Origin of the sequence: Limisalsivibrio acetivorans (assembly GCF_000421105.1) — a bacterium.
Classification (GTDB): Bacteria; Chrysiogenota; Deferribacteres; order Deferribacterales; family Geovibrionaceae; genus Limisalsivibrio; species Limisalsivibrio acetivorans.
In genome coordinates this window covers 1,211,101-1,268,771 of the sequence record NZ_ATWF01000001.1, presented here as the reverse complement: position 1 = coordinate 1,268,771, position 57,671 = coordinate 1,211,101, and the positions used below count along the sequence as shown (strand labels likewise).

General features: G+C 48.3%; 49 protein-coding genes. 24 read left to right on the top strand and 25 right to left on the bottom strand.

Features of this window, described 5'->3' with window-relative positions; all coding sequences use genetic code 11:
- Window positions 1-195 precede the first annotated feature (195 nt).
- The 4 genes from K300_RS0106045 to K300_RS0106030 all read left to right on the top strand — a co-directional run bounded on the left by K300_RS0106045 (window position 196) and on the right by K300_RS0106030 (window position 3,917).
- Window positions 196-633, top strand: a complete 438-nt coding sequence (locus K300_RS0106045; RefSeq protein WP_022850773.1) for a PilZ domain-containing protein — start codon at window positions 196-198, stop codon at window positions 631-633.
- Between the two features lie 84 nt (window positions 634-717).
- Window positions 718-1,269 (top strand): DUF3833 family protein, encoded by a 552-nt coding sequence (locus tag K300_RS0106040; RefSeq protein WP_022850772.1) that lies wholly within the window; start codon window positions 718-720, stop codon window positions 1,267-1,269.
- A gap of 98 nt (window positions 1,270-1,367) precedes the next feature.
- Entirely contained in the window at window positions 1,368-1,964 is a 597-nt protein-coding gene (locus tag K300_RS0106035) for a peroxiredoxin (RefSeq protein WP_022850771.1), read from the top strand.
- A gap of 345 nt (window positions 1,965-2,309) precedes the next feature.
- Window positions 2,310-3,917: a methyl-accepting chemotaxis protein gene (locus K300_RS0106030; protein ID WP_022850770.1), complete on the top strand. Its 1,608-nt coding sequence runs from the start codon at window positions 2,310-2,312 to the stop codon at window positions 3,915-3,917.
- A 612-nt stretch (window positions 3,918-4,529) separates the two neighbouring features.
- On the opposite strand, the gene K300_RS0106025 is transcribed toward K300_RS0106030, so the two are convergent.
- Complete coding sequence (locus K300_RS0106025; protein WP_022850769.1) at window positions 4,530-5,735, bottom strand: type II secretion system F family protein; 1,206 nt, start codon at window positions 5,733-5,735, stop codon at window positions 4,530-4,532.
- A 4-nt stretch (window positions 5,736-5,739) separates the two neighbouring features.
- Window positions 5,740-7,410, bottom strand: coding sequence for a GspE/PulE family protein (locus tag K300_RS0106020; protein ID WP_022850768.1), 1,671 nt, complete (start codon window positions 7,408-7,410; stop codon window positions 5,740-5,742).
- A gap of 154 nt (window positions 7,411-7,564) precedes the next feature.
- On the opposite strand from K300_RS0106020, the gene K300_RS0106015 reads away from it, so the two are divergent.
- The 5 genes from K300_RS0106015 to K300_RS0105995 all read left to right on the top strand — a co-directional run bounded on the left by K300_RS0106015 (window position 7,565) and on the right by K300_RS0105995 (window position 19,065).
- Window positions 7,565-9,370: a mechanosensitive ion channel family protein gene (locus K300_RS0106015; RefSeq protein WP_162139857.1), complete on the top strand. Its 1,806-nt coding sequence runs from the start codon at window positions 7,565-7,567 to the stop codon at window positions 9,368-9,370.
- 94 nt (window positions 9,371-9,464) lie between these two features.
- Window positions 9,465-11,171, top strand: a complete 1,707-nt coding sequence (locus tag K300_RS0106010) for a proline--tRNA ligase (protein ID WP_022850766.1) — start codon at window positions 9,465-9,467, stop codon at window positions 11,169-11,171.
- A gap of 84 nt (window positions 11,172-11,255) precedes the next feature.
- Window positions 11,256-12,182 (top strand): M23 family metallopeptidase, encoded by a 927-nt coding sequence (locus tag K300_RS0106005; RefSeq protein ID WP_022850765.1) that lies wholly within the window; start codon window positions 11,256-11,258, stop codon window positions 12,180-12,182.
- 630 nt (window positions 12,183-12,812) lie between these two features.
- On the top strand, window positions 12,813-14,846 hold the full coding sequence (locus K300_RS0106000; RefSeq protein ID WP_022850764.1) for a hypothetical protein: 2,034 nt from the start codon (window positions 12,813-12,815) through the stop codon (window positions 14,844-14,846).
- A complete protein-coding gene (locus tag K300_RS0105995) occupies window positions 14,827-19,065 on the top strand; it encodes a fibronectin type III domain-containing protein (RefSeq protein ID WP_022850763.1) in 4,239 nt (1,412 codons plus the stop codon). Before K300_RS0106000 ends, K300_RS0105995 begins: the two co-directional genes overlap by 20 nt.
- A 202-nt stretch (window positions 19,066-19,267) precedes the next feature.
- Here the strand turns inward: K300_RS0105995 and K300_RS0105990 are convergent, their stop codons facing one another.
- The 3 genes from K300_RS0105990 to K300_RS16060 form a co-directional block, all read right to left on the bottom strand.
- Window positions 19,268-19,924: a type II secretion system protein gene (locus tag K300_RS0105990; protein ID WP_022850762.1), complete on the bottom strand. Its 657-nt coding sequence runs from the start codon at window positions 19,922-19,924 to the stop codon at window positions 19,268-19,270.
- Window positions 19,925-20,012: 88 nt separating this feature from the next.
- Window positions 20,013-20,426 carry a bacteriohemerythrin gene (locus K300_RS16065; RefSeq protein WP_022850761.1) on the bottom strand — a complete coding sequence of 138 codons (414 nt, stop codon included), beginning with the start codon at window positions 20,424-20,426 and terminating at the stop codon, window positions 20,013-20,015.
- A 95-nt stretch (window positions 20,427-20,521) separates the two neighbouring features.
- A complete protein-coding gene (locus K300_RS16060; protein WP_022850760.1) occupies window positions 20,522-21,487 on the bottom strand; it encodes a M23 family metallopeptidase in 966 nt (321 codons plus the stop codon).
- Window positions 21,488-21,760: 273 nt separating this feature from the next.
- On the opposite strand from K300_RS16060, the gene K300_RS0105975 reads away from it, so the two are divergent.
- Window positions 21,761-22,369, top strand: a complete 609-nt coding sequence (locus K300_RS0105975) for a peptidylprolyl isomerase (RefSeq protein WP_022850759.1) — start codon at window positions 21,761-21,763, stop codon at window positions 22,367-22,369.
- A 41-nt stretch (window positions 22,370-22,410) separates the two neighbouring features.
- Here the strand turns inward: K300_RS0105975 and K300_RS0105970 are convergent, their stop codons facing one another.
- Both K300_RS0105970 and K300_RS0105965 read right to left on the bottom strand, forming a co-directional pair.
- On the bottom strand, window positions 22,411-22,614 hold the full coding sequence (locus K300_RS0105970; protein WP_022850758.1) for a 2-hydroxymuconate tautomerase family protein: 204 nt from the start codon (window positions 22,612-22,614) through the stop codon (window positions 22,411-22,413).
- A complete protein-coding gene (locus tag K300_RS0105965) occupies window positions 22,614-23,768 on the bottom strand; it encodes a YbfB/YjiJ family MFS transporter (RefSeq protein ID WP_022850757.1) in 1,155 nt (384 codons plus the stop codon). Before K300_RS0105965 ends, K300_RS0105970 begins: the two co-directional genes overlap by 1 nt.
- Window positions 23,769-23,879: 111 nt before the next feature.
- Here K300_RS0105965 and K300_RS0105960 point away from each other — a divergent pair, with 111 nt between their 5' ends.
- Window positions 23,880-24,740: a LysR family transcriptional regulator gene (locus tag K300_RS0105960; protein ID WP_022850756.1), complete on the top strand. Its 861-nt coding sequence runs from the start codon at window positions 23,880-23,882 to the stop codon at window positions 24,738-24,740.
- A gap of 196 nt (window positions 24,741-24,936) precedes the next feature.
- Window positions 24,937-25,101, top strand: coding sequence for a hypothetical protein (locus K300_RS16695; protein ID WP_022850755.1), 165 nt, complete (start codon window positions 24,937-24,939; stop codon window positions 25,099-25,101).
- Here K300_RS16695 and K300_RS14760 read toward each other — a convergent pair whose 3' ends face one another.
- Together K300_RS14760 and K300_RS0105945 are read right to left on the bottom strand one after the other, a co-directional pair.
- Window positions 25,102-25,674, bottom strand: a complete 573-nt coding sequence (locus tag K300_RS14760; RefSeq protein WP_081646898.1) for a M48 metallopeptidase family protein — start codon at window positions 25,672-25,674, stop codon at window positions 25,102-25,104.
- 39 nt (window positions 25,675-25,713) lie between these two features.
- Window positions 25,714-26,349, bottom strand: a complete 636-nt coding sequence (locus K300_RS0105945) for a molybdopterin-dependent oxidoreductase (protein WP_022850753.1) — start codon at window positions 26,347-26,349, stop codon at window positions 25,714-25,716.
- 121 nt (window positions 26,350-26,470) lie between these two features.
- On the opposite strand from K300_RS0105945, the gene K300_RS0105940 reads away from it, so the two are divergent.
- Both K300_RS0105940 and K300_RS0105935 read left to right on the top strand, forming a co-directional pair.
- Window positions 26,471-27,307: a formate/nitrite transporter family protein gene (locus K300_RS0105940; protein ID WP_022850752.1), complete on the top strand. Its 837-nt coding sequence runs from the start codon at window positions 26,471-26,473 to the stop codon at window positions 27,305-27,307.
- A 74-nt stretch (window positions 27,308-27,381) separates the two neighbouring features.
- Complete coding sequence (locus K300_RS0105935) at window positions 27,382-27,795, top strand: Fur family transcriptional regulator (protein ID WP_022850751.1); 414 nt, start codon at window positions 27,382-27,384, stop codon at window positions 27,793-27,795.
- Between the two features lie 509 nt (window positions 27,796-28,304).
- On the opposite strand, the gene K300_RS0105930 is transcribed toward K300_RS0105935, so the two are convergent.
- The 5 genes from K300_RS0105930 to K300_RS17060 form a co-directional block, all read right to left on the bottom strand.
- On the bottom strand, window positions 28,305-28,970 hold the full coding sequence (locus K300_RS0105930; protein WP_022850750.1) for a peroxiredoxin: 666 nt from the start codon (window positions 28,968-28,970) through the stop codon (window positions 28,305-28,307).
- Window positions 28,971-29,286: 316 nt separating this feature from the next.
- Complete coding sequence (locus K300_RS14755; protein WP_022850749.1) at window positions 29,287-30,540, bottom strand: cyclic di-GMP phosphodiesterase; 1,254 nt, start codon at window positions 30,538-30,540, stop codon at window positions 29,287-29,289.
- A gap of 576 nt (window positions 30,541-31,116) precedes the next feature.
- Complete coding sequence (locus K300_RS16055) at window positions 31,117-31,698, bottom strand: response regulator transcription factor (protein WP_022850748.1); 582 nt, start codon at window positions 31,696-31,698, stop codon at window positions 31,117-31,119.
- An 88-nt stretch (window positions 31,699-31,786) separates the two neighbouring features.
- Window positions 31,787-32,413, bottom strand: coding sequence for a response regulator transcription factor (locus tag K300_RS0105915; RefSeq protein WP_162139856.1), 627 nt, complete (start codon window positions 32,411-32,413; stop codon window positions 31,787-31,789).
- Window positions 32,379-32,501, bottom strand: coding sequence for a hypothetical protein (locus tag K300_RS17060; RefSeq protein ID WP_283804753.1), 123 nt, complete (start codon window positions 32,499-32,501; stop codon window positions 32,379-32,381). The genes K300_RS0105915 and K300_RS17060 overlap by 35 nt, the downstream gene beginning before the upstream one ends.
- 193 nt (window positions 32,502-32,694) lie before the next feature.
- Between K300_RS17060 and K300_RS0105910 the strand changes: the two genes are divergently transcribed.
- On the top strand, window positions 32,695-33,336 hold the full coding sequence (locus K300_RS0105910) for a MarC family protein (RefSeq protein WP_026836323.1): 642 nt from the start codon (window positions 32,695-32,697) through the stop codon (window positions 33,334-33,336).
- A gap of 4 nt (window positions 33,337-33,340) precedes the next feature.
- On the opposite strand, the gene K300_RS0105905 is transcribed toward K300_RS0105910, so the two are convergent.
- Window positions 33,341-34,666 (bottom strand): 2-dehydropantoate 2-reductase, encoded by a 1,326-nt coding sequence (locus K300_RS0105905; protein WP_022850745.1) that lies wholly within the window; start codon window positions 34,664-34,666, stop codon window positions 33,341-33,343.
- Window positions 34,644-37,049, bottom strand: a complete 2,406-nt coding sequence (locus K300_RS0105900) for an ATP-dependent Clp protease ATP-binding subunit (protein ID WP_022850744.1) — start codon at window positions 37,047-37,049, stop codon at window positions 34,644-34,646. The genes K300_RS0105905 and K300_RS0105900 overlap by 23 nt, the downstream gene beginning before the upstream one ends.
- 326 nt (window positions 37,050-37,375) lie before the next feature.
- Here K300_RS0105900 and K300_RS0105895 point away from each other — a divergent pair, with 326 nt between their 5' ends.
- Genes K300_RS0105895 through K300_RS0105885 form a run of 3 tightly spaced genes read left to right on the top strand, consistent with a single transcriptional unit; the run spans window position 37,376 to window position 39,393 of the window.
- Complete coding sequence (locus K300_RS0105895) at window positions 37,376-37,918, top strand: glycine cleavage system transcriptional repressor (protein ID WP_022850743.1); 543 nt, start codon at window positions 37,376-37,378, stop codon at window positions 37,916-37,918.
- 3 nt (window positions 37,919-37,921) lie between these two features.
- Complete coding sequence (gene def / locus K300_RS0105890) at window positions 37,922-38,425, top strand: peptide deformylase (RefSeq protein WP_022850742.1); 504 nt, start codon at window positions 37,922-37,924, stop codon at window positions 38,423-38,425.
- A gap of 8 nt (window positions 38,426-38,433) precedes the next feature.
- Entirely contained in the window at window positions 38,434-39,393 is a 960-nt protein-coding gene (locus K300_RS0105885; RefSeq protein WP_022850741.1) for a 2-hydroxyacid dehydrogenase, read from the top strand.
- Window positions 39,394-39,400: 7 nt separating this feature from the next.
- Here the strand turns inward: K300_RS0105885 and K300_RS0105880 are convergent, their stop codons facing one another.
- A complete protein-coding gene (locus K300_RS0105880; protein ID WP_022850740.1) occupies window positions 39,401-40,432 on the bottom strand; it encodes a threonine aldolase family protein in 1,032 nt (343 codons plus the stop codon).
- Window positions 40,433-40,727: 295 nt separating this feature from the next.
- Here K300_RS0105880 and K300_RS14745 point away from each other — a divergent pair, with 295 nt between their 5' ends.
- On the top strand, window positions 40,728-42,878 hold the full coding sequence (locus K300_RS14745) for a PAS domain S-box protein (protein ID WP_022850739.1): 2,151 nt from the start codon (window positions 40,728-40,730) through the stop codon (window positions 42,876-42,878).
- Between the two features lie 9 nt (window positions 42,879-42,887).
- On the opposite strand, the gene K300_RS14740 is transcribed toward K300_RS14745, so the two are convergent.
- Both K300_RS14740 and K300_RS0105865 read right to left on the bottom strand, forming a co-directional pair.
- Window positions 42,888-43,358 carry a MarR family winged helix-turn-helix transcriptional regulator gene (locus tag K300_RS14740; protein ID WP_022850738.1) on the bottom strand — a complete coding sequence of 157 codons (471 nt, stop codon included), beginning with the start codon at window positions 43,356-43,358 and terminating at the stop codon, window positions 42,888-42,890.
- A 296-nt stretch (window positions 43,359-43,654) separates the two neighbouring features.
- The gene (locus tag K300_RS0105865; protein ID WP_022850737.1) at window positions 43,655-44,152 is read right to left on the bottom strand and encodes a rhodanese-like domain-containing protein; all 498 of its coding nucleotides are present in this window, start codon (window positions 44,150-44,152) and stop codon (window positions 43,655-43,657) included.
- A 445-nt stretch (window positions 44,153-44,597) separates the two neighbouring features.
- Here K300_RS0105865 and K300_RS0105860 point away from each other — a divergent pair, with 445 nt between their 5' ends.
- From K300_RS0105860 to K300_RS0105845, 4 genes are all read left to right on the top strand, one after another.
- Window positions 44,598-46,277, top strand: coding sequence for a methyl-accepting chemotaxis protein (locus K300_RS0105860; protein ID WP_022850736.1), 1,680 nt, complete (start codon window positions 44,598-44,600; stop codon window positions 46,275-46,277).
- A gap of 133 nt (window positions 46,278-46,410) precedes the next feature.
- Complete coding sequence (locus K300_RS0105855) at window positions 46,411-48,087, top strand: methyl-accepting chemotaxis protein (protein ID WP_022850735.1); 1,677 nt, start codon at window positions 46,411-46,413, stop codon at window positions 48,085-48,087.
- 191 nt (window positions 48,088-48,278) lie between these two features.
- Window positions 48,279-49,886, top strand: coding sequence for a GTPase HflX (gene hflX, locus K300_RS0105850; protein WP_238320639.1), 1,608 nt, complete (start codon window positions 48,279-48,281; stop codon window positions 49,884-49,886).
- Window positions 49,883-50,218 (top strand): hypothetical protein, encoded by a 336-nt coding sequence (locus K300_RS0105845; RefSeq protein ID WP_022850733.1) that lies wholly within the window; start codon window positions 49,883-49,885, stop codon window positions 50,216-50,218. The genes hflX and K300_RS0105845 overlap by 4 nt, the downstream gene beginning before the upstream one ends.
- A gap of 60 nt (window positions 50,219-50,278) precedes the next feature.
- Here K300_RS0105845 and K300_RS0105840 read toward each other — a convergent pair whose 3' ends face one another.
- The 3 genes from K300_RS0105840 to K300_RS0105830 all read right to left on the bottom strand — a co-directional run bounded on the left by K300_RS0105840 (window position 50,279) and on the right by K300_RS0105830 (window position 54,616).
- The gene (locus tag K300_RS0105840; RefSeq protein ID WP_022850732.1) at window positions 50,279-52,174 is read right to left on the bottom strand and encodes a methyl-accepting chemotaxis protein; all 1,896 of its coding nucleotides are present in this window, start codon (window positions 52,172-52,174) and stop codon (window positions 50,279-50,281) included.
- Between the two features lie 205 nt (window positions 52,175-52,379).
- Window positions 52,380-53,345: an IS30 family transposase gene (locus K300_RS0105835; RefSeq protein WP_022849682.1), complete on the bottom strand. Its 966-nt coding sequence runs from the start codon at window positions 53,343-53,345 to the stop codon at window positions 52,380-52,382.
- A 167-nt stretch (window positions 53,346-53,512) separates the two neighbouring features.
- Window positions 53,513-54,616, bottom strand: a complete 1,104-nt coding sequence (locus tag K300_RS0105830; RefSeq protein ID WP_022850731.1) for an RtcB family protein — start codon at window positions 54,614-54,616, stop codon at window positions 53,513-53,515.
- Window positions 54,617-54,724: 108 nt separating this feature from the next.
- On the opposite strand from K300_RS0105830, the gene K300_RS0105825 reads away from it, so the two are divergent.
- Window positions 54,725-55,573 carry an NAD(P)-dependent oxidoreductase gene (locus K300_RS0105825; RefSeq protein WP_022850730.1) on the top strand — a complete coding sequence of 283 codons (849 nt, stop codon included), beginning with the start codon at window positions 54,725-54,727 and terminating at the stop codon, window positions 55,571-55,573.
- A gap of 84 nt (window positions 55,574-55,657) precedes the next feature.
- On the opposite strand, the gene K300_RS0105820 is transcribed toward K300_RS0105825, so the two are convergent.
- The 3 genes from K300_RS0105820 to K300_RS0105810 are packed head-to-tail and all read right to left on the bottom strand — an operon-like array spanning window position 55,658 to window position 57,652.
- Window positions 55,658-56,110, bottom strand: a complete 453-nt coding sequence (locus K300_RS0105820) for a DUF3124 domain-containing protein (protein ID WP_022850729.1) — start codon at window positions 56,108-56,110, stop codon at window positions 55,658-55,660.
- Between the two features lie 12 nt (window positions 56,111-56,122).
- Entirely contained in the window at window positions 56,123-57,034 is a 912-nt protein-coding gene (locus K300_RS0105815; RefSeq protein ID WP_022850728.1) for a hypothetical protein, read from the bottom strand.
- Window positions 57,035-57,652, bottom strand: coding sequence for a class I SAM-dependent methyltransferase (locus K300_RS0105810; protein ID WP_022850727.1), 618 nt, complete (start codon window positions 57,650-57,652; stop codon window positions 57,035-57,037).
- Between the last annotated feature and the right edge of the window lie 19 nt (window positions 57,653-57,671).

Sequence of the window (57,671 nt, the reverse complement as noted above, 5' to 3'; positions counted from 1 at the left end):
GAATATCCCGTCGAATTTGACAAGTATATATTCAAGAGAAAAATTAGCCGTTTTAACATTTATTGTAATAATTTCTATTTACATAAAAACTTGACAGAACGTTCCATACTACATATTAATAGCTATAATCCAAACAGTTCAGTCGATACAAAAACAGATCGAATGAACAACAAGAAGCGGGGCATTTATTAACCAATGACTTACTCTGATAATAGCGTTGCAGTTGCAAACAGAAGGAACGCTGTGCGTTCTTCTCTGGCAATGAAAATCTGTATCTTTCATTTTGAGGACACCGAAAAAGGAAGAGCCTACAGCAAATGCTTCATGAGCAGAACTGTGGATATGAGCGAAACAGGTGCTCAAATCCTCCAGAAGGGGCATCTCAAAGAGGGTGATGTAGTCGAATTGCGTGTTAAGCATGCCCTGACACTGAAGCGTTGCCTTGACTGCGACAAGCTGTATAAGATGAAGAATACCATGGAGATAGCCCCCCTCACTGCCACGGTTATGTGGGCAAAGGAGGATAGATGCGGGCTTCGTTTCGATGACATAACAAAAGCGGACCAGAATACCATATCCAAATACGTATGGCAGAAACACCTCAAGGAGATAAAAAAGTTCCGGGAAGAATAGCAGACTCCCCACATTCTTTTGACTACCCCCCTTGTTTAAGGGTATAATTTCAGGCGTTGCAATACTATATGTCTGGAGGCTCCCTTGAATCCTGTCCGCTCCTTAATACTTATACTATCAGCATTTATAGCAGTTTCATGTACATCCCCCACTATTCAGCAGAACGCAGCGGGAACACCCGATACATCAATTAAAGAGTTCTTCAGCGGAACCCGCACAGGTTATGGAATTATCAAAGACGATACCGGAACCGTTGAGGAACGCTTCAAGCTCACGATAACAGGAGCCTGGCAGGATGGTACGGGCTATCTCGAACACATCTACGAATACACAGGCGGCAAAGAGCGTGTTCTCAGATGGGTTCTCGAGCAAAACCCCGACGCATCCTATACAGCCATTCCCGAGCACAACGGGGACAGAGGTAAGCTTGAATTCCGCGGAAGAACATTTCTTTTCACCCACATTTACAACGGCTCCTCCACCCTCTCCGGGGTCCAGACAGATATTAGAACTAAGGTGCATGAATGGTACTACCTCCAGCCGGATGGCTCTGTCCTGCTAGATGGCGAGATAAGGCCGCTGGGGTTCAAGAGCGGTGAAATTACCGCAGTCTTCAGCCGCTGGAAAGGAATATAGCACACCTCAAACAATTAGGACTTTATTAGTCTTTTTATGTTGACAAAAGCACAGGAGTGGTATATAAAAGATAAAATTTATCATTTGGAGGGTATTCAATGAGCTTAGTAACAAAATCAGCACCCATTTTCAACGAGATTGCTGTAGTCGGAAAGGATTTCAAAAATGTGGATCTTGAATCCTACAGAGGCAAGTGGGTTGTTCTTTTCTTCTACCCCCTTGATTTTACCTTTGTTTGCCCCACAGAGATCACGGCAATGTCCGATGCTATGCCCGAGTTTGAGAAGAGAAACTGCCAGGTTATCGGCGTCTCCACAGACAGCAAATTCTCCCACCTTGCATGGATCAATACACCCAGAACCGAAGGCGGTATCGGCGAGCTTGCTTACCCCCTCGTAGCGGACTTCACCAAGAAGATCTCTACAGACTACGGTGTGCTCCTTGAGGGTGGAATGGCCCTTCGTGCCACATACATCATCGACCCCGACGGGGTTGTACAGTTTGAACTTGTCCACGACCTCGGCATAGGCCGTAACGTGAACGAAATCATCAGAAACCTTGATGCACTCCAGTTTGTTAAGGAAAACGGAGAGGTTTGCCCCGCCGGATGGACTCCCGGAAAGGACACCATGACCCCCGATCCCGACAAGATGAAAGAGTTCTTCAAAAAGAATCCTGACGGACATCAAAAATAACAACAATTAACTGCCAATAAGCTTTAAGGGCGCTTCACAAAAGAGTGTTGCGCCTTTTTTTATTTTTACAACTTTTATGACTGTGTTTTTAATTTTTACAAAACATTGTTCGTATAACTATTTTCTGTTTTCTATCAGATAGATTCTTTAATGTTGTCCATTAATACGCGCAACTGTATATATCATTGTCACAAAAGAGGACTGTAAATATATTAATTTTCTAATATTATGCTACTGCAATACTTTACATTACCTTAACTCTGGACATTATATTATGTTTATGCATAATCGCATTTATGCTTTGGTTAATATTTATTTAAATCTTTGTCCCTCAGAGGTGAGACGATGTCCTTAAGCAGAATCTCCATCAAGTGGAAGCTTATTGTCCCTGTTCTACTGCTCATTATCATCTATAGTACAGTTAATACGCTTTTCTTCAACAGCTCTATGACCGAGGTCTCCAGAACAAACATGAAAAACGAAATGGTTCATATCTCCGAAACTATTTTCGGAACTGTAACCAACTTCATGATAACCGGAAATATGGAGGGAACTGAGCCTCTCCTTGAGCATATGAACCAGATGATGGATATCCGCATGATCAGGGGCAAAAAAATGGACGGAGATTATGAACCGGGTGCGCCAGAGGAGTATCCACAGGATGAGTTCGAGCGTTCTGTTTTTGAAACTGGCAAGCCCCAGTATAAGATAGAAGATATCAACGGCCAGAAATACATGACCGGCCTTTTCCCCTATCTGGCACTTAAGGACTATATGGGCGTCAACTGTTTCGACTGCCATTACACAGGTGTCGAAGAGGGGGACGTGCTTGGAGCCGTTAAGCTGAGGCTCAGCACAGCGGAAACCGAAGATGTTATCGCTGCATCCAACAAACGTGCAGTATTCATTGCCATATTAGGCGTTGCTATAATCACAGCCCTAATTATGGCGATGTTCAATTTCATTTTCTATAAACCTTTCAATAAGATAAGAAGCGCATTTAATCAGGTTGCCCAGAAAGATTTCCGTGTGAATATCGACTCAAGGTGCGATGACGAGATAGGTAGCCTCATATGCTCCCTCAATTCGCTCCTGGAAGAACTTTCAGGCTCTTTCAAGCAAATGGAGAATGTTGCCGACAGTATCCTTGGCGAATCCGCTAAACTCGGTACATCACTTGATGAGTCCATAGACATGGCGCATAAACAGTCCGACCGCTCAAACGAGGTCGCCGCTGGCGCCAATGAGATGGCGCAGACTTCAGGCGAGATAGCAAATAATGTGAGCGTTGCCGCTGATAAAAGCAGCCGAACATCAAGCCTTTCGCAGGAGGGTGACTCACTTGTGAACACTGCTGTGGATAAGATCAAGCTCACCGGAACCTCAGCCAAAGAGCTTGCTGATCTTGTATATAAGTTGAATTCTGAGGTCGAAAGCATCGAAAATATCGTCCATGTTATTAATGACATTGCTGATAATACAAATCTGCTGGCACTGAATGCTGCCATCGAAGCGGCAAGGGCTGGTGAGCACGGTAGAGGTTTCGCCGTTGTTGCCGATGAGGTTCGCAAACTGGCCGAAAAGACCGCCGATGCAACCAAAGAGGTTACGAATAAGATCAACGTAATCCAGCAGGACTCCAACCGTACGGAGGCGACCATGAATCAGGCACTGGAGACTATAAACGAAACAGTCGACTTCATGGGGGACGTGAACATAAAGCTCTCAGATATTTTCAACGCATCTGAGGAAACAAAGGAGCAGGTGAATAGTATCGCCTCCGCCGCTGAGCAGCAGTCTGCGGTATCTAATCAGATTGCGCAGGATATTACAGAGGTGGATAGCCTGTCCAAATCAAGTATCGATTCGGCTATGCACCTTAAGGAGACTTATCGTCAGCTCAATGAGATGGCAGAAGAACTGCGGAAGGTTTTTAAGCAGTATAAGCTCTGATTATATTTGGGAAATTCTCAGGATGATGAATTTCCCAGATATTAATATAGTAACTTTCCTTCTCACTTACGCAAGCGAGCTTTCGTCCATGAAAGCTTATGCTAATCACACATTTGAGGTTGATACGTAAAAGGCTTCCAAGGATGGAAGCCCTGAAGGCGAAACTAAACTGAATTGTATTCAATTTATGTAGCCGGAAGTACGAGAGAGCGGGGCTCACCCGCTCGAACAACAATGGAATTTCCATGGACGGGAAATTCCATAAATTAAATTGGAACCGCCCGGAAGTTTTGGCCGCACATGACAGATGAGGTAATCCTAAATGTCGAATACTTTCACGTATGATATGCGGTTACACTCCTCAGCATCAGCAAAACTTCAGGTGGAAAAAGAGCGAAATGAGGGAACCGCCATCTCTTACGAATTTATGTATATAAATGAGTAACAATGGCGGATGTAAAACCCTGAGGGAATAGTTTTGCATACTTTTGCGCCAAAAGTATGGCGTGCATTAGCACGAAACACATAAATTAGTGACTTATTTCGAATAAAAGTATGAAAGTAAAAGATCGCAGGGAACTTTTTAGGGAACAAAGTTCCCCGCACCCCTCATCAGCTTAAGCCCGTTATCAGGTTGAATATCGGGCCGAGAAGGCCGATGAAAATGATAAGCATAAACCCGCCCACGAAGCCTATTATAAGCGGCTCTATAAGCTTTGATATATTAGCGGCGATGTGGTCTACCTTCTGATAGTAGTATTTTGCGACGTTATCCAGCTGCTCTTCGAGGTGTCCGGTCTGCTCACCAATATTTACCATCCTGATAATCAGGGATGGGTAGAGATCCTGCTTTGACAGGGCATCTGAGAAGCTGGAGCCTATGGACATATCCTCACGGATCCTTTCGCTGGCCGACTTATATACCAGGTTCTTCTGGCTCCCCTCCATGAGTGAAAGTGCCTGATAGAGTGGGAGTCCGGCGGCGATCATCAGCCTTACATACTCTGCGAAGAAGGCGAAGTTGAAGTTTGTGATGATAACACCGAAGACCGGAAGACGAAGCGTTATCTGGTCTGTGATTAGTTTGAAGTCCTTGGATGTTTTACGGAGCACATTGATCAGTATGACTGCCCCTATAAGCAGCACGGTGATGAGGACGATGTATTTTTGAGTGAAGACGGAGAGTGCCATGATTGCCCTTGTGATAAAGGGGAGCTCTATATCGAATGCGCTGAACGCATCCATCATCTTGGGCATAACGAAAACGAGCCAGAATATAAGCGCACCGGATAATGCCACAAAGGCGAAGCTGGGATAGATTAGAGCCTGTTTGGCCTTTGCCTTAAGGTCTTCAAGTTTTTTCAAATGCTCGACAGCGTCGTGGAGTGTTTCATCAAGCTTGCCGGTTTCTTCGCCGATCTTTATAAGGTTTATAACCACTTCACCGAAGGTCTTTTTATATTTCTCCATCGCTTTGGAGAAGTTCATCCCCATCTGCACACGGAAGCTTAGATCGGTCAATATCTCCTTCATCGCCGGGTTTTCTGCATCCTTTGCAAGGTCTTGCAACCCGGTTACGGTGGGGAGTCCGGAGCGGATAACGAGGTGCAGGTTCTCTAGAACCTCAATAACCTCCTGGGTTTTTATCCTCCCCCTGCTTCTAGTGTATTTTGCATAGAAGGGTGCCCGGTGGATGGAGATTACGTTAAGGCCCGCATGTTCAAGATACGGAACAAGCTCCTCTTCGTTCTCCACCTCAATGGTTTTCGTTATCTTCTTACCGCCCTTGTCAACGGCTTTTATCTCAAATGTTCCCATATATTTACATCGCCACCCGCTTAATTTCTTCAGGTGTTGTAACACCTTTCAGAACCTTTATAAGCCCATCTTCACGTATTGTCTTCATCCCCTTTGTTATGGCCATATTATTGATAGCGAGGGGTGTGGCGCCTGTAACGATCATATCGCCGATTTCATCATCGATAATAAGGAGTTCGGATATAACGGAACGTCCTGAATAACCCGATTCCCTGCACTGTTCACAGCCGTTGCCAGCCATGTACGTAACATCTGAATCGTGCTCTATCCCCTGTCTGGTGAGCATTTCTGTTGTTACACCGTAATTAAGCAGTTCAGCACCCTTCATACTCCTTTCTTCTTTGCAGAAGGGGCAGACCTTACGCACGAGTCTCTGTGCGAGTATTCCCGCAACACCGGAGGATATGAGATAGTCCTTAACCTCCATGTCCATAAGTCTGGGTATTGCTGTTACGGCGTCGTTGGTGTGCAGGGTGGAGAGGACTAGGTGGCCTGTGATAGCCGCCCTCATGGCCATCTCCGCCGTCTTTTCATCCCGCATTTCACCGAGAAGGATAACATCGGGGTCCTGACGCAGGAATGCACGCATCGCCGTGGCGAAATGGTACCCCGCTTTATCGTTAACCTGAGTCTGCTTGATGAACGGGAAGCGGTATTCTATGGGATCCTCAGCGGTCAAAACACGCCTTTGGAGTGAATTAAGCTTTCTCAGTGCGGCGTAGAGTGTAGTTGTTTTACCCGAGCCGGTGGGTCCGGTCACAAGGAAGATACCGTGGGGTCTGTTGAATTGCTCCTTTAGTCCGTCTTGAACATCCTTTTCGAAGCCGAGGCTTTCGAGGTTAAACAGAGAAAGGTTCTTGGAAAGGATCCTCATAACCGCATTCTCGCCATGGGGGGTGGGGATGGTGGAGACCCTCACATCGAAGTCCTCGTCGAAGAATGTGTGAACAAGCGAGCCGTCCTGCGGAAGCCTCTGTTCGGCAATATCCAACTGGCTCAGGATCTTAATCCTTGATATCAGGGCAGAGTGGAGCGGTTTAGGTATGGCGAAATAGTGCCGCATTATACCGTCGATGCGGAAGAAAACGTGGGAGGCGTATTCTTCCGGGGAGATATGCACATCCGTAGCACGGTCGATTATGGCGTTGTTGAATATAAGCTCTATGAGTTTGGGGAGATCCTGCCCAACGTTTCCAGAGCCCCCTCTGTCGAGTATCTTCTGTATCTCTTTGTCAATGGGGCTTTCGAGTAGATAGTAGTTAATCTCAATATTCTTTTGTATGCTTTCCCTGTCGGAGATGTAGACCTCGGGGTTCAGCCCTGTGCGTCGTTTGATGATATCTATTGTGTTGATGTTAAAAGGGTCGCTCATGGCGACGGTAAACTTATCGCCGCTGACATTGATAGGGAGCATGTCCAGCTGCTTCGCTGTATTCCTGTCGAATAGCTTCAGTGCCTCCTTGGAAGGGGGGACCTCGTTAACATCCATGAACTCCTTGCCGCTCTGCTGTGAAATGGCGTAGGAGATCTCCCTGGGAGAAACAAAGGATAGTTCGATAAGTATCTCGCCGAGGAGTTTCTGGCGGATCTTTTTTACCTCAAGGGCGACCTGTATCTGCTCCTCGGTGACGTATCCCAGCTCCTTCAGCAGCTGGCCGACAGGTTTCTTGCTCATATCATTACCTCATCAGAGTGTTACATTGTTTATAAACGAAGACTCTCACTTATTCAAAACAACTTTGACTTAAAGTAGCACGGATGGTGGAATTTCTCTCCCCGTAAAATCATTTTAATGTTAGCTCTCAGAACGAAATATGATAAAGTGTCGTATGGATTACTATCAGAATACAGGCCTGCTCCTGCAGAGTTTTATTGAGACGCTTCAGGCTTCACTATACGCCATTATCGATGATTTTACGGTATCTCCGGTGAATTTCTCCCTTTATGTCGTAGGGTTTGCCATTTTCTATATCGTTCTCAACTTCTATAAGTTCCGTGCCATGAAGAAGATTCTAAACGAGCGAATGGAGAACTTCGTCCATCTCCTTTCACCTGTGCTTTTCGTGGTGGTGACTCAGCTCGCACTAGAATACGACAACGACTACACTTTATATATAATGACCAATTACTTCGGCATGTTCTGGCTCGCTGCCGTGCTCCTCAAGATGCCTCTTCGGGGTAAGAAGGGGAGTAAGAACAAGCGCTATGTCGCATTTCGTGCATCCCTCGTCTTTACCCAGTTTTTCGTATTCTTGTCTGTTGTATTGGCTTTTTACAGCGATCTGGCTGTTGTTAACCTTGATGATATAACGAGACAGCAGAACTCAATACTTCAGTTCGCCTCCCTTCTTTCGAGGCTTTCGCTGGCCATAGGGCTTAATATGTATATCCGCCCGGTTCTTCCTATGTATCTCCATCGCTATGCGGATCGTTTTCCTTCGGGAATGCGTATGGTCCCGCTTAACCGTTTCCTGCTGGCCGGCTTTTTCCTCATGTCACTCCTCTGGGTTTTCAACATCGTGGAGCTCAGCTATCGTTTTCTGCTCGGTCTTGGACTGCTCGGACTTTTCATAAGCCTTCTTCTTTATGTTCAGGGTAAACTGGAGCGGTGGACGAACACCTTCTTTGCACCGGAAAACTACGAAGAAGAGGATATGCAGAACATCTACCGCCATGTGATCCGTGCGGTATACCTGGGCTCTTTCTACATCTACTGGATCATGGGTGATGATCTCCTTAATTTCCAGGCACTTGCAGACAATATGAAGGATGCTTTTATCTTTGAGACCTCGGCGTTCTCTCTTACGGTCTACGGCCTTATCTCTTCTATTTTCATGTTCCTTATCCTCCGTTCGCTCCTGTTTCTTTTTACTAAGTATATCCGTAACTTAGTCAGTGAGGATAAACGCAGGGGGGAGGTGGAGTCCCTCGAAACGATCGTGTATAACCTCGGTGTTCTGGCAGTTGTTGCCCTTGTTATGCTTAATATGGGGATTACATGGCAGATCGTTGTGCCCATCGCCGGTGCCCTTGGTATCGGTTTCGGTTTCGGACTGCAAACCATCCTCAACAACTACGCCAGCGGCTTTATACTCCTCTTCTCCAAGAAGGTGCGCATTGGCGATTTGGTAGAGATCTCCGGCAATGCAGGGCGGCTTATCGGGGATGTGCACAGCACGATCTACGGTAATGTGACAAGTATAGACATGTTTGCGACAAACGTTAAAACCTTTGACAATATAGAGATATCCGTGCCAAACTCCGTATTCATCTCCGATACCATCATCAACTACACAAGGAGCGATTCCATCATCCGCATGCGCATCCCCGTGGGGGTTGCATATTCCAGTGATGTAGAGCTTGTTAAGAGCCTTATCATGGAGGTTATGGAGGATACATCGGAGGTTATCTCCTACCGCAAGAACGAGGTATGGTTTGTTGCATACGGCAGTAGCTCCATCGACTTTCTCGCTCTCTGCTGGGTGGATCTTTCCTCTGGATTGAACGCCGCCGTTGTCCGCACGAAGATCCTTGAGGGTATCTTCGAGAAGTTCCGAGAGAACGGCGTTGAGATACCCTTTCCCCAGCGTGATGTCTGGTTCCGCAACTCCATCCCCAGAGAGGGGGAGGAGTAACACCAGCCCTTTCCAAGTCTGATGTTGATTAAAACCCCTTTCTTTCGTATAATTGTCAGTTAAAAAGAATGCTAAAAGATTCATCGGAGGATACATGAGACTCAGCAGATATTTCATCCCCACCCTGCGTGAAATCCCCGCAGAGGCAGAGGTTATAAGCCATAAATACATGCTCCGCGCAGGTATGATCAAGAAGATCGCCTCCGGTATATACGACTATCTCCCTGTCGGCCTTAGAGTTATAAGAAAGGTGGAAAATATTGTACGCCAGTGTATGAACGATGCCGGAGCCATCGAGATGCTTATGCCCGCCGTTCAACCCGCAGAGCTTTGGCAGGAATCGGGCCGCTGGAGTATATACGGTAAAGAGCTCCTGCGTATGAAGGACAGGCACGACCGTGATTTCTGCATGGGGCCCACCCACGAAGAGGTGACCACCGATATAGTGCGTGATTTCCTTACATCCTACAAACAGCTTCCGGTGAATTTCTACCAGATACAGAACAAGTTCCGTGATGAAGTCCGCCCCCGTTTCGGCCTTATGAGAGGGCGTGAATTCATCATGAAGGATGCCTATTCCTTCGATGTTGACGATGCTGGAGCAAGCAAAAGCTACGAAAAGATGCGTGAGGCATACTGCCGTATCTTCGACCTCTGCGGCCTCGAATACACCATGGTTGATGCAGATAGCGGTGCCATAGGCGGTTCCTATTCCCACGAGTTCATGGTTCTTGCAGATACCGGCGAAGACGCTGTTATGAGTACAGATAAAGGGGGCTATGCGGCAAACCTTGAGAAGGCGGTCTGCGCCGATAACTGGCTCCCCAGCGAAGAACCCGAAAGGGAAAGCGAAAGGGTTGAAACACCTAAAGCCCACACCGTTGAAGAGGTAGCAGAGTTTCTCAGCCAGCCCATAGAGAAGATTGTGAAGACAATGATAGTCAACGCAGACGGTAAGTTCTATGCATTCATGGTTCGGGGTGATCACGAGCTGAACCTTGCCAAAGCTAAGAACGCGCTCGGCGCAGATACCGCTGAGCTGGCCGCGCCTGCTGACATCGTGGAAGTAACAGGCGGAGCCGTTGGATTCTCCGGCCCCTGCGGGCTTGATATACCAGTTTTCGCCGATTTCGCAGTCAAAGCGATGCGCAATATGACCGTCGGCGGCAATGAAAAGGATGTTCATGTTATCAACACCAACGCAGATCGTGATTTCAACGTCACCGGCTACGGTGACTACCGCAACGCCGTTGAGGGTGATATCTGTCCGGAGGATGGTGGAAAATACAAACTCACCAGAGGCATAGAGGTTGGGCATATCTTCAAGCTCGGAACAAAATACTCCGAAGCGATGAACTGTGTTTACCTTGACAAGGAAGGTAAGCGTCACCCCATGCTCATGGGATGCTACGGCATCGGAATAACAAGGGTCGTTGCTGCCGCCATCGAACAAAATCATGACGAAAAGGGAATAATATGGCCCGTTCAGCTTGCCCCCTACAAGGTTGTCGTGGTCCCTGTTAACACCAATGATGAGGCCGTAATGAACATGGCCGAAAACATATACAAAGAGCTCGAATCTCTCAATGTAGAGGTTATGCTCGATGACCGTGACGAAAGGGCGGGTGTTAAGTTCACGGATGCTGAACTCGTCGGCTATCCTATTCGGGTTACCATAGGCAAGAAAGCCCTTGCCGAAGGTAATGTGGAAATTAATATTAGAAAGACTGGTGAAACTGTCACAGCTAAAAAGGCAGACTGCATATCCAGGGTTCTCAAACTGATTAAAGAACTCAGTTAATTTGACGATTTAATCCTTGATAAACCGTCAATATATAGATAGAATACTGTATACTCATACAGTAGGAATACGTTCGGAGGAAACATGAAGCGTAAGTACACAATCATGATATTTGACGAATCCCGCATGGGTGCCGTCAAAACCAGGAAGATAAGCCTGGGAAGCATAAAATTGATTCTGATGCTCCTCGGCATTTATGTTCTGATTTCAGGTGCAGGCTTCTATTTTCTCAACGATCTCTACTCCGAACGCAGTGAAATGCTCGCCTTCAAAAAAGAAAACGAACAGCTTAAGGATAAGATAACCGGCTACGCCTCTCAGCTTGACGACATTAAACGCAAGATTGCCTCAGTTGACGAGCTTGAATACAAAGTACGCAACCTTGCCACTTACTCCGGCGGTGCCGAAGGTACTAAACAACTCGCCATCGGCGGTAAAGAGGTCGATATAATCCAGGACCTCTCCGCTGTATCCGAGCGTAAAGAGAAAGAATTCTTCGAAGAGCTCAACGAAACACTCGTTGACCTCGGTGTCGAGATAGAAAAACGTTCCGCAAGCCTCTCAGAGCTTGCAAACTTCCTCGAAGAAAACAGGCTCATCATGAGCTCTACACCTTCCATATGGCCCACAAAAGGCTGGATATCTTCTGGCTTCGGTTACAGGCGTTCACCCTTCACAGGAAGACGTGTGTTTCACGAAGCTATTGATATAGCAACTAAAACTGGCACACCCATCAAGGCGGGAGCCAAAGGCGTTGTTATCTTCTCCGGCCGCAAAGCGGGCTACGGCAAGGTTCTCATCATCGATCACGGTTTCGGCTATGTTACTAAATACGCTCACTGTAATAAGCTCTACCTCAAAGAGGGTGAAAGTGTGGAGAAAGGTCAAGTCGTTGCAGAAGTAGGCAACACAGGACGCTCTACAGGTCCCCATCTCCACTATGAAGTGCTCGTGAACGGTGTCCCCGTTAATCCGATGAAGTTCATCATCAGCGAGTCTGAATTCAACTAAGGTGGGCTAGTCTGGTGGGCTGGTCTGGTTGCATTGACTGGCAAGATAGGCTGGTGGGCTTGTCTGGTGGTCTGGTCTGGTTGCATTGACTGGCAAGATAGGCTGGTGGGCTTGTCTGGCTGCATTGACTGGCAAGATAGTCTGGTGGGCTTGTCTGGCTGCATTGACTGGCAAGATAGTCTGGTGGGCTGGTAAATTTGCTTAGGAACATCAGGTAGGCTGATTAATAAGTGCTTCAGGTGAGCTGGTTAGATTTCATTAGTTATTTTCTTACAACTGTCTGGCTAATTTGGCGTACTGACTAAGTGAGTTTGGACAAGCTAGGCTGACTGGTCGAATTGGGAAATCTCTTATTATTCGTATCTCTTATTTCTCATCCGAAACGAAGTAAATGATTTCAATTATTAACAATCAAAGGAACAAATCTCACATTACTCTGACAACAAAGACAAAACAAGACGGAATAGCCATAAATAATTGCAATACTTAATAATGAACCGCTGATCATTTCCAGCACCATCCAAACAGGAATAATCGGATCACCCAAGTCTTTTATATTGGATTGAAATCAAATCGGGGATCGGGTAATATTACTGCACCTTATAAGATAACAAAACAGGGGTGGTTTCCATGATATTATTCAATTCCTACACAAAATTATCATATCTACTCATCACCGTTCTATTGGCCATGAGCATCTCATGCGCACAGAACGCTGACAAAACAGCCTTCGATCAGGCCGTCGTAATGGCAAGCTCGGGCAAACAGGAACAGGCTCTACCTATTCTCGAAAGCCTATGTGCTAAAAACCCTGATAATCAGGACTTCTGTACCCAGGCAGAGAATGTTAAGCAGGACCTCTACGAACAGCAAATGAGCCAGGTACGAAACCGACTTTCCGCCGAACCACCCATACCCTATAAAGATATCGAATATGCCGAAACCAGACTTGATAATGCTAAGAAGTATGGTGTTAATGAAGCCGAGATTGATAAGTATACAAATGAAATACAAAAGCAGAGAGAGCTCACTGCCAAAGCTGTTAAAGAGGTTCAGACCGAGGCAGATAGGCTGATTAACTCCGGCAAGCCTTACGCCGGATACAACAAACTCTCCTCAATAAGAAACCTTGCACCAGAGTTGGTTGACCCTCTCATCGATACTAAACGCAAGGAGATATACGCTCATCAGATCGCCAAGGTCGAATCCATGGCCGCCAGGGACGAGTGGGTCGGTGTTGAAGCTATCCTCGCCAGACTACTCGAGATAACACCCGGTGATGAAAAAGCCCAGCGACTCCTCGCCGAATCCAAGGAGAAGGGGAGGGCGGAATACTACATCAAGCGTGCCGAAGAGATGAAGCAGGCCGGTGAGTATGAAAAAGCACTCAGCTACTATGAGGGAGCCGCACAATTCCCCGGTGCTAAGGCCGAGGTTGAAAAACTGGCAGAGCAGACAAGGATCCAGCTCGTTGAGGATTACTTTCTCGGCGGTGTAGAGCTGGTGGAGCAGGAACTGTACAGACAGGCATACGAGCAGTTTGACAGAGCTTTCGAACTCCTCCGTAAGCTACCCCCCAAGTCCCAGCACATGGTGAACATACCAAGAAACGACCTCGAGTACTACTATAACAACCTCTTCTTCATTGCAGGCAAGGCGGAGGAAAACTACAACTACGGCGCAGCATACTTCTTCTACAGTATGATTGCAGAACTCTCGCCTAATTACCCTGATATAAAGCTCAAAATGCGCAATGTTACCAACAAAATACTTGAGCGTTCCATGAAGAGTATCGCCGTTATTCCCTTTAAAACACCCGCATCCGCTCCCGAGATGGGCGGACTTATAACATCCAACATAATGCTTTCCATGCACAACGAGCTCTCCGGCGATGTCCGGATTATCGAAAGGGGAGCAGTTGAGGTGCTTATGAGAGAATACGAACTCGCCGTTGCAGGAAACATTACCCAGGGGAACTCCGGCGACCTCTCATCATTCCAGATACAAAGTGCAGACTACCTGCTTATGGGCGAAGTGCTTGATGCAGACACAGAGACTTCAGTTCAGGATTCCATGAAAAAGGTTCGTGTGCAGGTGGGTACGGAGAAGATCAGAAACATTGAGTACGATGACTGGGTTCGTGAATCCGAAAAGCTCAAGGCGGAGCAGAAACCCGTTCCCCCTGCTCCTGAGAAATACATCGAAAAGCCAGTTTATGAATATGTTGAATACGATATAAGCTATTATGAAAAAACAAGTTATGCCACTGTGAGCTACCGTGTGGTTGAGACATCCCGTGGAAATATCATCTACAATAACACAGCCAAGGCAAAGGTTGAGGCTAAGGATGAATCTAGCGGCGGTGTTGAACTTGGTTCATTCAAGGTTCCCATGAAGGTAGCAGACCTTCCCACGGACATCGAGATGAGCAACAGGGTTCAGGCCAGCATCATCAAGGAGATAACAGGCAACCTCCAGAAGATGTTTACTAACCCCGAAAAGCAGTACGTTGCGCAGGCGCAGAAGCTTGAGGCGGAGGGTAATATAAACACCGCCATAGAGAGATACGCCGATGCTATTGTTCTCATGGAAAGAAAGGGGCTCGAAACAGCACCCCTTGAAATGAAGGCGGGCAAGTATCTTGATGTTTATACGAACTTCTAAGCTTTTAATTCTGGCGGTTCTGCTGGCGGTATTCTTAGCCGGCGGAGCATTTGCCACCGAACTGAATCTTCCGACATCCATCGCCGTTCTCCCCGTACAGGGGGACGGCAACCATGAGGATCTGGAGGAGTTGAGGATAACCTTCTTCAATCACATAGGCTCGAAAAACTATGTGGATGTTGAGATAAACGATGTAAACAACCGTATCTTTCTCCTCGAGAAGAAGACCGGGAAGAAGTGGACCGAATTCTCCCACAGAGAACTCTCTGATACATTGGGCGTGGGTGGCCTGCTCTACGTAAACGTTATCGGCATAGATAAGATCTACGCCGGTGTCTACGGAAGCCTCACTGTTCGCATGCGTGTTAAATTAGTCGATGCGGAAACGGGTAACATCCTGTGGGAAAAGGAGGACAAGGTTGTTAAGCAGTCTGGTGGAGTACCACTGTCTCCGTGGTCCGCTATCTCTACAGCGGTAACATCCGCCCTCGTTCTGCGTGATAGCGTAAAGATACAGCTCTTCGATAAGCTTTGCCGGGCCATCGCAAAGGAGATGCCCGAGCCTCAATCCCTCGCCAAGGAGAAGCCCCCTGCGGTTTTTTCCGTTGTTACTAACTCTTTGGACAGTCCCTTTAAGTCCGAAGATGAGGTACTTGTCTCTCTTAAAGGAGAGGAGGGGCTAAGCGCCTATTTCAACATAGGTGACGAGCAGAAAGGTATCAGCATGAGCGAGATGGAGCCTGGTCACTACCTGGGCAAGTATGTAGTAGCCTCGGGTAATAACTGGAACGACCAGCAGATTGTTGTGTATCTGAACGATCCGGACAAACGGATGGAAACCAGATACATTGTTCCGAGAACTATAACTGTGGATACTGTTCCGCCGGGTGCCCCCCTGAGCCTCAGCTCATCCTCCACAGAGGAGGGTGTAAGGCTTTTCTGGGAGAAACCCGAAGATGAGGACATACAGGATTACATAATAGAGAAGGCGGATCTATCCGACACAACCTTTAAAGAGATCGGAACTACATCCATCCCCGAATTCGTTGACGGAAGCGTGGAGTACGGAAACCGTTACTACTACCGTGTCCGTGCCCGTGACCAGGCGGAGAACATCGGCAGGTACATCGAACAGGCGAAGATGGTTGTCCGCCCCGGCCCTACGGATGTTTCACCCGATATCATTGAGGATACAACATTCTACGCCTACGGAAGCCCGTATATTATAAACGGCTCCGCCACAGTCTCCAAGGGGGTAACCCTCACCATAGAGAAGGGAACGGCTGTACGTTTTGGCGAAGGTTCCTCCCTGAATATTATGGGTACACTCAAAGCGGAGGGCTCAGGTGACGAAAACATAACCTTCCGGGGTGAGAACTATACCGTAAGCTTCATCGATGCCGGGATAAATGCCGGTTCGGCAGATTATATAACCATGCGGGGTGGACACAGCTTCCGAATTATAAACTCCACAATCACCCTCAAGGGTTTTAAGATGGAGAACTTCACCGAGGGGCTCAAAGCCTTGAACGATTCTGAGGTGAATATAGATTCCGGACGTTTCCTCTACTGCGGCACGGCGGTCAATGCCTCCGGCAGTTCCGTTCATCTCGATAACACCACCCTCGGGCAGAGTACCCTTGCACTCTCTGCGGATGGTGAAGCATCCCTCAGTGCGGGTCGAATAACGCTCGAAGGAAACGGGATGGATATAGAAACAGCCAGCCCATTCCATGCTAAGGTCATTGATATCGGCGAAAGGGAGTCCTTCGACCTGCTCGAGAGGGTCTCGGGCGATGTTACAGCGGAGATGATCGTCCCCTTCGGAAGGACATTCGCCGAGCTTAAGCAGGAATCAAAGAACGAGCTTCTCCTTAAAATCTCCCTCGCTCTGGAGGATCAGGATATTGTGGAAGCGGGAAGATATGCGGACATTCTTAAGTCGCTTTTTCCCGATGAATACCGCTCCTCCGCTCCGGTGATAGCGTTTATAAGACACAGCGCCGGAAACACCGAAGAGGCCCGCAGTCTCCTCGAGGGTGACAGGAGCAGTGCGGGAATAACACTCTCGTCCCTCTTCGGCTATAACGAGTCCAAGGCCTCGGAGGGTCTGGTGGTGCGTGTTGCGAACGTTAAGCTCCCCATAGTCCGTTCCGGCGAAGGGCTTGATAATATTGCGGCGGACCGTGCACTTAAGCGTGCGGTGAAGGACCATCTCTCTCGAGTCATGAGCAGGCTGGACAGGGATAAGCTCTTCGCCCTGAACTCGAAGATACTTTCCCGGGCTGACGAGTACGCCAGTATGGGGATGCCCGTATACACAAATTTCGGCAAAAACCGCTTCGATGGTTCATATATGGTTTTCATTAACGACAAGAAGCTTCAGGAGGACTTGAAGGGGCTTAACCTAGCCGGTGATGCCAAGCGGGGGATCTCCGCCGCCGTGGCTTATACAGGTGCAACCTCACACTCCCTCAGATATGTGCGGGGAAGCCTTAAAGATATGGGCTTTAAAGCATATGAGATACCCTCCGCCGGAAGGTCTGTGAGCGCATATGAAACAGCCGTTGCGGGCAAAGGTGCCCAGCTTCTTCTGCTTGTCAGCGAGGATTTCTCAACGTCTGACAGTAGAGTAAGCAACAATCTCAGGATGATTAGCGCAAACCTCGAGATTCGGGGTATAAGGATGCCCGAAGGGCGCCAGCTCTTCAATATAACCAAGGGTGTTGTCACATATCACATGAACGATGAGATAGGGAAGCGTGATTCAATGAAAACCGCTTTCGCTCAGGTGGACGATTTCTTTGAGAGCCGAATGATAGAGGCAGAAAAGGCGATCGTGAAGGGTGAGAATCCCCCGCAGAGCACAGAGAAGGCAGTTGTTGTCCCCTATGAGAGCAATAAGCCCGCTCCTAAGCCTGCACAGCAGAAGAGCGAGCCTGTGAGTAATAAGCCTGCGCCGGAAATGCAGGACAAAAAAACCGAAGCCAAGGGTGATCCAGTCATGGAAAAAGCGGCTGAGAGAGCGGGTAAAACCGTTGCCAATGGTGCCGCAGCTGCAGAGGCTGCATCCAAAGGGGTTGCCGCCGCTGGTACTGCTGTTGTGACAGAAGCAGTTAAAGCAGGTGCAAAGGGAGTGGAGAATAAGGCTGAGGCAAAGCCGGAAAAAGTGCCCGAGAAAAAGCCTGTGCCCCCGTTAAAATTGGCAGTATCAGGTATACGCACAGTCTTTGCCGCCGAAGCGGCTGATTACCAGAATAAGCCCCTCATGCGGGTTGAGGTTATCAATCCGGGTGAAAAGGCTGTGAGCGGTGTTGCGGTGAATCTCAGAGTTGAGGGTCTGCTGCCTGAAAGAAGGGTCCATGAGTTTAATATTGTGCCTGTAAAGGATAAAGCCACGGCGGAGATTAATCTCGATTTCGGCTCTGCCCTTTGTTGTTTGAAGGGTAACAAACGGTTCAAACTTGACTTGTCGGCGGTGTATGAGCTTGATGGAGATGAAAAAAAGATAACATCCGAAGGCTTTATGCAGGTCTACGGAATAGACAGAATAGTATGGGACAACGGCTATAAGATAGGTATGCTCATTAACTCTGAGGAGCCGGTTATCGCAAGGTATGCAGAGCAGATAAGAAACACTGTGAGCTCCGTTGAATCAGGTAATCTCTCACCCAAAGCTGTGCAGACCCTTGCAATTCTGGAGGCTATGGGTAGAGAAGGGATTAAGCTGAAAGAGCGCCCCAGCTCCTTCGTTAAAAACTACGGCAGAGGTGGTGATGCGGCTCAGGTAAAATTTCCTGTGGAAACTATCCATGAAAAGAGTGGTGATTACGATTCCCTCTTCATCCTTTTTGCAACCCTTGCCGATGCCATGGGTATCGATACGGCCTTTGCGGTATCAAACGTTCGGCTTATCGCCCTGGCAGATACAGGCATGTCGCCCGCCTCGATCCCCGATGCGGATAAGTATTTTGCCGAGATAGAGGGAACCCTCTGGATGCCTGTTGATCTCAGCGTTGTGCGTAACGGCTCTGCGGAGGCATGGAAGGCAGGTGCGGATGGAGGAACCCGTGTGGGTAAGGGGAGTGCTGTATTTGTAGGTGGAGCAAAGGATCTCTTCGATCCTGTGAAGCTCCCCGACCAGAGAGATATCCCCGCACCTCCGGCGGACCTGTCCGATGAGGTCAAAACAGCTATTGAGGGTGTGATTATTGAATAATTATCAGCCTTACATCCACTCTTAGTTGAACATTGACTGGGTAGTGATATACTTTTATATAGGTCGCAATTAAGCGGCGGCGCCGGGCATGGCATTAAAGTAGAATCCCGGCGTTGATGCCGCCGCTTACATATAGAAAGCCGCCCCTTGAGGGCGGTTTTTGTTTGGTGCATACATACGTATTATGAACTAAATGCAGTAGTTACCAGATCTTTACTGCGAACTCATGGACTGCAGAGTCAGCATAGTCCCTGCATTGCTCGAGGCCGCCGAGAGTGTCCAGGGTTTCATCCTCCAAGCCGTTTACCCAGGCTCTTATGTCTCCGCCGTTGAGCCTGCCGTCATCCTCCCCCGTCTCAAGAACGCACCAAAGCTCGTCGCTGAGTACCCTATTCCCTTCGGTCTCTTCGTAGGTTTCCGTGGGGGTTATGCAAAGCCCTGTGCCTCCATTGATGAAATAGCCTCCGGTTCCGGCTTTACAGCTTCGAAAAGCGTAGAAGCCTTCGCCTACCTCGAGCTGAAAGTCTGCCGGGCGCAGTAGTCCTGCGGAGGTCAGCTCCTGCTTTGCTTGGTAAGAACTCGTATCGATGAAGGTTCCGTTTTGGAAGGTGTTCCCCGGGAGAGTGTTATGATTCTCATAATAGATTGATACGGCGGTACGTATCTTGTGCACACGGTTCAGCTCTGACTTGTATCTTGCTTTCGTTACCATATCAAAGCCCTTAAGTACGAGGATGAGGATGGTGCCAATGAGCACGAGAGTTATGGTCAGCTCGATAATACTGAAGCCGCAGTTATTTATCCCATTAATCCACAGGCTCGGGTTTTTCCTGGAAGATTCTTTACGGTTAATCGGCATTCTAAAATATAGCATGCATAATAGAGGCGTTACAGTTGAACTTTTAGTAATATAGAATCAATACCTTGCAAGGGGGCATCCCCCCTCTCTATGACTTCTTATTCAGGGATGCCATGAAGCTTGCGAGCTTCTTGTCGTGGTTGTTGATGTGGCCCACATACCAGTCCTGGGCCAGGCAGAAGAGGTCCATGCTTATTTGATCCGAAGGCCCTTCGTTGATAAGCCGTTTATAGAGGCATACCAGCTGTTCAACGAGCTTTATATGCGATTCCATATGGCTTTTTCTTAAGGGGTATCCTTTCAGGTTCATTGCCTTCTCCTCATGGGAGAAATGCTCCTTAACGTATTCCACAAGGAAGTTCATTGTTTCTATGAGCGATTCGTGGCTGGCTCCCTTTTCGTATTCCTCGAAATATCTGTTAACCTTGGCAAAAAGGGTTTGGTGCTGGGAGTCGATGATTTTATCGCCGGTAATAAGACTGTCTGTCCATTCAAATCTCAAGTTGCACCCCTCAGATTCAGATAATAGCTATTATATCTAAAAAATGGTGCTGTGGGGAGAAGATTAATTGAAATTCGATAAAAATTTGTAGACTGTCAGTAGTCGAGAGCGTTGACGTTAATCCTTCTCTTGGACGTCAGTTTGCTCATAAGCGTTTGGTAATCATATAGAAAGTGCATGGGGTTAACGGGGATTCCGTTAACGAGGATCTCATAATGAACATGGGGGCCTGTGCTGTGCCCTGTGGAGCCTACCTTGGCTATGACATCCCCCCTCTCCACGATGTCCCCCTCTTTAACACCGAGGCGGCTGTTGTGTGCGTATCTGGTGAGATAGCCGTAGCCGTGATCTATGGTAATCATCTTGCCGTATCCATATTTATTGCCGGCAAATACCACAACACCCTTGGCGGTGGCCAGAACATCAAGTCCGTACCTTGCGGCAATGTCTAGACCCTGATGAAAAACAAGTTTGCCGCTGAAGGGGGAGTAGCGGAAATCGAATTTGCTGGAGATCCACCCGGTAACGGGGGAACCCATGGGTGTACTCTGGCCGAGCAGATCCTGCTCCTCGATGAGGTCTGCCAGTTCATCAAGGGTTGAGGCCCTTGATTTGAGCGCAGTGCTAATATTCTCAATAGCAGGCATGAGTGCCTTATCAGAGTAGAGGTCTGGTTTATTATCTGTACTGGGAAGGTTGAGTTCTCGCCCGCCTGTGCTGGAGGTGTTTTCGAGGTTAATCTCGCTTTTGTATAGAGTTGCAAGACCGAGAACCCTGTTGCCTAGCATATCAAGGTACTCCTCCTGCATGTTGATTTTGCTTATTTCGTCGGCATATACGTCTATCTGGTTGCGCAGGTGTAAGTTTTCGTCACGGAAGATGAGGGCGTCTATACGTTCGTTGTAAAGGTAGTTGAGTAAATAAAAAGAAGCGGTGGATATGAGCGAAAAGACTATTATTATAAGTATGCTGAGGCGGACTACACCGAGATTAAGAGAGAAACTCTTTACCTCGTTCATGCTTTCCTGGTCGATAACTACTAGTGTACATCGTCTTTTCATAGCTCGCCCTTTTGGAGTTAATTATACATAAAACTACACTGGGCAGTTTATGTGCACTTGTCAATATTTAATATCAGCAACAAGCCTTTATATACAATATTGAAATCGGCAGGTGAGATCTTTACATAAGCTCTTTCTTGCTAAATGGTAAAATTTTGTTTAGAAAAAAATAGAGAAAAAAAGTTGAACATAGATTATGCTGGTGGGGCAGGGTGTCGTGTATGTTTTATAACATCCTGTCAATAAACTATTAATTTTATAGAGGTGTTGAAGATGACATTTAGATTATCTATATTTCTCCTTTCGGTTCTGCTCCTTATGGGATGCGGACCAGAGGGGGAGAAGGAGGTTGAGAAGCAGGTGAAAAAGGAAAAGAAGAGCGTTGCGTCTGAGAGCGTGGTTATCGAGACCACCTACGGTGACATCAAGCTGGAGCTTTACCCAGAAAAGGCTCCAAAGACTGTGGAGAATTTCATGAACTATGTTAACAGCGGTTTTTATGATGGAACCACATTCCACAGGGTTATCCCCGGCTTTATGATTCAGGGGGGCGGCTTCACCGAGGAGTACGACAAGAAGCCCACCAACGAGCCCATTGAGAACGAGGCGGACAACGGACTTAAGAACGAGAGGGGAACCATAGCCATGGCCAGAACGCCCGATCCCCACTCTGCATCGAGCCAGTTTTTCATAAACGTTGCGGATAACGATTTCCTCAACTATTCAGCCCCCACACCGAGAGGGTACGGCTATGCGGTTTTCGGTCGTGTTACCGAGGGGATGGACGTTGTTGACAAGATCGTTTCCGTCAAGACCGGAAGTATAGGCCCATTCCCCAAGGATGCACCCCTTGAGCCGGTTATTATAAAAACCATCAAGTAATTCAGCAGGGGGAGAACCCATGGGGAGCTCCCCCTCTCCTGTCACTTTCCGGCCTTGCGCCTTTCCGTTACCGGTATTCCGCCGACGCCCCAGTTATCGGTCTCCACTTCGTCAATCACCACGACAGTGGTTGCCGGATTCTTGCCGAGTACATCCACTAGGAGCTGTGTTGCTCCCTCAATGAGCTGTTTCTTCTGTTCGGTTGTTGCCCCTTCGTTGGTAATCTTAATGTTTACGTATGGCATCAGTGCGCCTCCTTTTTCATATTTATATATACCATTGCGACCAGCGATAGAGCCGCCGCTATACCGGAAACCGTCAGTGCTGGTGCGAAGCTCCCCGTTTTCTCTGCTATGATCCCTGCTGTGTAAGGTCCTGCGATCTGGCCGATGCTGTATGCTGTCGTGAGCAGGCCTATGGCAGCCGTGGGTGATTCGGGGCTTATCTGTCTGGCGTAGGTTACGGTCATTGAGGCGATGCCGATGAAGGTTCCACCCAATAGGAAACCCCCCGCCATGGCAGCTGCGGATGTGGAGGAAAATGCGGGGATAAAAAGCCCGGCAGTTTGGGCGGCATAGGCGAATATTAGCGCCTTTACGAAGCCTGTTTTCCCAGCAAGCCTGCTCCAGAAGAGGGTGCTGAGGGCGGCGGCGATGCCGGTGACAGCCCAGACGCTGTTCCCCGAGACGCTCCCCGCCTGCCTCTCCACCATGGCAACGATGAAGGTTGCGCTGATGATATATGCGAAACCCTCCAATAGGTAAGCCGTTGTAAGCGGGAGAAGCTTTCTGTGAACACCCTTCTCCTTACTGCTTTGAGAGCTGGCGGGGATATCGTCTTTGATAAATAGTGCGGAGATTATCCACATCAACACACCCGCTCCGCCGTTTATGAGCCATGCCCCCGTTTCGGTTTTACCGGCAGGTGTAAGTACGGAGGAGAGGTATATCCCTATCCCGACACCGGAATACATGAGCCCGCTCAAGCCTAGGTGCCCCCTGCGCCCCAGTGTGCTCAGAACTGCAGATGAAATTGTAACGAAGGCGAGTCCGCTGGCGAGCCCTGTGAGGAATCGGATAATTATATGCCAGGTCATTGTGGAGGAGGGGATCATGGCGAGGGTGAGCAGGGCGCAGGCGGGGACCGATATCCGGAGTACAGTTTTGCGAAGGCTGTCTGGAACCGCCATGGATAGTAGGGAGCCTGCGAAATAGCCGAAGTAGTTTGCTGAGGCTATGAGACCAGCCTGGTAGTCGTTAATCCCCTGGGCATCCTGCATGAGAGGAAGTATAGGAGTGAAGGCGAAGCGGCCTATCCCCATGGCGAGGGCTAGGGCGGCCATGCCCCCTATGACGTTTTTCAGTGAATCCTTTTCCTCATACCCCTTTAAACCTAACATCACCCCTGCTCCTGATCCGTTTTGTGGTGTGCTATAAATTTATACTTGACTGCATATCAAGTCAAACGATAATAAATGATTAAATAAATCATAAAAAATGATAGGTGTTCTATGGATATAAACTCTCTCAGGATCTTTTCAGAGGTGGCTAAGAGTGGCAGTGTATCAACGGCGGCCAGAAGCCTTAATTACGTTCAGTCCAATGTTTCCGCAAGGCTTAAGGGTCTGGAGGAGAGCCTCGGGCGGGAGCTTTTTTATCGCGAGAAGAAGGGGCGTGAGGGGAGGGGGATGGTATTGACCCCTGCCGGAAAAACACTTCTGCAGTACAGCGACAGGATAATAGGTCTCACAGAGGAGGCGAGGAGGGCTGTTGCGAATGACAAACCCGCCGGTGAACTGGTTATCGGTTCCACCGAGTCCAACGCCGCAGTAAGGCTACCTCCGGTATTGAGTATGTACCATAAAACCTTTCCGGACGTTGAGCTGCGTCTTATCACAGGTACCAGCGAGGAGCTTCTGAACGGGGTTCTTGATTACTCCATCGATGGAGCGTTCGTAAGCGGATATGTGGAGCACCCCGGTATCGATACAGCGGCGGAGTTCCCCGAAAAGCTTGTGCTTCTGAGTCCGCCGGAGGGGACTGATAAGGATGTTATACTCGTCTTCCGTCATGGATGCACCTACAGGGAGCGGTTGGAAGCGTGGATGCGGAGTGAGGGGCGAAAGCCCGTACGTGTTATGGAGTTCGGAACAATCGAGACGATCCTCAGCTGTGTTGCCGCTGGTATGGGCTGCTCACTCTTCCCGGAGAGTGTGGCAAACGGCAATGAAACGGCGAAGGGATTGAGGAGGGATGAGATCGATAAAAAATATTCTGAGATCCCCACTCTGTTCATAAAACGTAAAAACAGCGTAACCACTGCCGCTATGAAGGAATTTGTGGCCATGTCCATAGATGGATGTGATAAATAACCGGAGTAACGGGGTCTGGTTGTGAAGAATACCTTGAGCCTCCGTCAAAAATGGCTTTATTGTATATAAAAGGGCACCGGTGATAAGCGGGTGTCCATTTTTTTCCTCTGGAACGGTTTGGTTGTTTTCAGGTTTTTCTGTCTGGGTGCAACATACTTGAAGGGGGAGTGCAACAAAGTAATAAAGGAGGTCAGCTGTGGAATTATTCTTTCTTTTATGGGGACTTGCAGGAGGAATACTCCTTGCGTTCGGTGGTTTCATTATATGGCTCGGCCTCTTCCCATACGAGATAAAACTGCCGAAGCTATCCCTCGGACACAGCTTTGAAAACCACAGAACAGCGGAGGCTGTAACCAAGTGATCACACGGGGATATACCCCCTGAGCTCTGCCCTTAGTCGGGGAGAATCCTTATATACTGAGGCTAGTAGTTCGTGGAACTTTGGGCCGTGGTTCGGCTCGATGGTGTGAACAAGCTCGTGCAGTATAACATAATCCGATAGCTCCACGGGTAGCTTTGCGAGGCGGATATTAAGGTTTATATTCCCGGCTGACGAACAGCTCCCCCACCTGCTACGCTGGTTTCTTATAAAGATCCGGCTGTAGGTAAATCGATGGCGCTCCGCAAGTTCCGCAGTCCTCTTGCGCAGGTACTCCGCCGCTTTCAATGCCTCCCTGCGGTCGTCAAAACCGCTCACCCTAATATGGCTGTCCGTTTCCCTTTCAACCATATCAACGGCCTTGCGTAGTTTTGGCTCAATCTCAAGCGCAACCCTCTCGCATTCAGCCATGGACATCCTTACTGGGAAGGTCATTCGGACACGTCTGCCAGGCCTTGCGGAGAAACTTACCCTGCGCACCCCTCTCCTGCGGCATAGTTCGATTACTGCGAAATCCTTTTCGAGCCTCTTTGTGGCATTTATCCTTTTGGGCATGGAAAGATATTAGAAAAAAAAGGATGAACGTGCAATATCTCAGATGTAGTCGCCGTCAATATCATAGCCCCGCTCGGGCCAGAAGCCGGTTATCCGTTCATCGGAAAGCTCCATGCGCACAACCCATTTAGGGGATTTGTAGCCGTATTTCTTAGGCATGAAGATCCTTGCGGGAAAGCCGTGTTTAACCTCAAGGGGGTGCCCCTCGATGTGGGTTGCAAGAATGTTTTCATCATCCATAGCCTCTTCAATGGTGATGGATTCGGTGTATTTCCCGCCGGAGCAGTATATGTTCACAAACCTCGCATCAGCGTTGGGTGTAGCCTTTTTCATCAGTGTGGAAAGCTTTATTCCGCTCCATTTGACATCAGGAACGGTCCAGCCTTCAACGCAGTTGAAATCCCTCACATACTCTGCATCCTGGAGTTTTTCGAGGTCATCATACTTGAGTTCGTAGGGCTTCTCTGCCATTCCCGTTACATCCAGACGAAACTCAACTGTGTTAATTGAGGGGGTTATGAACTCAACAGTTCTGATATACCAGTTTTTTACGCTAAGCCTCAGCTCCGCCGCCGCTGTATTTCTGAATAGGGGGAGGGAGAGGAATGGGGTTGATATAATGAAGAGCTTCGCACCAAAGAGTCCGGCTCTTTTGAGGAATCTTCGTCTATCCATATCCGTATCCTTTACTTATATTATATGGATAATATTTGTCCGAAAAATAAAAGTGCAACATTTTTTCTGGACTATAACTCCGCTCTGCTATAAAAAGAAACAACGTTATGAAGGGGTTTGTATGAAAAATTTTTTAACGCCGGCTGAGACTATTGCGGCCATCGCCGATGCCGGAGTGGGGAAGTCCCGCCTTGATGTGGGACGAATGATAGTTCTAGGTCTGCTCGCAGGGGCTTATATAGGCTTCGCCGCCCATCTCGCCACAACGGTTGCTACGGGGGATGTGAGCTGGTTCGGCTTCAAGAAATTTATGGTGGGGGCTGTGTTCAGTTTCGGTCTTATGCTGGTTATCATACCGGGCTCGGAGCTTTGGACGGGGAACAACCTCATGGTTGTGCCCCTTATTCAGGGGCGGATCGGAGCCCTAAGCATGCTCCGCAACTGGGTATTCGTCTACGGTGCAAACTTCTTCGGCTCCGTCTTCCTCGCTTTCATGATCGCCCGTTACAGCGGTCTATTGAACGGCGAAGTGGGCGCCACTGCCATACGCATAGCCCATGCGAAGATGACAGCTGGGGGTGAGGGGCATGCTGTTGAATACTTCTTCCGGGGTGTGGGTTGTAACTGGCTCGTGTGCCTTGCAGTATTAATTGCCATGTCCGCAAGGGAGGTAGCCGGAAAGGTGCTGGGCATATTCTTTCCTATTATGGCCTTCGTCGCCTCCGGTTTTGAGCACTGCGTTGCGAATATGTATTTCCTCCCCGCCGGAATAATTGCAGCTGAATCTGATAAAGCAAGACTATTGTCCGGGTTGGGTGCACCTGCTCTGGAAAGTCTTTCATGGAGTGGTATGTGGGCGGCAAACCTTATCCCTGTGACACTCGGAAACCTCGTTGGGGGAGCTGTTCTTGTGGGGATGGCTTACTGCTACTGCTACGGGGAATGTAAAAAAGATTAGAATTGTCCGTTTTTTTATCATCAAAGCAGGATTTTTTATTGACAATTGTTTTTGATTAGTATTTATTATGTAACATGAAAACAACTATAGGATTCGAAGAAGCGCTTAGAGCTAGGAACTTAAAGGTGACACCCCAGAGGATGCTCCTCCTTGGCGAGGTTAGCAGACTTGGGCATGTCGGTATCGATGAGCTTTACGAAAAGGTAAAGACAGTATCCCCTTCGGTATCCCTTGCCACGATATATAAGAATGTAAATCTTCTTGTAGAGGAAGGGGTTATGAAAGAGGTGCCCATTGAGGGTCGTAAGTCCGTCTATGAGATAGACAGAGGGGATCACATCCACTTTGTTTGCCGCACCTGCGGATTTGTGGAGGACTTTAATACCGACTCCGATGAACTATGCGCTATGTTCACAGAAAGGTACGGCAGGCAGATTGACGGTTTCGGCATTACCTTGAGCGGACACTGCTCAAAATGCAGGCAGTAGATCCGGGCTTATAGTCCAGAGCCGGCAATTTGTTTTTTGCAAGGCTGGTTTAAGAGTTGCACCTGTCTCCTATTTAAGAAGAGTAACTGATAATACCGCAATGAATCTGTTGCGGTATTTTTTGTTCTGATGCTAAGACATTGAAGATAAAATTAAATCAAAACATGGCTATTATTCTGCAAGATACTGTCATTTTTTATTCATAAATTCATTTTGCCGTTTGGCAGCTTTCAGCTAACCAGTAACTAAATCCGTCTCTATACCTTCTGGTTCATTATAATACCTCATACTTATATAGCGTTTTGTTCCCCAACATAATACTGTGGCTTTCTACAGCATAGAGTATGCATAAAAAAAAAGCCGGAGTTAATACTCCGGCTTTTTTGTTGGTCTTATGAGGTATTTCGTTTAAGAAACACGGGAGCCTTGCGAACTCCCATCTTAACTTGGGGGAGGTTGTTATATAATGATAAGACACTCACCCTAAGCTATAGTTCATTAAAAATGTTTTAGGGTTCTATTTTTTTTCTGTGGCAGAACCACCAGTCGAAGCACTCTATCTCACCCTTCTCTGCGAGGGCGGCTCTTTCATTCGCCGTCTTCTCATCCGCCGCAGGGGGGATGATCACGTTGTCATTGATAAGCTCGTTGTTGGGCCAGCCTGCGGGGATAGCTACGCCGTTCTTGTCGGAGTGCTGGAGAGCCTTCACAGCACGAACAACTTCATCGATGTTCCTGCCGATCTCCTGGGGATAGTAGAGGATAATCCTCATAGCCCCTTTGGGGTCTACTATGAACACAGCACGCACGGTATTAGTTCCCTTGGCGGAATGGATCATGCCGAGCTTGCCGGAAACAACGCCTAGTTCATCCGCAATTACGGGGAACTGGATCTCCTCGTTGAGCTCCTCTTTTATCCACTGTACCCATTTGATGTGTGAAAAAACCTGATCCACGGACATTCCGACAAGCTCGCAGTCAAGCTCGTCAAACTCTTTCTTGCGCTTCTGGAAAGCAACAAACTCTGTGGTGCATACGGGTGTAAAGTCAGCGGGGTGGCTGAAGAGAACCCACCACTTCCCCTTCATATCTGCGGGGAGCTTCATGGTTCCGTGGGTTGTTACTACTTCCATCTCAGGAAACTGTTCTCCGAGTGTGGGCATTCTGTTTTCCATTGTTTAATTCCTCCTTTTTCTCTTAGCTGATGGATGAATTATAGCAAGGAATAATTACTAGTCAATAATTTTTTTCCAGAAAAATATGAAATTTTGAATATTGATGTTAGGTGATGATTAGTGTAATATTATCAGTGGATTAGGAATGGGGTGCATGGGTGTAAGAATTTTTGTTCTTGAACGCGGCGTAATAATTTATCCATTGAGCAGTGAAACTGCTGGGTTGGGGCAGGTAAACTGAATATGGACAGAGTTGTAAGCATTGACTGATAGCCTATTTTCTAGGTGTACACTCCAGACTCTTACGCTCTAGCTGTTAAACGGCGGAATATCTTGCGGCGAAGCCATCAATTATCCTGTTCGTGTCGATGTTGTGCTCCCTCGGGTTCAGGGCTGATACGATCTTCTTTCTAGGCTTACCCTTGATATCATTCTCTTTGAGATCGAAGATAACAGGGTCGATTTGCTTCCCTTCCTTATCGGTTACTACGATAACCTTTGGTCTCATGATATCTTCCCCTTCCTGCTTGAAAACAACTGCCAGTTCATCGGAATCGAGTAGGGTGAGTGTTCCTACGGGGTATATGCCCATAATATTTATGAAGAACTTAACGAGTGTTTTGTCAAAATGCGTACCGGAACCGCTGAATATGAGCTTAAGCGCTTCAGAGGGTGAGCGACGCTGATTGTAAACACGGTCGCTTGTGATGGCGTCGTACACATCAGCGATGGATACAATTTTTGCAAAACTGCTTATCTGCCGCCCGTAGAGACCTCCAGGGTATCCTGTACCGTCTGCCTTTTCATGGTGCTGGAGTATGGAGACAAGTACATCCTCGCTTACATTCCGTCCGCTCTTTTTCACTATGTCGTAACCCAGTTCGGGGTGTTTCTTCATATATTCAAACTCACGGGCATCGAGCTTGCCGGGTTTGTTGAGAATCTTTTCGGGAATGCGCATTTTGCCGGCATCGTGGAGAAGTCCTGCCAAACCAAGCCTGTCCAGCTCTTCGGGACTTTTCCCAAGTCTTCTGCCGATGGAAATAGCGAGTATCGAGACGTTGAGGGAGTGTACATAGGTATAGTCGTCGAAGTCCTTGAGGCGTGTCATGCAGGAGAATATGTGAGGGGACTTGAGGCTGAACATTACCAGATCGCTCACCATATCCATGGCGGCGGAGGTGTCCACCGTTTTACCCATACGAACATCCTCAAGCATGCTCTTAGTCTTCTTCCCTGCATCTATATGAAGCTGTTTTGCTCTGCTTATCTCTTTGAGTGTGGGCGCCTCTTCAACGGGGAAGTAACCGGGCTTAACTGCATCCTGAACGGCAGAGGAATGCTCATCTGAAATCTCTTCCAGAACTTCGTCTATCTCCTCTTCACCCGCCCTTGAAACAGAGGCCTTAATATATACGTAAGAGACCCCCGCTTTGCGCAGAGTGTCAATAGCCTGTCCATCGTTAAGTGGTTTTCCGTAGAATGGGAAATAGACGCCCTGACGATCGCATCGGGCCACGGTCATGCCGAGCTGGAGTTCTTCAACGGGTATCTTTACAAGTTCAGGCATAAATATGCTCCATTTCGATTTACATTTATTCTTACAGGGTATGAAGTGTAACGGTGCCCGTTTCTGTTTGGGTCGATAACGCTTCAATCTCCCGGTTCGGTGCTTTGGTCGCTATGTGGGTTTTGCTCAGATTTTTATGCAGTGGTCGAATCGTTGGCCGCTGATTTTGGTCAGAATAATTACCCGGGGCATCTTTGGATTCGATAACTGTATATCCCCCCGTGGTTCAGCATAAATATTGCTCTCATCGGGTATGTGCCCATCAGGTTCATAAATACTAATACAATTGTATCGCTAAAAAGTTAGCCTGACTACCCGAATATGACCTTTATTGCCTGAATTGGCTTTGTTAGTGATTATGTGATTTGCAGGTGTCATGGCACAGCAGTTGAGATTATAGCTGTAATACTTGCATATCTTAACACTGCGTTCGGCGTTATCCGTATAACAAAACGCACAGAGAATGCTGTGAAAGGGGGATCGGGAGCCAGTATTGTCCAGCCCGGCAGCTGTGCCAGGCTGGAGAGCATAAAGGGGTATCTTCTTCATGAGTTGGACCTGTTATGGCTTTGTGCCTTAGATAAGTCCGGATTTTAGCGCATAGTTTACAAGGGCTGTGGAGTTAGAGAGCTTGAGCTTCTGGAGCATCTTGTTCCTGTGGGTGTCCACAGTATTCTTGCTTATGCTCAGTTTTTCTGCGATCTCCTTACTGGTCATGCCGAGGGCGATCTTCTGGAGAACCTCGTATTCGCGTATGGTGAGATTATCAAGGGATCTGGGCCAGAGTGCGGTCTTGCGCTTGCCTCGTATACCTTTGAGGGATTCGGCAATCTCTTTGACATCGTCTTCTATATATACAAAGTTTCGTACACCGTATTTTTTGAAGTAATATTTCTGGAAGGGGTTCGATCTGGAGGTGAGGAGCATAGCCTCTGCATTATCATCGCTCTCAAGAATCGTTTTGAGTAGGTGCTCATTAAAGTTGCTTGAGAAGATGTCCAGAATAACAAAATCTGGATTATAGCTGTTTAGATAACCCTCAACGCCCTGATAATCGTCGTATTTAAGGGTATCGCAACGGTGGTTCTGCATAATAAGCAGCTCTGTGAGGAACTCTGCATGGAGAGTATTGTTGCTTATAACCAGATAATGTCTCATAAAATCACCCCTTATCCATATTTATTCACTTTTTATGGTTATAAAATAACACCACTGCTGTGAATAAATCGTGAAGAAAAAACAGGGGCTATTGATTATTCTGATAGTTGTAAAACTCAAGCATGTAGCCGATACTCTTACTGCTCTTAATAAGCTCTCCGCCCAGCTTGCTTCGTAACGCCTTTATGTGGGCTCTTAGGGTATCTTTAGACATATATTCGCCGTTCCAGACATCATCCTCAAACTTGGCATAGCGAACTACTTTACCTCTGTCCTCGATGAGAACCTCAAGGATACTGCACTCTATATTGGTAAGCTTAATCTCACCCTCTTCACCTGTGAGGGTCTTGGTCCACTTGTTATATAAGAGACCGGGGCGCAGTTCGTAACTGTCCGGGTTTATCTCCTCCAGCTCGGTTACGCATTTCGCCAGAGCTGTAAAAAGCTCTTTGGTGCTGACAGGTTTAACAAGGTAGCGGGTTATCAGGAGCTCCATGGCTTCGAGGGTGTATTTATTGTCTGTGTAAGCCGTTGTTATGACTATTCGGGTGTTTTTATCGTTCTTACGGATCTCCTTCGCTATCTCAACGCCGTTCATGCCGGGCATCTTAATATCCGCAATTACAATATCAGGCTTTAGAGAACGATAGCGTTCGAGTGCGCTTTTTCCGTCAGCAGATTCATAGACGCTTCCCCCCCATCTTGCTGAGAGCACGAAGATAAACCTCACGAATGCCTTCATCGTCCTCGGCATAGAGGATTGTATACTTCTTCAACCGCTTCTGCAGTTCTTCTAGGGTCATTAACACACGCTCCGGAAATTAATTAATAAGCAATTATACATTTGTTTAGCACTGTGTGTGCATTCAAATACTTCAATTCATTATGATACAATAAAATATGCAGGCAAAAACAATTCTTCAATATCTTAGTGACAAGCTGAAAAGAAAAACATGGAATGTATGCGGTTGAAAGGGTAGTATCAGGGCTATGGAAATGAACGAAACCTTTAAGTTTGCAGTCCTCTGCTTTACGTCCCTCTTTACGATGATAAACCCGCTGGGTGTTATCCCGCTCTATATCTCCATGACCGGCGGAATGAGTGCAGAACGCTCAAGGCATGTTGTCTATAAGGCTCTGACGGTATCATTCGTTGTTATGGTCGTCTTCGCCCTGACGGGTGAGTTTATCTTCCGCTTCTTCGGCATATCCGTTAACGGCTTCAGGATCGTGGGCGGGATAATCCTCTTCGGTATCGGCTACGATATGCTAGGTGCGAGGATATCAAGAAAGCGTGAGGCGGATGAGAATGAAGCGGACTTTGCAGGAGATATAGCCATAACCCCCATCGCGATCCCTGTAATAACCGGTCCCGGTGTTATAACAATGGTTATTGTGCTTATGCAGGAGGCTCAAACCGCCGTGCAGACGGGGCTTTTATTTGCCATGATCCTCTTTGTCTGCCTGCTAACAGCGGCAATGCTTCTGAGCGGTAAGGGTATTATGTCCTTCCTCGGAGACAACGGTAATAAGGTACTCATGCGGATAATGGGGCTTATCGTTATGGTTATATCGGTGGAATTCTTCTTTAAGGGGCTAACCCCCATCGTCCGCCATATGCTTATGATAGAGGGGTGAGGCCTCACCCCCCGGTTCTTTCTATGTAATCCTGAATAACCTTTGCATGGTCGAAGGCGAGTTCTGCGGGGAGCTCATCCAGCTTCCAGAACCTTGCATTCTTCGCATCATCTCCAGCAACTGGTGCGGCATCGGGTATATCGGCGTAGTATACTGCGCTCGCCACATGCCCCCGCTTGTCACGCTCGGGGTCGGAGTATATTCCGAGGAAATGAACCTCCGGTGATTCAAGACCGGTTTCCTCTAGAAGCTCACGCCTCGCCGCATCCTCCACACGCTCGCCGTAGTCCACAAATCCACCCGGAATCGCCCATCCGTAGGGCTCGTTTCCTCGTTCTATGAGGAGTATGGAGTCCCCCTTGCGTACGATGACATCCGCCGCAATGCGGGGGGTGTATACGAATTTGTCCCCGTACTTGAATTTGAGTGATTTATAAACCGTCTCGCAGTATGGGGCCTTTTTGCCGGCTACCTCAAGCTTCTTGATTACGGGGAGGAGGATGCCGTCTATCTCCGGATTTCTTCCTTTTTGTATGTCCACAAGCATGCTTGTTTTATAGTCGTTGAGGCTGTCCTTGTAAGCGATGAGGGGGCGCCAGTCATCCTCGGGTATCTCAATCCCCTCAAGCTTAGCCGCCTCCAAGGTCTCCAGAACCATGTTAACCATGAGGGAATAGGTATCAGCGTTCTTGGCCATCCTGCCGCATTTGCTCTCTAAGAGTGCGGAAAGGGGGTTGTATGCAACGTTCCATACCAGTTTCTTCCAGAGGACATAGCGTATATTGTCTGTCTGGGTGAATTTAAGACCGGAGTTTTCAAGTATAGAGGCGAAGTCATTGGCATGGGTCTTTGCTCTGGCGTTGGGAGCGCCGAAGGTTACATCCCCATATGCGGAATGGTTCACCGTGCCGGGTGTTTCTATCCATACGCCGATGTACAGCGAGGCTCCGAGGGTGCTGTCCGCGCCGAAATGCCTTTCGAGTATCTCCGCATTCTCGATCCCGTTCTGGAAGGATATGGCGTACCCGCTGTTTTTAAGGTGACCCTTCGCCATCTCGCAGGCCACCTCGGTATCCTGGGATTTAACGGATATAATGATGCAGTCGTACTCCCCCTCAAGGAAGCCTTTGGCGTTTACAGAAGCCTCACCGCTGCCGTGGATACGGCTGTCTAGCTTCACCTTGCCGCTCTCCTGCATCGCTTCGAGGTGGGCACCTCTTGCAACGAGGGTTACGTCGTAGCCCGCCTTTGCCATGAAGTATCCGTAAAAGGAGCCGATGGCACCGGCTCCCACTATCGCTATCCGTTTATTTAAATGAGATGATTCCATCTTTAAGCACCGCCTTCAGATTCTTTCTTCTCTTATGTTTGCCTGATATAAGCATCTCGCTGAGGTTGTCCTCTATATGTGTCTGGAGAAGGCGTTTGATAGGCCTTGCTCCGTAGGTGTAGTTATAGTCGCCGGAGAGGAGGAAGTCCTTAACCTCATCGGTGAGCTCGATGCGCTTGTTGTGCTTGGCGAGCCTTTCGTTAATCTCCTCCACCTGCAGGTCGATGATCTCGAAAAGCTCCGACCTTCCGAGGGGCTTGAACACGATATGGCTGTCCACCCTGTTAAGGAACTCCGGCGAGAAGTTGTTGCGGAGCTCCTTGAAGGCATTGAACTTGAACTTGTCGTAATCGATATCGAACTCCACCGATTCCACGGCGTTGAAGCCCATGGAGCGGTTATCAAGGGTAAGCTTGGTTCCGAGGTTCGATGTCATGATGATCACTGTGTTCTTGAAGTTCACCTTATGGCCGAGGCTGTCGTGGATGTGTCCGTCGTCCAGAATCTGGAGGAGGACGTTCATAACCTCGGGGTGCGCCTTCTCTATCTCATCGAAGAGAATTACGGAATAGGGCTTCCTGCGGACCTGCTCGGTGAGCTTGCCCCCCTCCTCGTATCCCACATATCCGGGGGGTGCTCCGATGAGCTTGGAGACGTTAAACTTCTCCATAAATTCGCTCATATCCATGCGGATCAGCATACTCTGGGAGCCGAAAACGATCTCCGCAAGCCGCTTTGCCACCTCGGTTTTACCCACACCGGTGGGTCCGAGGAATATATATGAGCCGAGGGGTCTTTCGGGTGCGTTGAGCCCTGCAAAGCTTCGCTTTATAGCCTTTGCGAGGGAGTCCACAGCCTCGTTCTGCCCCACAACGTATTTCTTTATATCTGTGCCGACCTTTGCGATGCGCTCCATCTCGTCCTCGCTCAGCTTCTGAACGGGGATACCTGTTATCATCGCCACGACTTCGGCCACCTTTGTCTTGTCCAGATCAGGCCAGTTTTCATCCAGTTCGCTGGACCAGCTCTCCATCTCCTCACGAACCTTTTTGCCCAGCCTTTCGATGTCACGGTTGCATTTCTCGAGCGATTCGAAGTCGTTCTCGGTTATGAGCCTGTTGCGCTTGTCCATGGCGGCGTCCAGCTTCGCCTTGCTCTCCTTGATCTTTTCAGGCAGGACGTTTACCTGTAGCTTGAGCTTGGAGCATGCCTCATCTATTACGTCGATACTCTTGTCCGGCTGGAACTTATCGGTTACGTATCTATCTGTGAGGTAGACCGTTTCTTCGAGTACAGGATCGGGTATGTTTACCTTGTGGAAGTCCTGATAATACCGGCGGACACCGTTAAGGATGCTCACGGTCTCCTCCGCAGTGGGGGGATCCACGAAGATAGTCTGGAATCGTCTGTTGAGTGCGCCATCCTTCTCGAAATGCTTCCTGTACTCGGAGAGCGTGGTTGCACCGATGCACTGGAAGGAGCCTCTGGCGAGGGCGGGCTTAAGCATGTTGGATGCGTCTATGGAGCCCTCTGCGGCACCTGCGCCGACTATGGTATGGATCTCATCTATGAAGACGATGATGTTGCTTACGTTTTCTATCTCTTTGATCAGGTTCTTCATCCGCTCTTCGAACTGTCCCCGGTATTTCGTTCCCGCAACAAGGCTACCGAGCTCTAGGGATATAAGCCTCTTGTCCTTGAGGAATTCGGGGATATTCTCCGAAACCATCTCCCGGGCGAGCCCTTCAACGATGGCGGTTTTGCCCACACCCGGCTCCCCTATGATGACACCGTTGTTCTTGATCCTCCGGCAGAGTATCTGCACAAGCCTTTCGATCTCCTCTGTTCTACCTATTACGGGATCGAGTTTACCCTCTGCGGCTAGCTCCGTGAGATCACGACCGAATTCGTCGATGGTGGGTGTTGCCACCGAGGCTGCTTTGGACTGGGTCTTGGACATCGACTTGATCTCCTCCCTGAGGGATACCAGCTCAAAGCCCAGCTTGTTAAGCAGTGTGAAGGCCTTCCCTCTGCGCTCCTTCATGAGGCCGAGGAGGATGTGCTCGGTATTGATATACTTGTTCTCGAGGATCTTAGCCTCTTCAACGGCATACTCGAGAACGTTCTTTCCCATGGGGCTGAAGGGGAGGCTCCCCTTTATCATAAGGTTGCGCCCCTGGGCGCTGAGGTTTTTTATCTCATTCATGAGGAGGTTTATATCAACCCCCTTCTTTGTGAATATATCGGCTGCGAGACCCGTTCTCTCCTTGAGAAGCCCCATTAATATATGCTCCGTATCGATGGATGTCTGAAGCATCTTCTCTGCGGATTCTCTTGAATAAAGGATCACACGCCTTGCTCTGTCTGTAAAAAGGTCAAACATTAGTGCCCCCGTTTTATATGGCTCCCCGCTTGATTCGGGGAAGGAATTGTTATTGTGAAACTCATTCCGGCAGATTGTTCAAATAATCTCTATGCCGGGTTAATCATATGCCTTGCTTATGAATTATATTGTTCTATAGCCCTGCGTTCAAGATTAATCTGTTTTAAAACTGCTAAAATATCGATATATGAATGATTTGAACATTAGTGTCACCCATCCTCCTGTTGACATACGGATATATGGGCATCATAATTATCAGAATGTATGGATTAAGCCCCGGACGGGGTGTCAGATGAAGTATAGAAAAAAACTTCGGGGTGTTTGCAATGGGTAAAAAGAATCTTTACTCCCTGATGCTTGTCGCCGGTGACAGGCCGGGTATAGTGGCGGAAGTCACGGATGTTATGGTTAAAAACAGTTTTAATATCGAGGATTCCAGCTCTACCCTCCTCAAGGGGTTCTTTGCGGCTATCTTTATCGTAAGCCACGACGAGGATCTTCCCGTGGAGAGGGTGAAGAGCATGTATGCGGATATGGAGAGGCGCATGGATGTTTCTGTGCAGGTGCAGGATATCAACGATGCACCCGGCTCCCCCGATGGGGACAACTTCATTATCTCTGTATACGGTTCGGACAAGCCGGGGATAGTGAACAAGGTAGCCGGATATCTTTCCGATAAAGGGATAAATATCGCAGACCTGCAGACAAAGGTTGCGGGAAAGGACGAAGCGCCCATATATATTATGGTGCTTGAGGTGGTCGTTCCCGAGGCTGTTCAGGGAGAGGACTGGACAGGTGATCTCAAGAAGATCTCCGAAGAGCTCGGTACGGATATCCATGTCCGGCAGATTGAAACATACGAGTTGTGATAAATGGCGATAAAAGAAGTTCTGACCTACCCCAACCCTCTGCTTAAAGAGATAGCGGAGGATGTGACCGAGATAGATGACAAGGTAAAGCAGGTTATTCAGGATCTTAAGGATACGATGGAGGGGAGCGGTCACTCTGTGGGCATTGCCGCACCGCAGATTGGCGAGCTGTACCGCATAATAGCCATAGATCCGGGGAAGAACAAGAAGTGTAAGGAGCACCATGGCCAGAGGATTATGATAAACCCTGTTATCCTCAAATGGGAGGGTATCAAGCCCTTTCGTGAGGGGTGCATGAGTGTTCCGGACTATACGGGAAATGTTAACCGTGCGAGGAAGATCCTTGTGCAGTTCAGGGATGAAAACTTCGAGGAGCGTGTTTTTGAAACCGAGGACTTCGAGGCTATCCTGATCCAGCATGAGTCGGACCACCTCGATGGTATTCTCTTCATAGACCGTGTTATATCCAGACGGACGGATCTGTTCCGCAGAAAGAAATATAAATAGGATACATGATGAAGGTTCTTATTACGGGGAGGATCCCCTTTGATGTTGTCTCCGCCCTTGAGGGGTTTGAGATCGATTATAACGATACTGAAAATAATCTTTCCCGTGAAGAGCTTATTGACAGGGCCAAGGATGCCTCGGGGATAATATCCATGCTGCCGGACAGGGTAGACGAAGAGCTCATGGAGGCGTGCCCAGATCTGAGGGTTATTGCCAACTACGCCGTGGGATACAATAATATCGATGTGGAGGCGGCGGAACGCCTCGGTATAACCGTTTGCAACACACCCCATGTTTTGACGGAATCTACGGCGGAGCTTGGTTTTGCCCTCCTGATGGCGGCGGCAAGAAGGGTCGCAGAGGGGGACAGGTATACCCGCAGGGGTGACTTCAGGAAATGGAGCTCGGATCTCCTTATGGGAATGGACCTTTTCGGCAAAACCATCGGCTTCTTCGGCTTTGGCAGGATAGGCCAGGCCGCAGCGAGGATGGCGGGGGGCTTCAATATGGATATCCTCTACCACACCCGCAGGCGTGACCGACAGGCGGAAACGATGCTTGGTGCAGAATACGCTGAATTCGACGATATGCTTAAACGCTCCGATTTCGTAATGGTGACAGCACCTCTCACCGATGAGACAAAACACCGCTTCACCTCCAGAGAGTTTGCACTGATGAAGGATACATCCGTATTCGTTAACATAGGAAGGGGCCCCATCGTAAAGGAGGCTGATCTGGCGGATGCCCTCGAATCGGGGGAGATCTTCTCCGCAGGACTTGATGTTTACGAGTTCGAGCCGGAGGTGGAGGAGAAGCTGTTCGCTCTTGAGAATTGTGTCCTCGCGCCGCATATTGGTTCCGCCTCTATCGCCACAAGAGGGGAGATGGGGAGGCTCTGCTGTGACAGCGTAAGAGGTGTTCTTAAGGATAACGAAACCCCGTGGAATGCTCTCAACGGGGCTTCGTAGATAAATGTTATGACTTAAGGGCCTCTTCGAGGTCCTTCGTGAATTCACCTATCTCATCCTCCTGTGTCTGGAAGGATGTCATCAGCCGTACAACGCTCTTTTCAGGGTCCCATACGTAGAAATAATATTTCTCGAGGAGCTTCTTCACAGCCTTTTCGGGTACCTTTGCGAAAACCGCATTTATCTCCACAGCCTGGGTTATCTCAACACCGGGTAGTCTGCCGATGCTCTCGGCCAGTATTGCCGCCATGCTGTTTGCATGTTCGGCGGTTCTCTGCCAGAGATTACCAGTGAAAAAGGCATCGAACTGCGCCGCAACGAATCGGACCTTGGAATAAAGCTGGGTGGCCTGCTTGCGGATATATTTCACGTCCTTTGCGAGCTCTTTGTTGAAGAAGACGATTGCCTCGCCCATCATAAGCCCCCCCTTTGTTCCGCCGAAGCTGAGAAGGTCTACGCCTGCATCCTTCGTCATCTCCTTAAGGGAGCACTTAAGCGAGGCCGCTGCATTAACGAGCCTTGCGCCGTCCATATGAACAACCATGCCGTTTTCATGGGCGAAGGAGGTGAGCTCCTTTATCTCATCGATAGTGTAAAGGGTTCCACACTCGGTGGCCTGGGATATGGAGATCATCTTCGGTTGTGTGTGGTGCTCGAAGCCGATGGTGTGCATGTGGCTCTTAATTCCCGCTACTGTGAGCTTGCCGTCGGGGGAGGGGACTGTGAGGAGCTTGCTCCCTGTGAAGCGTTCGGGCGCACCGCACTCGTCCACGTTTATGTGGGCTGTCTCAGGGCACACAACACCCTGAAAGGTTCTGATGCAGCTGTCTATACATATAACGTTTGCACCGGTTCCGGTGAGGACAAAGGAGATATCCGCATCGCCCAGCTCAGTGCGCATCTTCTCCTTTATCTCATCGGTGTATGAATCGTTTCCGTATGAGGGGACATAACCCGTATTCGTCCGTTCGATCTTCTCAAGAACCTCCGGCAGGACACCCGCACAGTTGTCGCTGAGGAAGTTGACTTTTCTGTTCATTAAAAACTCCTTGGGCAAAATAATTATTCTGGTTCTGATATCCCTTTGAAGGGGATTTGTCAATCGCTCATCCTGAATTTGATGTAGATTACACCATTTAAATTGAGTATTCCCAGAATAGTGTTAGAATCACTAAGATATATCCAGCTTACAGCCCCGTCACACCCTACCTAAGCTGAGTGTTGATAATTACTCCCCGGGGCATATTGTATTATTAAGAGTGAATTTGTCGAAAATAAATCTGAGCAGAATACAAAGACAAATACCTTGCTTTATGCCTTGACGAGGGGAACTTATGAAAGGAACATCTGAAAGCGGTGACCATTTTTCGCCGGAACATATCAAAGAACTCAGTGAGCTTCGAGCCTCCCTTGAAGAATGTCAAAACCGTCTTGAGGAGGAGTTGAGCCGCTGTGCCCACATGGAATTCTCTATGGAGTCCCACTCCCAGTATCTTACAAAGATCATAGATGCAGTTCCCAATATTGTTTTTGTAAAGGACTGGGAAGGTCGTTATGTTGTTGTTAACAGAGCTTTCTCCGAGTTCTTCTGCGTGCGTGCCGAGGATGCAGCCGGGCTTGCAGATAAGGATCTGATAGGTGATTCCTCCTTCGTCGCTTCTTGCAGAGAGAATGAGCAGTTGGTTCAGCGCAAGGGGAGTGAGGTTATCGTTGAGGAGGAGCCGGTATATAACTGCAGGCAAGAGCTTCGATGGCTCCGTACGGTAAGAAGACCCCTGGTTGTTGCAGAGGGGGAGGACCCCCATATACTCTGTGTAAGTATCGATATTACGGAGCTCAAGGAGGTTCGGGAGAATCTTGCCGGCGAGCACTCCATGCTTATGAGTATATCAGAGAACAGTCCTGTGGGGATTGTGACTATTGATGAAGAGCTTCGGGTGAATTTCAGCAATAAAACTGCAGAAAAGCTCCTCGGAAGCGCCGGCCTGAAAGGGGTTAATATTACCGATTCCTTTTCCGGGAGGTACCAGGAGGGGAAGTGTGTCCCCCTGGTAAAAGGAGAATGCCCCCTTTGCGGTGTACTCCGAACGGGTAAGCCACTTAAGGGTGAGATCTTCTGCACAAGAAACGGAGATATAAACTACCTTCGCCTTAATGCGGCTGTCTTAGAGGGGAGCTCCGGCATAAGAATAGTCTGCGCCTTTGAGGATATTACCGAAGTGATAAAGATGGAGGAACGCATCCTCGAAAGCGAGGCACGTTTCAGGAGCTTGTTTGAGAACTCACCCGATGGAATGGTTCTGCACGATACAAAAAATATCATTTGTGCAAACAGAAAGGCCGCCGAGCTTCTTGGTTTTGAAAGAGCGGAGGAGTTGAGTGGGCTGGATGTTTATCAGTTTATACCCGAGAAAGACAGGGATTTTTCAAGGGAAATCTTCGTAAATGCGCTGACCAGTCAGAAGAGGGGTGAGCTTTTTGAGCGTCACGTTGTTCGAAAGGATGGAAAGGTAATCGCAATTGAGACTGTAAACATGCCTTTTATAAGGGAGAACGGCAAGCCGGGGGTGCATACCGTTTTTCGTGATATATCGGAAAGGAAGAAGCGCAGGGATGAGATCCTCCGGCTTTCCAGGGTTGTGGAGCAGAGCCCCGTTTCCGTTGTTATAACCGATGCTGAGGGGAATATTGAGTATGTAAACCCAGCCTTCACGGAGCTCTCAGGGTATACCAGCGAAGAGGCGCTGGGGGAGAATGCGAGAATCCTGAAATCGGGTAAGCATCCCGATGATTATTACCGTGATTTATGGGAAACCATAAGGGGGGGGAATGTCTGGAAGGGTGAGATGTGCAACAAGTCCAAGAATGGGGATTTCTTCTGGGAGCTCGTCTCCATATCACCCGTTCAGGATGAAGAGGGTGGGCTCCTGTATTATGTAGCTGTAAAAGAGAACATTACCGAGAAGAAGGAGCAGGAGGAGCGTATACAGTATCTAGCCCTCCACGACAGCCTCACAGGCCTGCCTAATAGAACCCTGATGCAGGACAGGCTCGAAGGGGCCCTTGCAAGGGCTGAGCGCTTCAACGATACTGTGGCACTCCTTTATATGGATCTTGACGGTTTTAAACAGGTTAATGACAGTTTCGGCCACAAAGCCGGTGATTTGGTTCTGCAGGAGGCGGCCAACAGGATTAACCACTGCATACGCAAGATGGATACAGCCTGTCGCATGGGGGGTGATGAGTTCGTTGTTATCCTGCAGGATACTGTGGACAGAGGTTCGGTGGAGATGGTTGCGAAGCGTCTTCTGGAAAAGCTCTCAGAACCCTATGATGTTTATATCGACAAATGCACCCTTGGGGTCAGTATTGGTGTGTCTATTTATCCCGAACACGGCTCGGACCCAGAATCACTGCTGAAAAAGGCGGATGCCGCCATGTACAAGGTGAAAAACGGCGGCAAGAACGCCTATACCTTCTATTAAGCTTTACTGCTACTTTGATGTCTCAAGGTGACCGGCTATTGCCCTGCTCATCTCTTCAAGAACGTTTAATGCGGTGTCTGCATCCTCCAGGTTGAACTGCATGGCAAGCTCACCGAAGGTCTTTTCGATCTCCGCCAGAATCTCCTGATATTTTTTTAGCCCTGCGGGTGTCATGCGCATAAGCTTCGAGCGTTTATGGCCGGGGTTGTCTATGAACTCCACAAGCCCTTCCTCTTCGAGATCGTTTGCAAGCCGCTGGATAAACTGTCTGGATACGGCCCTCTTCCTCGCAACCTGAGGAACCGTAAGCATCCCGTTAACATGAAGGATATGCAGAAGCCCCCATATCTTTTTGCCCGATTTGCTTAGTGCGCCCACTGTTTTTCCCGATTCCTGGAGAAGGTTGTTCAGTGTGAATATATACTGGCTTATGGCAAACATCTTCTCAAGAAGTTCGCTCTCCTTTCTGTTCATGCTCATTCTTCTCTCCTTTGGCTCATGTGTGTCTACTCGGAAGAATATATTACATTTATTTTTCTCTGACAATGCCGTTGTCAAACAATAACAGGGTTAGTATTGCTGATGCTCGGCACTACAATGTGCTCAATGGTTCTAAACACTATATAAATAGGTAAGAAGTGTTTGTTCACTGTTGAGATCGTTCAATGGTTGGAAGGTTAATCCTTTGCTGTGCCGGGTTCTGTCGCCCCGTTATATTATGGGGGATGGCGATGCTCGACCCCCCTTGATATCAGAGAGTCGAGCCAGTCTGGTTATTATTCGGCACATCCTGTGAGTTTATAGGGCACAGCTTTGAAGGTTCCAAGTCCGTTGGTCACAGGGTTTCCTGCTCTGATCCATTCGTTTATCCCGCCCTCAAGGTTGTAAACGTTCTTATAGCCGATTCGCTTGAGCATATGCCCCGCAAGTGCACCCCTTGCACCAGCCTTGCAGTAGATCACGATGGTTTCATCAACATCGAGCACTCCCTTTTTTGCGGCGAGGGGATCCAGCAGGCCCCTGGGGATGTTTACAAAGTTGGAAGCTTCGATCTTTGCCGCAGAGACCTCGTACTTCTCCCTCACGTCCACAAGGCGGAAATCACGGCTTTCTTGAATCCATGTCATAAGCTCTTTGGCTGAGATGCTGTTTACCTCTGCCTTCGCTTCCTTCACAATCTTCATCCACGCCTCTTTGGGTGTTTCGGCAAAGGAAAAGGATGCAGTCAGCAAGGTGATAGTACAGATAATAATTCCGAATAGTTTCATGCGCATTTTGTCCTCCAAAATAAAAGTTATAAACTAATTCTAATAATAAGCAGACAATGTTTCAATAATATATCATGATATAAAAAACTCCAATAGTATAGCAATCCGTTTCTTTTGTTAAAATTTCACGATTATTTCATTTTTAACCCCAATAAATAAGTAGTTGATAATCAATATAGTTTATTACAGCAACTGAATTATGGTTAATGGCTTGTACAAAAAATTATTGATAATGTAATAAATTGGTAATAGAGTTGTAAAAAATGATTGACATATTCATGAGAATCATAATCTTAACTGTATCCTTACTATAATTGTAGGATATACACAAAGGTACATAACTGAATATAAGTATTTTCCAATTGCAAGAAGAGCACAGTGGTATCAAGAATACAAATAGAACGCTTCATTGTGATTTGAGAAAGAAAATACACACAATTTGGGGGTTATTATGTTTTTTTCTTTGAGGCTAAAGATAGGTCTCGCACTGGTAGTGGGGGTATTGATCTCTGTGATCGCTGTTTCTGCGGTATCTATATACAACATTAAAAACCAGACAGAAGAACAGGTAGAGGCCTTCAGCGAAAAACTTCTACAGGACAGAAAGGTTGAACTTAAAGGCCTTATGGAGATGGCATATTCATCCATTGCTTCTGTTTACGAGAATGCAGATGTAGATGATGAAGAGGCGAAGGAGAAAGCAGCAGATATCCTTAGACAACTTGCCTATGAGGGGGATAACTATGTTTTCGCCACAAACTTCAACGGACTCATGATCTCGCACCGAATCAGCCCCCAGCTTGAAGGGAAAAGCCTTTGGGATGCTAAGACCCCTTCAGGTGAATACTTTATAAGGGGTATGATTCAGGAGGCGAAAAGCGGTTCCGGCTTCTATGAGTATACATGGGAAAATCCCGAAACAAAGAAAGACGGCCAGAAGCTGAGTTACGTAATCGGTCTTGATAAATGGGAATGGATGATAGGGACAGGCTTTTTCATCGATGACATTAAGGATGAGGTAGCAAAAATCGAGGAGAGGGCATCCAGAGACCTGCGTGCTCTTGTCATTAAAATCCTTATTTTTGCCATTGTTATCCTTGGGCTTGTCCTTGTTTTCACAGCTGTTTTCACCAAGCTTATAGTGAAAAACCTCACAACCACAGCGGATGTTCTCAAGAACATCTCCGAAGGTGAGGGCGATCTCACAGTGCGTCTTGAGGCAAAGAGCCGAGATGAGGTAGGTCTTGTGGCACAGAACTTCAACGCCTTCCTCGAAAAGCTCCGTGAGCTTGTTGATTCGGTAAAGGAGAATGCGATGAGCGTAGCCTCCGGTTCCACTCAGCTTGCCAGCTCTTCGGAGCAGATCTCTGTTACGTTCCATGACCAGTCCTCGCAGGTATCGAGTGTTGCTGCCGCCACAGAGGAGCTTACCTCTTCATCCAGCGAGGTTATGCAGTCCCTCAGCGAAGGTATGGCTCAGAGCCGTGAGGCTGTAGAGAAGACGGGCAAGGGTCAGGAGAGCCTTAACCGTGCCATCGGCGAGATAGACGGTATCCGTGAGAAGGTTGAGAAGCTTAACAGCACAATTGGCAACCTTTCAAAGTCCTCCGAGGATATCGGAAGCATAGTTAACGTTATTAACGATATAGCAGACCAGACCAACCTCCTTGCGCTAAACGCCGCAATCGAGGCTGCCAGAGCCGGCGAGGCAGGCAGGGGCTTTGCCGTAGTGGCCGATGAGGTTCGAAAACTTGCCGAAAGGACACAGACAGCTACAAGCGAGATAAGCGGTATTATCAGCAGTCTGGTGAGCGAGACTAAGGCGGCTAATTCGGATATGGAGGCTGCACAGTCTCAGGTTCAGAGCGGAGTGGATGTTATCAATGAAACCGGAACAGTATTCGGCGAGGTTGTGGATACGATGCAGAGCGTTGAGCGTGTGAACGGCATTATCAGCAACGCTGTGGAAGAGCAGACCACGACCATAGTGAGCATAAACGACAACACCCAGGCGATAAGCTCCGGTCTAGAGGAAAGCTCTGTGGCGATGCAGGAGATAACCCATACCATTGCCGACTTGCAGAAGCAGTCCGATGAGTTGAGTAACCTGGTTGCAAGATTCAAAACCTGATTATATATAGCGGGGGGCTTACCTAAGCCCCCTTTGCATTTCCCTTGACGCTATATACTATCCCATGCCTATAATTCATTATTAAATGTTATGAAATCGCTAATGTGTGAATATGGTGCTATCGGAGATTAATATGTCACTCAAAGTTAAGTTTAGTTTATTATTTTTCATTTCAGTCCTGCTAGCGTCTGCAGTTATAGGTGTTATATCCATTTATCAGCTTAAACAGCTCGGCAACGCAGATATCGAACAGTCTCGGGTACAGATGATGCAGGCAAAAAGAACCGAGCTGAAAAACTATATCGACGTGGCAATGAGCTCCGTTGCGGATATTTATAAGGATGCCTCCCCTGATGATGAAGCCGCTAAGGAGCAGGTTAAGGATATCCTTCGTGATCTTCGTTTCGGAACGGATGGATACTATTTTGTATATGACTTTGACGGCAACTGTGAAGTGCTCGGTCCGAAGCCTGAGCTCGAAGGGCAGAGCCTTTGGGATCTAAAGGATGCAAACGGGGATTATCTGGTGCGAAACCTCGTTAAGGCTGCCAGAAGCGGTGACGGGTACCTTCGTTACCCCTGGGACAAGCCCTCTGAGAACACGATAGCGGATAAGCTGGGTTATGTTGAAACACTCGATAAATGGGAGTGGATCGTTGGAACCGGGTTTTATATAGATGATATTGATAAGCAGGTTGCCTTAATGGAGAAGGAAACAGGCAACAGAATATCCCGGCTCATGGTTTTTATCTTTATTGCGGTTGTGATTGTTGCTGTATCCGTAGTTATTCTTAGCTTTGTATTCACAAAGATTCTAATGAAAAACCTTGTTGTAACCGCCTCTGTTCTAAATGACATAGCCGAGGGGGAGGGCGATCTTACCGTAACCCTCGACGACAGCCAGAAGGATGAGGTGGGTGATGTTGCAAGGAACTTCAACCGTTTCCTTGATAAACTGAAAGAGCTTATCGTTGCCGTTAAGGACAGTGCAGGCAGTGTTGCCTCCGGCTCCACCCAGCTTGCCAGCACCACCGAGGAGATATCCTCCACCTTCCATGGTCAGGCTTCCCAGGTATCAAGCGTTGCCGCCGCCACAGAGGAACTTTCCTCCTCCTCCACAGAGGTTATGAACTCCCTGAACGAAGGTATGGACCGGAGTAAGGATGCTGTAAACTATACTAACGAAGGGCAGAAAACTCTCGACAGGGCTGTGGAAGAGGTTAACGGCATAAAGGATAAGGTTGAGAAACTTAATTCGACCATCAGCAGTCTGTCTAAATCCTCCGAAGAGATCGGAAGCATCGTAAGCGTTATCGATGATATCGCCGACCAAACCAACCTCCTTGCTCTGAACGCCGCCATTGAGGCCGCAAGAGCGGGAGAAGCGGGAAGAGGCTTCGCCGTTGTTGCCGATGAGGTGCGTAAGCTTGCTGAGAGAACACAGCACGCCACAAGCGAGATCGGCGGGATTATCAGTGGTCTTGTGAGCGAGACAAACGCCGCCACAAAGGATATGAACGAGGCCAGGGATCAGGTGGAGACCGGTGTTGAGGTTATGGGCGAAACGGGCGTTGTCTTTGGCCATATAGTTGAATCGATGGAGAGCGTTGACCAGGTGAACAGTATAATCAGCAATGCCGTTCAGGAGCAGACAACCACTATCGTAAGCATAAACGACAACACCCAGGCTATCAGTTCCGGTCTGGAGCAAAGCTCTGTGGCGATGCAGGAGATAACCCATACAATATCCGACCTTCAGCAGCAGGCTGAGGAGCTTTCCCAGCTTGTTTCCAAATTCAAGACAAGCTGATCTTTGGGGTGTTGCATATAACGGGGGGATTATATTATAAGTGTAAACTTAAGTAACTCCCCCGGAGGTTTAATATAAGGGTTCATGGAAATTTAGAGGGGCTTAAGCCCCAACAGACGAGGGCTCTGGAAAAGCTTTATAAGAGAAAGAGCCAGTCCGCCGGAATTGTGGCGGGTGATTTTGCAAGGCATTTGTGCGAACTGTCCCTTGATATCGGGCGACAGCTCGGTGTGCTTCTGGACAGGAGCGGCGCGGTACAGTTTGTTATCGCCGGTACATCCAACGAGATCGTCATCCCCCCGCTCTTCCGTTTCCGCCTTATCCCGGGCAGGCTCAGGGGTCTCCGGCTTATCCACACACATACGCAGGGTGAGAGCCTTACTCAGGACGACCTTACCGACCTCGCTCTTCTCAGGCTCGATTCGGTGAGCGTTCTGCATTATGATGAGCGGGGTATCCCTCAGGATATGGAGACCGCCTACATCCTCCCCCCCGATGCGGATGATATGTTCGGCTACTTTGAAGAGAAGGACCCATACCGTCAGGAATCGGATTATAAAGAGTTTATAACCGCCCTTGAGAATGAGATCTCATCCAAGACAAAAGCACTTTACCGCACAAAAGAAAAGGACACGGCGATACTCCTTGGTACCTACAAGTCCAAGCGTGATGCCGATGAGTATATGGCTGAGCTAAAAGAGCTGGCGGAAAGCGCCGGTATGGACGTGATAGACACCTTCAAGCAGATACGTGACAAGTTACACCCTAAGTATGTCATGGGGCCCGGAAAGCTTAAGGATATCGTTATCAGAGCTCTACAGACCGGTGCAGACTACATTGTGTTCGACAATCCCCTTTCTCCGGCACAGTCCAGAGCTGTATCAGACTACACCGAGCTTAAGAGCCTGGATAGAACCCAGCTTATTCTGGATATATTTGCAAGGCGTGCCGCCACTAACGAGGGGAAGATCCGTGTGGAGCTTGCCCAGCTTAAATATATACTCCCCCGCCTTGCCACCAGAGATGATTCCCTCTCAAGGCTTACGGGTGGTATCGGTGGGCGAGGTCCCGGTGAAACAAAGCTTGAGATAGACCGCCGGCGAATTAACGACCGTATCGCATTCTTAACCAAGAAGCTCAAAAAGATAGAGAAAAACCGGGAGGTTCAACGTGGCAGAAGGAACCGGAGCGGTCTCCCCGTTGTCTCCATCATCGGATATACGAACGCAGGGAAATCAACCCTCCTGAACAACCTTACCAGCAGTGAGGTTTATGCTGATAACCTGATGTTCGCAACCCTCGATACCAGCTCCAAGAGGATCCGATTCCCCGAGGAGCGTGATGTTATCATCACCGATACGGTGGGTTTCATCAGAGACCTCCCCGAGAACCTGCAGGGTGCCTTTAAGTCCACCCTTGAGGAGCTCCATGAGAGCGACATGCTTGTCCATGTTGTTGATATATCGAATCCAAGATTCATGAACCATATACGCTCCGTTGAGCAGATTCTGGGTGAGCTTGAGCTGAGCGACATGCAGACCGTGCTCGTATTGAACAAGATCGACCTGCTTAAAGATGATGAACAGGCTGTTTTAAGGGGGGAAGAGCCCTCTGAGCCGGATGATAGAGCCGATTCAAGGCTGGAACAGCTCGCCGCATTCAGGGAAACCTATCCCGATGCTGTTTATATCTCGGCATTGAACAGGAAAAGCTTCCGAGAGCTTCTTGAGAAGATACGATACTACCTTTTCCGTGAGGGGAAGGAGACCGATATTCCCGTTGAGAGCTACTACAAATGAGAACGCCGTCGGAGCTTATTGAATACAGGGCGGAGCTTTATAAGGATGGCGATGGTGAAGGTATCTTCGGGCTTTATTCCCATAAGAGCGAGTTCCGCAAGTTTTTCAGCGACTCGGAACGTTTCAGCGAACATTTCTCAAACCTTGCCAGGAACACACAGCATGCAGGGCTTAAAATAGTCAAGGAAGAGATAAAGGGGAAGCTTGCCGAGGTGAACTTCGTGGAGTACATAGTCGAGGGTGAGGGGATGGCCACTTATTATACAAAAACACACCTGCTCCGAGAGGAGGAGGGGTGGTATATCCTCCGGGAAAGGAGGGAGCAGGGGTAGTCTCCTGCTCATCCATCCCGAAGCATAAATATAGCTATAGCAGGGGCTGGCGACAGCCCCTTATTTGATCTTGAACATCTGCACCTCTTCACGAAGCTTTGCGGCGTATTCGCTAACATGTCCGGAAGCGGAGCTTATCTCCCTCAGTTCGGTGTCGTTGGTTTCTGCAATGTGGCGTATACGCTCAACAGTGCTTGATATTTCGTTTGTCGTTGCGGACTGCTCCTCGGCTGCCGTTGCGATCTGGGTGACCATGTCCGTGGTTATGTTCGTGTTTTCAATGATCTGAACGATGGACTCACCAGCACGATTAGCCTGCTCTGTGCCTTCCTCGGAGTGCTTAACGCCCCCCTCAACCTTGCTTACAGCCTTTTGGGAGCTGGATTGGAGCTCGCTTATCATCTGGGAAATCTCCTGAGTTGCGGTCTGGGTTCTTTCTGCAAGCTTTCGAACCTCATCGGCAACCACTGCGAATCCCCTGCCGGCCTCGCCTGCCCTTGCGGCTTCGATGGCGGCGTTAAGGGCTAGGAGGTTTGTCTGGTCGGCTATATCGTTGATAACGTCCACAATCTCGCCAATCTTTCCGGAGGATTCACCCACGGATTCGATAACCCTCGCAGACTCCCTGATAAACTGGGCTATCTCGTTCACCTTCTCCACAGTGCCCATAACTGCCTCCTGGCTTTGTTCCGCACTGCCAAGGGTGTTGTTGGCCTGTTCCGCCGTATTAGATGCATTCTCTGCGATCTGCTGTATCGTCTGGTTCATCTCCTCCACAGCGGCGGCCAGTTCGTTTGTATCACCGGATTGCTGGCTGAGGCCGCCTGAAATGTTTGTTACCGAGTTGCTCAGCTCGGAACTGGAGTCCGCCATGGCGTTGGAGAGATCCGCAACGGTATGAATAATCTCCTGAATTCTGGATATGAACATGTTGAAGTATTTCGCTATGGAGCCCAGCTCGTCACTTCTGTTTTCATCGAGCCTCTGGGTAAGATCCGCCTCACCCTCTGCGATGTCCATAAGGCTTGCCAGAAGCCTGTCTATCGGTCTCAGAAGCGTTCTTGTGAAGAAGAGTATAACAACAACGGCTATTATGAGTATGATGACGCCGGTGGTTATCTGTTTGTAGGACATGGCACTTACAGCGCCGTAAACTTCTTTCTTCGGAACCACTGTCCAGACCTGCCACCCTATTATAGGTATGGAAGAGTTGGAGACGAGGGACCGTTTACCGTTTATATCAATCTCTTCGGTCTCATTTGTTCCAGCTAGTCCGGTCAGCTGTTCGTTGATATCCGCAATCCCCTTCTCAAGAACCATCCCTTCGTCGGGGTGTATGAGGATTGTTCCCTCTTTATTGGTTATGAATGCGAAGCCCGTTTCTCCTATCTTGCGGGAGAGAACGTTTTGCACAACGGAATCGAGGCTTATATCCGAAGCTACAACGCCCTCAAAGTTCCCCTCAAGATAGAAGGGTTTCATGAATGAGATAATGAGCCGGCCATCCTCTGCACTGGCGTAGGGCTTTGTTGCGGAGACCTTTTTCTGACCCTTAACGCCTGTGTACCATGGCCTCTGTCTCGGGTCATATCCGTCGGGAAGGTTTATCGGAGATGAGGGGATGAACTCACCGGTCTGCTCAACACCCACATAAACAAGGTCGAACTTACTGGAGACCTCAACAACCTTCATAGCCTGTCTAAGCCTTTCCGTACGGGGGATGCCGGGTTGAGCGTTTTTTTCGATTATGTTGGATATGCTGTCGATGGCGTGCATCTTAAGTTCCGCCCAGCTGTCCACGTAGTTGGCGATATCCCCGGATATGTTCTGCTGTCTCTCCAGAAGCATGGAATCCGCTATGCTCTTTGTTCCGAAATAGGACTGGGATATCAGGATTATTGAGCTGGCAAGAAAAATAACCAGCATCACTATAAAAATCTTAATCTTCAAAGACATTTAATCCTCCAATGGACACGGATGTTCTGCATGAGTTAAGATATGGAGTAACGCAAATGCATCAATCGTTCCGCATCTGTTTAAGATATTTGAATGTTTTTCAGATATATGGATTTATTGAGGCCTGCAGGATGAAACAAATATGCCATCAACCCGCAATATACATGTTTATATGCATAAGATAACAGAAATCGAGTGCCTGAATTCAACTAGCAAGTGCAACGGGGTCTATAGAGAATAGTATCTGGTTAGGAGTTTTATATCCAGTTGCTTTTCTTGGTCTGTTGTTTAGTTTCTGCATAATATTCTGAATCTCTATATCATCAACACTTTCAAGCATCCTACTCTTTGGTACATACTGCCTAATGAGTCCGTTTGTATTTTCGTTTATTCCGCGTTCCCACGAAGCATATGGATGAGCAAAGTAGAATTCAGCCCCTAGTATCTCAGATATTTCGGCATGTCCTGCAAACTCTTTCCCGTTATCGGAAGTGATTGTATGGACTAGGTGTGATATCGGTTTCAACATTTCTATAACCGCTTTTGTCACCAGTACAGCAGTCTTTCTTTCTACCTTGCGTATAAGTGTCAGATAAGACTTCCGCTCAATAAGAGAAACAATCGCCTGCTTGTTCCCTTTTCCTATAACTGTATCCACTTCCCAGTCTCCGAATCTCGCTTTCTCTTCTACAATACTTGGACGCTGCTCAATGCTTAACTTGCCATGTATCTCTCCTCTGCGTTCATAAACACCATATCGCTTCCTGCGTTTTCTTCGGCAACGCAGGTGAGTATAAAGTGTTCCACCATGACTTTTATCTTCAAGAATGTGCTGGTAGATACGCTCATGACTTACGTTTATTCCATAATTTTGATTTAGCCAATTGCTCACCTGCTCAGGGCTCCAGTCTTCAAGCAGAAGACGTTCAACAAAATACCATTCAGTTTGTGCAATCCGTCTTGGGACCTTGTCCATTCTTCGTTCAATAGCTTTGCGATGAGCTTGCTTTGGGCGATAACCACGACCTCCTGTGTTTCTGCGTAACTCTCGGCTGATGGTAGATTTATGTACTTTAAGCAAATCAGCTATGTCCGTCTGAGAATGTCCGGTTTTCCTCAGCACATAAATCTGGTACCTTTGTTCACGGGTCAGGTGTGTATAGTTCTTCATTCGGTGCTCCTTTGACGTGGTGGTTAAAGAGCTACGATGCTAACGCACCTGACCTCTTTTGACCACTACTTAAAAGTTGCACTTAATTATTGAATCCAGGGTGCATTTTTGAAAGGAAATTGTAAAAAAGTTAACATGGTTACATTTCAGAAAAATAAAAATACGTGTCAGCCTTTGATATTCAGGAAGGGTCGGACGCTGTTTATTGTTTTGATAACAATACCTTCCTGATATGATAGAACCTCGGCTATATCTTTGTAGGCATCGGGTGATTCATCGAGCCTTGCCCTGTCCGCAAAGGAGACTATCCCCTCCATGTGTTTTTTGAACCGGTCGAGGGACAGCTTCTTTTTTGCTTCCTTTCGCCCCATAATCCTGCCTGCACCGTGGGAGGCGGAGGAGAGGAATTCCTCATTACCGAGCCCTTCGGTTATGTAAACGCCGTCACGCATATTGCCGGGGATAACGCCGAGCTGCCCTTTTTCTGCGGGTGTTGCCCCTTTACGGTGCAGTACTCCATCCCCTCTGGTTTCCGCATGGTTATGGTTCTCGTTTATGAAGGTCTTTATATTTCTGTCCGTTATTCCCAGTATCTCCTTAACTGTTTCGATCATCATGAGGCGGTTGTCCAGGGCGTACTGCAGGATAAAATCCATGTCTTGTCTGTATGCCCTGCCCGTATCACGGTTAAGGTTCAGAAACCCTGTGGGGAGCTCCGTATCCTCATCTTTTGAGAGCTTCATGTAATAGCCCCCTATGCTGTGGCCGGGGTTTCTGGAGCCGCTGTGGATCGTTATGCAGAGCTTGTTATCCCTGTCCGGGCCCAGTTCGATGAAATGGTTTCCGCCGCCGAGCGTTCCGAGCTGGACGTATAGGCGCTCCTTAACCTTTTTATCAAGCTTTCTGTCGCCTGACGCGGAGCGGAACTCCTTGTAGTCGAGCCCCTTCTTCCTGAAGTCGAAACCTGTGGGTATCCTTGAGGTTATCTCTCTGAATATGGGCTCACGTTCGGGGTACACGGTGTCCGCATCTATATCAGTGACAGCACAGCACATCCCGCAGCCAATGTCATACCCCACGGCGGAGGGTGATATGATCCCTTTGTCCAACAATGCGGCGCCGCCTATGGGCATATGGTAGCCGGCATGGACATCGGGTAGTATTACAAAACGTTTGACAAAGGGGTATGTGAGCCATTCATCAATCTGCTTCTGTGCAGTCTCTTCGATCAGTTCCTGGGGTATCATCGGTGCGTAGCGTTCATCATTCATGGGATTATGATATGGGCGTGGATGGATAAAATTCAAGAAAAACTTGAACACAGCCCTGAAGTGCGTGATCATTACTGTAGATATTATTTAAGAAAGGAGTTGTGATTTATGAAAACAGGATTCATAGGACTGGGAAATCTGGGGAAAGCACTCGCAGAAAGGCTGATGGACGAGGGCTACGACCTCACCGTATGGAACAGAACCATAAAGAAGGCGGACGGGTTAGGTGCGGATATATCCGTTTCACCCAAAGAGGTTGCGGAGAAGTCGGATACCATTGTCCTTAACCTTTTCGATACAGATGCCGTACTCGATGTCTTCGGCATGGACGGCGGTCTTCTTGATGCGGATCTCAAGGGGAAGACCATTATCGACACCTCCACAAACCACTATAAAGAGGTTCTTGAGGTTTACGAGATAGCAGAAGCGGAGGGGTTCAGCTACCTTGAGGCTCCGGTTCTCGGAAGCGTTGTACCTGCTAAGAAAGGAATGCTTGTTGTCGTGGTAAGCGGCGATGAACCCGCCTTCAATGAGCATAAAGCCTTCTTCGACACCATCGGAAGGGATGTATTCTATCTCAGGGAGCCGGGGGCGGCTTCAAGAATGAAGGTAATAAACAACATGCTCCTCGGCGTTTTCATGACATCCATAGCAGAGGCTGTGGCCTTTGGTGAGAAGGCTGGCCTTGATAAGAGCGATGTTATCGATGTTCTCTCCACAGGGGGTGGAAAATCCCTTGTATTCGATGCAAAGAAGCAGAAGCTCGCCGATGAGGATTTCTCCGCACACTTCTCTGCATCGGCAATATATAAGGATCTTGGCTACCTTCAGAGGTTGGCGGAGGATGTTAAGATGCCCCTATACACAGCAGGAGCAGCCAAGGAGCTTTATGCAGAAACCTTCCGCAGGGGTCTGAGTGAAGAGGATTTTTCTGTGGTTTATAAAATGTTTAAATGAAAGTAATTTGTTAATACACAGCCTGTGGGCTGAAAAAGGCCGGTATTATAGCCGGCCTTTTATTTTGCTATTATATAGAAAAAATTACTTGATGATAACTCCGGGGGATACGAAGGAGATGCCAAGGGATGACTTTGCGCCGATCATCACCGATTCGGTTACAGGCTGGGGAACCTTCTCCTTTGCACTCCATTTTACGATGAAGTTTGCGCCGGAACCCCCCGTGTCATCCTTTTCTCTAACGATATACTGCGCCGTTGCAAGGGGGCCGAGGAGTAGCGGTTTATCAAGGTAGTGCTTGATAAGGTTTCCCGATGTATCGTGGTAGTCCACCTTTTCGAGGAGAATGCTCTCTTCGGAGGATGTGTTGTGTATGCTCACCGTAACCACGAGATCCATGGGCTTAGAGCGGGCTCCGGCGTATATTTCGGAGTAGACAGGGATGTACACCGTCTGCCCCTTACTCTTGTCTACATTGAATGCCCAGACACTTACAGCGCTGAGCATGATTAGGATTATAACCGTAAGCTTCTTCATGGTACACCCCGTCTATTTATCTATATTCTTGGTATCCACCGCATCAATTTCAAGGGCGGCGAGCCTTCTTGTGACGATATCTCTATATACCTGCTTCTGCTCATCAAGGAGAAAACTGCTTCCTATGATGTGCCCCCAGCCTATGAGGGCGAAGCGGAACTCGTTCACAGCCGCCGCCAGGGCGTTTTCGTCCATTCCCAGAAGTTCGCAGGCGAAGTACTCGAAAAGATCCTCGTTTCCCAGATTCCGTTTTTTACCGTTGAGCTTAAGGCGTGAGTCCCTCGCATCGGGCTTATATACCTTTTGGTTTATGTAGTCCGCTCTGTTTGCGAGGTATATTCCGGTACTGTCCGATTCGAGAAGGAGTTCACCCGGTATAGGGTCACCGGTGAGGAAGCGGAATACGGTGCTTCTAAGGAGCTTCATCCGGTCCGCCTCCCTATGGGAGCAGAGGTTCATAGCCTCCGAGGCAACCTTGCCGAAGGTGTTCCTTATCCTCCCCTTTATCCGTGGAACGACAAATGCACTCCTTCCCTTACTGCGGGGGAGCTCCATGAACATCGCATAATTGCCGCACAGGCACTTCACCAGCCCATGGAAGGGAACGCTTATCCCGCTTATTCTGGCCAGCTTAAGGGTGAGGTCTCTGTTCTCCGCCTCTTTTGCGTATTTTGTACCGGGAACGAGCATAAAGCCCCCTTTTTCAAGGGGTGCAAAACCTCCGCTGTTCTTGTCGAACCTTGCGTGCACCCCTGAGGGGAAGCCTTTTAGGATGGTTTCGCTGTTCTGCTTTATATCCTCCAGATGCATGGGCACAGCCTTAAGGGTCTGGAGATTATCCCCCAACCTGCTCAGTCCGGAGGAGGAGTATGTGCTTGTCTTAACCGGTTCGTATGTTATGGGACAGCGTTTCTGTTCAATCATTCAGGGTTTGCATCCTATGGTGAGCAAAACGGAGTAGCTTTTCTCTTCTCCGTCCTTCTCCTTTACGATCTCGGTTACTTTTTCTGATTTTATATCGATAAGACCTGCATCGTGGAACATACTTTGCATGGCTTCTTTGCTGAATCCGGCGTATTTAACCGAGTGGGAAGCATCATGGAAGGAGCCGTCCTCCTCCTCAAGATCCGCTGCTGCGAAGAATCCTCCGGGCCTCAAAGCCTCTTCCGCTTCCTTTACAAGGAGATACGGCTTATCCATGTGGTGCATTACCATGCTGGCTGTTATGAGGTCGTATTCCCCGGGGAAGCGTGCGCTCTCTATGTCGATTACGGCGGTGCTAAGGTTTGTGATCTCATCCTCTTCCGCCTTTTCCCGGAGCACCTTAAGCATCTCATCGGAGGTGTCCACACCGGTGAGGGTTCCCCCTCTGCCGGCGAAGCTGAGCAGAACCAGGCCTGTTCCGGTGCCGTAATCGAGTATGTCCGCACCTTCGGGAACCTTTGTGCGTTCAAGGATTGATGCGGCAATCTCCTTTGCCACACGTACCCTGCGTTCCTTCTTATCCCATTCTCTGGCCTTCTTGTCGAACTCTGATTTCATCTCCACCTCCGGTGTCATA

What these genes read in the sequence shown, in the direction of transcription:
- K300_RS0106045 (WP_022850773.1), top strand. Translation starts at nt 196, where the DNA reads ATGACTTACTCTGATAATAGCGTTGCAGTTGCAAACAGAAGGAACGCT.
- K300_RS0106035 (WP_022850771.1), top strand. Translation starts at nt 1,368, where the DNA reads ATGAGCTTAGTAACAAAATCAGCACCCATTTTCAACGAGATTGCTGTA.
- K300_RS0106030 (WP_022850770.1), top strand. Translation starts at nt 2,310, where the DNA reads ATGTCCTTAAGCAGAATCTCCATCAAGTGGAAGCTTATTGTCCCTGTT.
- K300_RS0106025 (WP_022850769.1), bottom strand. Translation starts at nt 5,735, where the DNA reads ATGGGAACATTTGAGATAAAAGCCGTTGACAAGGGCGGTAAGAAGATA.
- K300_RS0106020 (WP_022850768.1), bottom strand. Translation starts at nt 7,410, where the DNA reads ATGAGCAAGAAACCTGTCGGCCAGCTGCTGAAGGAGCTGGGATACGTC.
- K300_RS0106015 (WP_162139857.1), top strand. Translation starts at nt 7,565, where the DNA reads ATGGATTACTATCAGAATACAGGCCTGCTCCTGCAGAGTTTTATTGAG.
- K300_RS0106010 (WP_022850766.1), top strand. Translation starts at nt 9,465, where the DNA reads ATGAGACTCAGCAGATATTTCATCCCCACCCTGCGTGAAATCCCCGCA.
- K300_RS0106005 (WP_022850765.1), top strand. Translation starts at nt 11,256, where the DNA reads ATGAAGCGTAAGTACACAATCATGATATTTGACGAATCCCGCATGGGT.
- K300_RS0106000 (WP_022850764.1), top strand. Translation starts at nt 12,813, where the DNA reads ATGATATTATTCAATTCCTACACAAAATTATCATATCTACTCATCACC.
- K300_RS0105995 (WP_022850763.1), top strand. Translation starts at nt 14,827, where the DNA reads ATGTTTATACGAACTTCTAAGCTTTTAATTCTGGCGGTTCTGCTGGCG.
- K300_RS0105990 (WP_022850762.1), bottom strand. Translation starts at nt 19,924, where the DNA reads ATGCCGATTAACCGTAAAGAATCTTCCAGGAAAAACCCGAGCCTGTGG.
- K300_RS16060 (WP_022850760.1), bottom strand. Translation starts at nt 21,487, where the DNA reads ATGAAAAGACGATGTACACTAGTAGTTATCGACCAGGAAAGCATGAAC.
- K300_RS0105975 (WP_022850759.1), top strand. Translation starts at nt 21,761, where the DNA reads ATGACATTTAGATTATCTATATTTCTCCTTTCGGTTCTGCTCCTTATG.
- K300_RS0105970 (WP_022850758.1), bottom strand. Translation starts at nt 22,614, where the DNA reads ATGCCATACGTAAACATTAAGATTACCAACGAAGGGGCAACAACCGAA.
- K300_RS0105965 (WP_022850757.1), bottom strand. Translation starts at nt 23,768, where the DNA reads ATGTTAGGTTTAAAGGGGTATGAGGAAAAGGATTCACTGAAAAACGTC.
- K300_RS0105960 (WP_022850756.1), top strand. Translation starts at nt 23,880, where the DNA reads ATGGATATAAACTCTCTCAGGATCTTTTCAGAGGTGGCTAAGAGTGGC.
- K300_RS14760 (WP_081646898.1), bottom strand. Translation starts at nt 25,674, where the DNA reads ATGCCCAAAAGGATAAATGCCACAAAGAGGCTCGAAAAGGATTTCGCA.
- K300_RS0105945 (WP_022850753.1), bottom strand. Translation starts at nt 26,349, where the DNA reads ATGGATAGACGAAGATTCCTCAAAAGAGCCGGACTCTTTGGTGCGAAG.
- K300_RS0105940 (WP_022850752.1), top strand. Translation starts at nt 26,471, where the DNA reads ATGAAAAATTTTTTAACGCCGGCTGAGACTATTGCGGCCATCGCCGAT.
- K300_RS0105935 (WP_022850751.1), top strand. Translation starts at nt 27,382, where the DNA reads ATGAAAACAACTATAGGATTCGAAGAAGCGCTTAGAGCTAGGAACTTA.
- K300_RS0105930 (WP_022850750.1), bottom strand. Translation starts at nt 28,970, where the DNA reads ATGGAAAACAGAATGCCCACACTCGGAGAACAGTTTCCTGAGATGGAA.
- K300_RS14755 (WP_022850749.1), bottom strand. Translation starts at nt 30,540, where the DNA reads ATGCCTGAACTTGTAAAGATACCCGTTGAAGAACTCCAGCTCGGCATG.
- K300_RS16055 (WP_022850748.1), bottom strand. Translation starts at nt 31,698, where the DNA reads ATGAGACATTATCTGGTTATAAGCAACAATACTCTCCATGCAGAGTTC.
- K300_RS17060 (WP_283804753.1), bottom strand. Translation starts at nt 32,501, where the DNA reads ATGACCCTAGAAGAACTGCAGAAGCGGTTGAAGAAGTATACAATCCTC.
- K300_RS0105910 (WP_026836323.1), top strand. Translation starts at nt 32,695, where the DNA reads ATGAACGAAACCTTTAAGTTTGCAGTCCTCTGCTTTACGTCCCTCTTT.
- K300_RS0105905 (WP_022850745.1), bottom strand. Translation starts at nt 34,666, where the DNA reads ATGGAATCATCTCATTTAAATAAACGGATAGCGATAGTGGGAGCCGGT.
- K300_RS0105900 (WP_022850744.1), bottom strand. Translation starts at nt 37,049, where the DNA reads ATGTTTGACCTTTTTACAGACAGAGCAAGGCGTGTGATCCTTTATTCA.
- K300_RS0105895 (WP_022850743.1), top strand. Translation starts at nt 37,376, where the DNA reads ATGGGTAAAAAGAATCTTTACTCCCTGATGCTTGTCGCCGGTGACAGG.
- def (WP_022850742.1), top strand. Translation starts at nt 37,922, where the DNA reads ATGGCGATAAAAGAAGTTCTGACCTACCCCAACCCTCTGCTTAAAGAG.
- K300_RS0105885 (WP_022850741.1), top strand. Translation starts at nt 38,434, where the DNA reads ATGAAGGTTCTTATTACGGGGAGGATCCCCTTTGATGTTGTCTCCGCC.
- K300_RS0105880 (WP_022850740.1), bottom strand. Translation starts at nt 40,432, where the DNA reads ATGAACAGAAAAGTCAACTTCCTCAGCGACAACTGTGCGGGTGTCCTG.
- K300_RS14745 (WP_022850739.1), top strand. Translation starts at nt 40,728, where the DNA reads ATGAAAGGAACATCTGAAAGCGGTGACCATTTTTCGCCGGAACATATC.
- K300_RS14740 (WP_022850738.1), bottom strand. Translation starts at nt 43,358, where the DNA reads ATGAGCATGAACAGAAAGGAGAGCGAACTTCTTGAGAAGATGTTTGCC.
- K300_RS0105865 (WP_022850737.1), bottom strand. Translation starts at nt 44,152, where the DNA reads ATGCGCATGAAACTATTCGGAATTATTATCTGTACTATCACCTTGCTG.
- K300_RS0105860 (WP_022850736.1), top strand. Translation starts at nt 44,598, where the DNA reads ATGTTTTTTTCTTTGAGGCTAAAGATAGGTCTCGCACTGGTAGTGGGG.
- K300_RS0105855 (WP_022850735.1), top strand. Translation starts at nt 46,411, where the DNA reads ATGTCACTCAAAGTTAAGTTTAGTTTATTATTTTTCATTTCAGTCCTG.
- K300_RS0105845 (WP_022850733.1), top strand. Translation starts at nt 49,883, where the DNA reads ATGAGAACGCCGTCGGAGCTTATTGAATACAGGGCGGAGCTTTATAAG.
- K300_RS0105840 (WP_022850732.1), bottom strand. Translation starts at nt 52,174, where the DNA reads ATGTCTTTGAAGATTAAGATTTTTATAGTGATGCTGGTTATTTTTCTT.
- K300_RS0105835 (WP_022849682.1), bottom strand. Translation starts at nt 53,345, where the DNA reads ATGAAGAACTATACACACCTGACCCGTGAACAAAGGTACCAGATTTAT.
- K300_RS0105830 (WP_022850731.1), bottom strand. Translation starts at nt 54,616, where the DNA reads ATGAATGATGAACGCTACGCACCGATGATACCCCAGGAACTGATCGAA.
- K300_RS0105825 (WP_022850730.1), top strand. Translation starts at nt 54,725, where the DNA reads ATGAAAACAGGATTCATAGGACTGGGAAATCTGGGGAAAGCACTCGCA.
- K300_RS0105820 (WP_022850729.1), bottom strand. Translation starts at nt 56,110, where the DNA reads ATGAAGAAGCTTACGGTTATAATCCTAATCATGCTCAGCGCTGTAAGT.
- K300_RS0105815 (WP_022850728.1), bottom strand. Translation starts at nt 57,034, where the DNA reads ATGATTGAACAGAAACGCTGTCCCATAACATACGAACCGGTTAAGACA.
- K300_RS0105810 (WP_022850727.1), bottom strand. Translation starts at nt 57,652, where the DNA reads ATGAAATCAGAGTTCGACAAGAAGGCCAGAGAATGGGATAAGAAGGAA.